At 52.2% G+C, this 57,671-nt stretch carries 46 protein-coding genes and 1 pseudogene (2 of these 47 only partly in view); 34 read left to right on the top strand and 13 right to left on the bottom strand.

The features are described 5' to 3' along the window. The 5 genes from pcnB to thpR form a co-directional block, all read right to left on the bottom strand. Positions 1-688, bottom strand: the 5' portion of a protein-coding gene (pcnB, locus tag IB196_RS18290; RefSeq protein WP_209442480.1) for a polynucleotide adenylyltransferase PcnB. 707 nt of this gene lie to the left of the window's left edge; the window shows 688 of its 1,395 coding nt (coding positions 1-688); it begins with the start codon at positions 686-688; its stop codon lies beyond the left edge, outside the window. A gap of 71 nt (positions 689-759) precedes the next feature. After that, complete coding sequence (gluQRS, locus tag IB196_RS18285) at positions 760-1,656, bottom strand: tRNA glutamyl-Q(34) synthetase GluQRS (protein ID WP_005124711.1); 897 nt, start codon at positions 1,654-1,656, stop codon at positions 760-762. A gap of 96 nt (positions 1,657-1,752) precedes the next feature. After that, positions 1,753-2,208 carry an RNA polymerase-binding protein DksA gene (gene dksA, locus IB196_RS18280; RefSeq protein ID WP_003829221.1) on the bottom strand — a complete coding sequence of 152 codons (456 nt, stop codon included), beginning with the start codon at positions 2,206-2,208 and terminating at the stop codon, positions 1,753-1,755. A 177-nt stretch (positions 2,209-2,385) separates the two neighbouring features. Beyond that, entirely contained in the window at positions 2,386-3,090 is a 705-nt protein-coding gene (gene sfsA, locus IB196_RS18275) for a DNA/RNA nuclease SfsA (RefSeq protein WP_005124714.1), read from the bottom strand. A 15-nt stretch (positions 3,091-3,105) separates the two neighbouring features. Continuing rightward, positions 3,106-3,636 (bottom strand): RNA 2',3'-cyclic phosphodiesterase, encoded by a 531-nt coding sequence (gene thpR, locus IB196_RS18270; protein WP_005124715.1) that lies wholly within the window; start codon positions 3,634-3,636, stop codon positions 3,106-3,108. A 73-nt stretch (positions 3,637-3,709) separates the two neighbouring features. Here thpR and hrpB point away from each other — a divergent pair, with 73 nt between their 5' ends. From hrpB to fhuB, 10 genes are all read left to right on the top strand, one after another. Then, positions 3,710-6,139 (top strand): ATP-dependent helicase HrpB, encoded by a 2,430-nt coding sequence (gene hrpB / locus IB196_RS18265; protein ID WP_188232467.1) that lies wholly within the window; start codon positions 3,710-3,712, stop codon positions 6,137-6,139. Positions 6,140-6,316: 177 nt separating this feature from the next. Further along, positions 6,317-8,854 (top strand): bifunctional glycosyl transferase/transpeptidase, encoded by a 2,538-nt coding sequence (gene mrcB / locus IB196_RS18260; protein ID WP_005124717.1) that lies wholly within the window; start codon positions 6,317-6,319, stop codon positions 8,852-8,854. Between the two features lie 562 nt (positions 8,855-9,416). Next, positions 9,417-9,959 (top strand): fimbrial protein, encoded by a 543-nt coding sequence (locus tag IB196_RS18255; RefSeq protein ID WP_149691223.1) that lies wholly within the window; start codon positions 9,417-9,419, stop codon positions 9,957-9,959. Between the two features lie 50 nt (positions 9,960-10,009). Beyond that, positions 10,010-10,723: a molecular chaperone gene (locus tag IB196_RS18250; RefSeq protein ID WP_188232468.1), complete on the top strand. Its 714-nt coding sequence runs from the start codon at positions 10,010-10,012 to the stop codon at positions 10,721-10,723. Between the two features lie 31 nt (positions 10,724-10,754). Next, positions 10,755-13,238 carry a fimbria/pilus outer membrane usher protein gene (locus tag IB196_RS18245; RefSeq protein WP_040230015.1) on the top strand — a complete coding sequence of 828 codons (2,484 nt, stop codon included), beginning with the start codon at positions 10,755-10,757 and terminating at the stop codon, positions 13,236-13,238. Between the two features lie 35 nt (positions 13,239-13,273). Further along, complete coding sequence (locus IB196_RS18240; RefSeq protein ID WP_223237023.1) at positions 13,274-14,275, top strand: fimbrial protein; 1,002 nt, start codon at positions 13,274-13,276, stop codon at positions 14,273-14,275. A gap of 210 nt (positions 14,276-14,485) precedes the next feature. Next, positions 14,486-16,720, top strand: coding sequence for a ferrichrome porin FhuA (fhuA, locus tag IB196_RS18235; protein ID WP_005120618.1), 2,235 nt, complete (start codon positions 14,486-14,488; stop codon positions 16,718-16,720). Between the two features lie 47 nt (positions 16,721-16,767). After that, positions 16,768-17,565, top strand: a complete 798-nt coding sequence (gene fhuC, locus IB196_RS18230; protein ID WP_005120619.1) for a Fe3+-hydroxamate ABC transporter ATP-binding protein FhuC — start codon at positions 16,768-16,770, stop codon at positions 17,563-17,565. After that, entirely contained in the window at positions 17,565-18,455 is an 891-nt protein-coding gene (gene fhuD, locus IB196_RS18225) for a Fe(3+)-hydroxamate ABC transporter substrate-binding protein FhuD (RefSeq protein WP_005120620.1), read from the top strand. The genes fhuC and fhuD overlap by 1 nt, the downstream gene beginning before the upstream one ends. Next, complete coding sequence (gene fhuB / locus IB196_RS18220) at positions 18,452-20,434, top strand: Fe(3+)-hydroxamate ABC transporter permease FhuB (protein WP_188232469.1); 1,983 nt, start codon at positions 18,452-18,454, stop codon at positions 20,432-20,434. The genes fhuD and fhuB overlap by 4 nt, the downstream gene beginning before the upstream one ends. 115 nt (positions 20,435-20,549) lie before the next feature. Here fhuB and hemL read toward each other — a convergent pair whose 3' ends face one another. Continuing rightward, positions 20,550-21,830, bottom strand: coding sequence for a glutamate-1-semialdehyde 2,1-aminomutase (gene hemL, locus IB196_RS18215; protein WP_005132140.1), 1,281 nt, complete (start codon positions 21,828-21,830; stop codon positions 20,550-20,552). Positions 21,831-21,998: 168 nt separating this feature from the next. Between hemL and clcA the strand changes: the two genes are divergently transcribed. From clcA to erpA, 3 genes and pseudogenes are all read left to right on the top strand, one after another. Beyond that, a complete protein-coding gene (gene clcA, locus IB196_RS18210; RefSeq protein WP_040230022.1) occupies positions 21,999-23,420 on the top strand; it encodes a H(+)/Cl(-) exchange transporter ClcA in 1,422 nt (473 codons plus the stop codon). 23 nt (positions 23,421-23,443) lie between these two features. Further along, positions 23,444-23,509 (top strand): annotated as a pseudogene (gene yadW, locus IB196_RS18205) (small protein YadW). Continuing rightward, positions 23,502-23,846 carry an iron-sulfur cluster insertion protein ErpA gene (gene erpA, locus IB196_RS18200; RefSeq protein WP_003018581.1) on the top strand — a complete coding sequence of 115 codons (345 nt, stop codon included), beginning with the start codon at positions 23,502-23,504 and terminating at the stop codon, positions 23,844-23,846. The pseudogene yadW and the gene erpA overlap by 8 nt, the downstream one beginning before the upstream one ends. 119 nt (positions 23,847-23,965) lie before the next feature. On the opposite strand, the gene IB196_RS18195 is transcribed toward erpA, so the two are convergent. From IB196_RS18195 to mtnN, 3 genes are read right to left on the bottom strand one after another with little or no spacing between them, the layout of a single operon-like run. Then, a complete protein-coding gene (locus IB196_RS18195; RefSeq protein ID WP_005132135.1) occupies positions 23,966-24,589 on the bottom strand; it encodes a TRIC cation channel family protein in 624 nt (207 codons plus the stop codon). Positions 24,590-24,626: 37 nt separating this feature from the next. Further along, on the bottom strand, positions 24,627-25,427 hold the full coding sequence (gene btuF, locus IB196_RS18190; protein ID WP_149691225.1) for a vitamin B12 ABC transporter substrate-binding protein BtuF: 801 nt from the start codon (positions 25,425-25,427) through the stop codon (positions 24,627-24,629). Then, positions 25,420-26,118 (bottom strand): 5'-methylthioadenosine/S-adenosylhomocysteine nucleosidase, encoded by a 699-nt coding sequence (gene mtnN, locus IB196_RS18185; RefSeq protein WP_040230026.1) that lies wholly within the window; start codon positions 26,116-26,118, stop codon positions 25,420-25,422. Before mtnN ends, btuF begins: the two co-directional genes overlap by 8 nt. An 83-nt stretch (positions 26,119-26,201) precedes the next feature. Here mtnN and dgt point away from each other — a divergent pair, with 83 nt between their 5' ends. The 3 genes from dgt (at position 26,202) to cdaR (ending at position 30,587) form a co-directional block, all read left to right on the top strand. Further along, positions 26,202-27,719: a dGTPase gene (dgt, locus tag IB196_RS18180; protein ID WP_188232470.1), complete on the top strand. Its 1,518-nt coding sequence runs from the start codon at positions 26,202-26,204 to the stop codon at positions 27,717-27,719. A gap of 129 nt (positions 27,720-27,848) precedes the next feature. Next, positions 27,849-29,282, top strand: a complete 1,434-nt coding sequence (gene degP, locus IB196_RS18175) for a serine endoprotease DegP (RefSeq protein WP_005132129.1) — start codon at positions 27,849-27,851, stop codon at positions 29,280-29,282. 147 nt (positions 29,283-29,429) lie between these two features. Then, complete coding sequence (cdaR, locus tag IB196_RS18170) at positions 29,430-30,587, top strand: DNA-binding transcriptional regulator CdaR (protein WP_005132128.1); 1,158 nt, start codon at positions 29,430-29,432, stop codon at positions 30,585-30,587. 94 nt (positions 30,588-30,681) lie between these two features. Here cdaR and IB196_RS18165 read toward each other — a convergent pair whose 3' ends face one another. The 4 genes from IB196_RS18165 to map all read right to left on the bottom strand — a co-directional run bounded on the left by IB196_RS18165 (position 30,682) and on the right by map (position 35,614). Then, positions 30,682-31,068 carry a DUF3461 family protein gene (locus IB196_RS18165; protein ID WP_005132126.1) on the bottom strand — a complete coding sequence of 129 codons (387 nt, stop codon included), beginning with the start codon at positions 31,066-31,068 and terminating at the stop codon, positions 30,682-30,684. 109 nt (positions 31,069-31,177) lie between these two features. Next, a complete protein-coding gene (dapD, locus tag IB196_RS18160; protein ID WP_005132123.1) occupies positions 31,178-32,002 on the bottom strand; it encodes a 2,3,4,5-tetrahydropyridine-2,6-dicarboxylate N-succinyltransferase in 825 nt (274 codons plus the stop codon). Between the two features lie 31 nt (positions 32,003-32,033). Then, positions 32,034-34,706 (bottom strand): bifunctional uridylyltransferase/uridylyl-removing protein GlnD, encoded by a 2,673-nt coding sequence (gene glnD / locus IB196_RS18155; RefSeq protein WP_005132121.1) that lies wholly within the window; start codon positions 34,704-34,706, stop codon positions 32,034-32,036. Between the two features lie 113 nt (positions 34,707-34,819). Further along, positions 34,820-35,614, bottom strand: a complete 795-nt coding sequence (gene map / locus IB196_RS18150; RefSeq protein WP_005132119.1) for a type I methionyl aminopeptidase — start codon at positions 35,612-35,614, stop codon at positions 34,820-34,822. Between the two features lie 449 nt (positions 35,615-36,063). Here map and rpsB point away from each other — a divergent pair, with 449 nt between their 5' ends. The 18 genes from rpsB to ldcC form a co-directional block, all read left to right on the top strand. Next, the gene (gene rpsB, locus IB196_RS18145; protein ID WP_005132117.1) at positions 36,064-36,789 is read left to right on the top strand and encodes a 30S ribosomal protein S2; all 726 of its coding nucleotides are present in this window, start codon (positions 36,064-36,066) and stop codon (positions 36,787-36,789) included. Between the two features lie 132 nt (positions 36,790-36,921). Next, on the top strand, positions 36,922-37,773 hold the full coding sequence (tsf, locus tag IB196_RS18140) for a translation elongation factor Ts (RefSeq protein WP_005132116.1): 852 nt from the start codon (positions 36,922-36,924) through the stop codon (positions 37,771-37,773). A 145-nt stretch (positions 37,774-37,918) separates the two neighbouring features. Next, positions 37,919-38,644, top strand: coding sequence for a UMP kinase (pyrH, locus tag IB196_RS18135; RefSeq protein ID WP_005132114.1), 726 nt, complete (start codon positions 37,919-37,921; stop codon positions 38,642-38,644). Between the two features lie 139 nt (positions 38,645-38,783). Next, positions 38,784-39,341, top strand: coding sequence for a ribosome recycling factor (frr, locus tag IB196_RS18130; RefSeq protein ID WP_188232471.1), 558 nt, complete (start codon positions 38,784-38,786; stop codon positions 39,339-39,341). Positions 39,342-39,437: 96 nt separating this feature from the next. Further along, positions 39,438-40,634, top strand: a complete 1,197-nt coding sequence (gene ispC, locus IB196_RS18125; protein WP_005132112.1) for a 1-deoxy-D-xylulose-5-phosphate reductoisomerase — start codon at positions 39,438-39,440, stop codon at positions 40,632-40,634. Between the two features lie 188 nt (positions 40,635-40,822). Next, on the top strand, positions 40,823-41,581 hold the full coding sequence (gene ispU / locus IB196_RS18120; RefSeq protein ID WP_040230029.1) for a (2E,6E)-farnesyl-diphosphate-specific ditrans,polycis-undecaprenyl-diphosphate synthase: 759 nt from the start codon (positions 40,823-40,825) through the stop codon (positions 41,579-41,581). A 12-nt stretch (positions 41,582-41,593) separates the two neighbouring features. Next, positions 41,594-42,451, top strand: coding sequence for a phosphatidate cytidylyltransferase (gene cdsA, locus IB196_RS18115; protein ID WP_040230031.1), 858 nt, complete (start codon positions 41,594-41,596; stop codon positions 42,449-42,451). 11 nt (positions 42,452-42,462) lie between these two features. Continuing rightward, on the top strand, positions 42,463-43,815 hold the full coding sequence (gene rseP / locus IB196_RS18110) for a sigma E protease regulator RseP (protein ID WP_005132106.1): 1,353 nt from the start codon (positions 42,463-42,465) through the stop codon (positions 43,813-43,815). Positions 43,816-43,844: 29 nt separating this feature from the next. Beyond that, positions 43,845-46,265 carry an outer membrane protein assembly factor BamA gene (bamA, locus tag IB196_RS18105; protein WP_005132105.1) on the top strand — a complete coding sequence of 807 codons (2,421 nt, stop codon included), beginning with the start codon at positions 43,845-43,847 and terminating at the stop codon, positions 46,263-46,265. 122 nt (positions 46,266-46,387) lie between these two features. After that, positions 46,388-46,873: a molecular chaperone Skp gene (skp, locus tag IB196_RS18100; RefSeq protein ID WP_005132103.1), complete on the top strand. Its 486-nt coding sequence runs from the start codon at positions 46,388-46,390 to the stop codon at positions 46,871-46,873. 3 nt (positions 46,874-46,876) lie between these two features. After that, positions 46,877-47,902 (top strand): UDP-3-O-(3-hydroxymyristoyl)glucosamine N-acyltransferase, encoded by a 1,026-nt coding sequence (gene lpxD, locus IB196_RS18095; RefSeq protein WP_040230032.1) that lies wholly within the window; start codon positions 46,877-46,879, stop codon positions 47,900-47,902. A gap of 104 nt (positions 47,903-48,006) precedes the next feature. Then, on the top strand, positions 48,007-48,462 hold the full coding sequence (gene fabZ, locus IB196_RS18090; RefSeq protein WP_003018528.1) for a 3-hydroxyacyl-ACP dehydratase FabZ: 456 nt from the start codon (positions 48,007-48,009) through the stop codon (positions 48,460-48,462). 3 nt (positions 48,463-48,465) lie between these two features. Then, the gene (gene lpxA, locus IB196_RS18085) at positions 48,466-49,254 is read left to right on the top strand and encodes an acyl-ACP--UDP-N-acetylglucosamine O-acyltransferase (protein WP_005132096.1); all 789 of its coding nucleotides are present in this window, start codon (positions 48,466-48,468) and stop codon (positions 49,252-49,254) included. Next, complete coding sequence (gene lpxB / locus IB196_RS18080; protein WP_005132094.1) at positions 49,254-50,402, top strand: lipid-A-disaccharide synthase; 1,149 nt, start codon at positions 49,254-49,256, stop codon at positions 50,400-50,402. Before lpxA ends, lpxB begins: the two co-directional genes overlap by 1 nt. After that, on the top strand, positions 50,399-50,995 hold the full coding sequence (rnhB, locus tag IB196_RS18075) for a ribonuclease HII (protein WP_005132093.1): 597 nt from the start codon (positions 50,399-50,401) through the stop codon (positions 50,993-50,995). Before lpxB ends, rnhB begins: the two co-directional genes overlap by 4 nt. Before the next feature lie 24 nt (positions 50,996-51,019). Then, positions 51,020-54,502, top strand: a complete 3,483-nt coding sequence (dnaE, locus tag IB196_RS18070; protein ID WP_005132092.1) for a DNA polymerase III subunit alpha — start codon at positions 51,020-51,022, stop codon at positions 54,500-54,502. Between the two features lie 12 nt (positions 54,503-54,514). Continuing rightward, the gene (accA, locus tag IB196_RS18065) at positions 54,515-55,474 is read left to right on the top strand and encodes an acetyl-CoA carboxylase carboxyl transferase subunit alpha (RefSeq protein ID WP_003018513.1); all 960 of its coding nucleotides are present in this window, start codon (positions 54,515-54,517) and stop codon (positions 55,472-55,474) included. Positions 55,475-55,573: 99 nt separating this feature from the next. After that, positions 55,574-57,671, top strand: the 5' portion of a protein-coding gene (gene ldcC, locus IB196_RS18060) for a lysine decarboxylase LdcC (RefSeq protein ID WP_005132090.1). It continues 41 nt past the right edge of the window; 2,098 of the gene's 2,139 nt are visible here — the first part of the coding sequence; the start codon lies at positions 55,574-55,576; its stop codon lies beyond the right edge, outside the window.

Below are 57,671 nucleotides of genomic sequence, written 5' to 3'. Positions count from 1 at the left end.
GCTCTGCGGTTTCCGGGCTGATACGCATGTCGAGCTTGGCGGCAAAGCGCACGGCACGCAGCATACGTACAGGATCTTCGCGGTAGCGCGTTTCCGGATTACCGATCAGGCGGATGACGCCATCTTCGAGATCCTGCATACCACCGACGTAATCACGCACGGTGAAATCGGCCACGCTGTAATACAGGCTGTTAATCGTGAAGTCGCGACGCTGAGCATCTTCTTCGATGGAGCCGAAGATGTTGTCGCGCAGCAGCATACCGTTTTGCCCGCGCTGTGACGTTGTGCGATCGGACTCACTGCCTTCATGGTGTCCACGAAAGGTCGCAACTTCGATAATTTCCGGGCCAAACATGACATGGGCCAGACGGAATCGGCGCCCAACCAGGCGACAGTTACGAAACAGTTTTCGCACCTGATCTGGCGTTGCATTGGTGGTGACATCAAAATCTTTCGGCTTTTTGCCCAGCAAAAGATCGCGTACGCCACCGCCTACCAGCCATGCCTCGTATCCGGCTTTATTGAGCCTGTACATTACCTTCAGGGCATTTTCACTGATATCTTTGCGGGAGATAGAGTGCTGCTCACGCGGGATTACCGTCATATGCGGACGGGCGACGGCAAGCTCGGCCTCGCGCTCCTCACGGCTTAGCACCTTGCGGCAAAAATTAGCGACTCGGGTAAAAATAGTGCACCTCGGTAGTGTCAAACTTCAGTCAGAACAAGTGTTGCTGTGTAAAAATCGCGGCTAATCATAGCTCAGCATGAGTCATTTGAGAATGCCGGATTTACATTCACTGAACCCGGCACAGTCGTAAGCGTCCAATTTTGCACCGCAGTTTGCAGTAATTCTTCCACACTCAGCGCTTGCCACGGTATTACAGTGTTCTGACCGAGGAAGCGCAACGCGTTGATGAGAACCGGGCGTGGATCGCCTTGCGGCAGGGCAGGCGCATGATTCTGCTTAGAAAGTTTAGCGCCTTGCTCGTTGAGCGCCAACGGCAGATGAATATAGTCCGGTACTTGCCAGCCGAACTGCTGATACAACGAAATTTGGCGTACAGTCGGTTCGATGAGATCCGCGCCGCGTACAATCTCAGTTACCCCCTGGAAATGGTCATCAACCACCACCGCAAGGTTATAAGCAAACAGTCCGTCGCGTCGGTGGATAATAAAGTCTTCCCGTGCAAGCTCTGGGTCGGTGTGAATATTGCCGCGCAACAGGTCGTTAAAGTGTAAAACGGGATGCTGCTGCTTGATGCGTACCGCTGCATTTTCCGGCCCGTGGCGTAACGCACGGCAATGACCGTCGTAAATCCCGCCAATACTCTGAATACGGGCGCGTGTACAGGTACAGTAGTAGCTTAAATCTTGTTGTTGTAACCAGGCCAGTGCCTCACGGTAGGCGTCATGGCGTTGCGACTGCCACATGATTTCGCCATCCCAGTGCAGCCCGTAATGTTCCAGCTGACGCAGAATCGTCTCTGCAGCACCGGGAACTTCACGAGGGGGATCGATATCTTCAATGCGTACCCGCCAGATTCCGCGCTGTGCACGGGCCTGCAGATAACTGCCGAGGGCGGCTACCAGGGAACCAAAATGCAGTTCACCAGAAGGTGAAGGGGCAAAACGGCCAATATAGGGTTTGTCTGTCATGTCGATGGATAATATAAAAGAATAAGGCGGGAGAAACTCCCGCCCAGGTACTGTCGGATGAGCGTAATGCTACCCGGCATGCAACAGTCTACGGGATTAACCCGCCATCTGTTTTTCGCGAATTTCTGCCAGCGTTTTGCAGTCGATGCATAGATCGGCTGTTGGACGGGCTTCCAGACGACGAATACCAATTTCTACGCCGCATGATTCGCAGTAGCCGAAATCTTCGTCTTCTACTTTCTTCAGCGTCTTCTCGATCTTTTTGATCAGTTTGCGCTCACGGTCACGGTTACGCAGCTCAAGGCTGAATTCTTCTTCCTGCGCGGCACGGTCAACCGGATCAGGGAAGTTAGCCGCTTCGTCCTGCATATGAGTCACAGTGCGATCGACTTCATCCCTGAGTTGATTACGCCATGCTTCAAGAATACGCCTGAAGTGCGACAGCTGGGCTTCGTTCATATACTCTTCGCCCGGTTTCTCCTGGTACGGCTCCACCCCAGCGATGGCGAGAATACTCAGGGACGATGTTTTACGGTTTTGCCCTTCTTGCATGTTGCTTCTCCTTAACACGCACTATCGATCCCCATGTTCGGGGGAAAAATCAGGTCGCTATAAATAGCAGATGCTTTTCCGGATAGCAATTATCTATACGTAACACTTGACAACCCTGTGAGGAAAAGCGTATTTGCGCACGCGGCCAGAATACTAATTAACCCGTTGTTTACACCATTACAAGGCAATGGGCAACGGCTCTTTAAGAGTCATACTATGGGCAGAAAGTTCCGCTTTATAAACCAGAATTTCGACCCCCTTTAGCTGTGCTTCGACTAATAACTGCGCATATTTTGCATCGATATGACGCGCGGGTGAAAACCGTGTAATGGCTGAATGTAGTACCGCGAAAAATATGACGGCACGTTTACCTTCAGCCGCTACGCTCATCAATTCCCGAAGATGTTTCTGCCCTCGTTCAGTTATGGCATCGGGAAAATAACCATACTCTTTTTCCGCCAACGTGACTGATTTTACTTCAATATAGCAGTCAGTCCGGGAATCTGCCTGTAACAAAAAATCAATACGGCTGCCTTCTGCGCCGTATTTTACTTCACTTTTCAACACGCTGTAGCCAGAAAGCTCCGCAATGAGCTCATTCTGAATAGCCTCTTTCGTTAAGCGATTGGCCCATAGCGTGTTAACACAAATAAATGCATCGGATGCGGTTTGCGTTAATTCCCAGGTATGTGGATATTTCCGCTTAATATTTTCTGATGTTGAATACCAGACGGTATCCCCAGGGGTTGCGCATCCGGTCATCGCGCCGGTATTTGGGCAGTGTAGCGTCAAGGTTGTGCCATCAGGTGTGATCACATCCGCTAAAAAACGTTTATAGCGCTGAATTAGCGTAGCGCGTTGTAAAGGGGGAGAAAATTGCATGAATAATACCCTTGATTATTTGCTCAGCACCCAGCGTTGCAAGATTGAATAGCGAGTGCGTCCTCGCTCAAATGACGAGGCATAAAGCGCAAACTCCGTAACCGGAAATGACCAGCAAAAACCGGGGGGCGGGATGGCGACTGCATGGCTGGCATCGCGCAAGAGCGTGATATGCGGGTGAAAGGGCTGTGGGTTTTGGTAGCATCCGTTGCGTGCGGCCTGTGCTCGCAGCATATTGGCCAGTTGCAATAACCCGCGTGGCGGCTGGCGCATTCCCAACCATATGACCCGCGAACGCAGCCATTGCCCGGCATCATCCAGTTTGAGCGTAAAACCTGGCTGGCGAATGCGTCCAGCCAGTTGTGATAGCGCCTTCTGTTTCTCGGCACTCACATCCCCTAAAAAAGCCAGCGTCAGGTGCAGATTGTCTGCGGCGACCGGGCGGCCCGCTTCCGGTGGAAATTGTGCGGCTCGCCAGTGGATGAGCTGCTCCCGAACCTCAGCAGGCAATTCAATGGCAAAGAACAGCCGTTTTGGCTCAGACATGATGGATACTCGGTTATGAATTAACGCGATGCTACAATGCAGCGCGAAGAATGTTAACCCTCTGGAGTCATTTGTGACGTCGTTGCCCGTTGCCGCCATAGTGCCTGAACTGCTTACTGCCCTTGATGCTTCACCGCAGGTCCTGCTGACCGCGCCGACCGGTGCCGGGAAATCGACCTGGCTGCCGCTACAGCTTCTGGCGCATCAGGGGATATCGGGGCGCATTATCCTGCTGGAGCCGCGTCGCCTGGCGGCTCGCAATGTGGCACAACGACTGGCGGAGTCGCTGAACGAAAAGCCCGGCGAAACCGTGGGCTATCGCATGCGTGCGCAAAGCTGCGTGGGGCCGCAAACCCGGCTTGAAGTGGTGACGGAGGGCGTCCTGACGCGCATGATCCAGCGCGATCCTGAACTGGCGGGCGTTGGGCTGGTGATCCTCGACGAATTTCACGAGCGCAGCCTGCAGGCCGACCTGGCACTGGCGCTGCTGTTGGACGTACAGCAAGGCCTGCGGGACGATTTAAAGCTGCTGATTATGTCAGCCACACTGGACAACGGGCGTTTGCAGCAGCTGTTGCCTGAAGCGCCTACCCTTGTTTCCGAAGGACGCGCGTTTCCTGTTGAACGGCGCTACCAGCCGTTGGCGGCGCATCTGCGTTTTGATGAAGCGGTGGCGATAGCGACGGTGGAACTCCTGCGCCACGAAAGCGGGTCGCTGCTACTGTTTTTACCGGGCGTAGGGGAAATCCTGCGCGTGCAGGAACAGCTGGCGTCGCGTGTGGGCGGCGATGTTGTGTTATGTCCGTTATACGGCGCGTTGACGTTGGCTGAGCAGCGTCAGGCGATTTTGCCTGCGCCGCAAGGTAAGCGCAAAGTGGTGCTGGCGACCAATATTGCCGAAACCAGCTTAACGATTGAAGGGATCCGGTTGGTGGTGGACTGCGCCCAGGAGCGCGTGGCGCGTTATGATGCACGCACCGGTTTGACGCGACTGATTACCCAACGTATCAGCCAGGCCTCAATGACCCAGCGTGCCGGACGCGCCGGGCGTCTGGAGCCAGGTATCTGCCTACATTTGCTTGCTAAAGAGCAGGCGGAAAGAGCGGCGACACAGGGAGAGCCTGAGATATTACAGAGCGATCTGTCCGGGCTGCTGATGGAGCTGCTGCAATGGGGATGCACCGATCCCGCACAGTTGAACTGGCTGGATACGCCACCCGCTATCAACCTGCAGGCGGCAACGCGTTTGTTACAGATGCTGGGCGCGCTGGAGGGCGACAGACTCAGCGCCACGGGGCAGAAAATGGCGGCGTTGGGTAACGAACCCCGTTTAGCGGCTATGCTGGTTAGCACCAACAATGACGATGAAGCGGCATCGGCGGCAAAACTGGCAGCAATTCTGGAAGAGCCGCCGCGCGGGGGCAGCACCGATTTGGCTGTCGCGTTTTCACGAAATCAGCCCGCCTGGCAGCAGCGCAGCCAGCAATTGCTGAAACGGCTTAACGTTCGCAGCAGGCAGCCCGATAGCGCGCTGCTCCCCTCGTTGCTGGCGCAGGCGTTTGCCGATCGGATCGCGCGTCGACGTGGACAAGAAGGACGCTATCAACTGGCCAACGGCATGGGCGCGATGCTGGATGCCGATGACGCCCTGGGACGCCATGAGTGGCTGATAGCGCCGCTGTTACTGCAAGGCAGCGCGTCACCGGATGCGCGTATTTTGTTAGCGTTGCCGTTGGATATTGAAGCGTTGATGCAGACGTGTCCTGAACTGCTGCAACAGTCCGACACCATCGAATGGGATGAAGCCCAGGGAACGTTAAAAGCACTGCGCCGCACGCGGATAGGCCAGTTGACGCTAAAAGTGCAGCCACTGGCCAGGCTCTCGGAAGATGAGTTGCATCAGGCGATGCTGAATGGTATTCGCGATAAAGGGTTAAGTGTGCTCAACTGGACGCCGGAGGCCGAGCAGTTTCGGCTGCGTTTGCAGTGTGCGGCAAACTGGTTACCTGAGTACGACTGGCCTGCGGTAGATGAGGATTCTCTGCTGGCGACGCTGGAGACCTGGCTGCTGCCGCACATGAGCGGTGTGCACTCTTTACGTGCGCTCAAAGCAGTAAATGTGGGCCAGGCATTGCGCGGTTTGCTGGACTGGTCGATGCTGCAACGTCTGGATAGTGAGCTTCCTGCGCATTACACTGTGCCGACGGGAAGCCGGATAGCCATTCGCTATCACGAGGATAACCCTCCGGTATTGGCCGTTCGGATGCAGGAAATGTTTGGCGAAGCGAAGACCCCAACCATCGCCGGGGGGCGTGTGCCGTTGGTGCTGGAACTGCTGTCTCCGGCCCAGCGACCGCTGCAGGTAACGAGCGATCTGAGCGCATTCTGGAAAGGATCGTACCGTGAGGTACAAAAAGAGATGAAAGGGCGTTATCCCAAGCACGTCTGGCCGGACGATCCGGCGAATACCGCGCCAACGCGGCGCACCAAAAAGTATTCATAGCTGTATGCGTGGTTGCCTAATGGCGCTGCGCTTATCAGGGCGAACGTAGGCCGGATAAGGCGTTTTACGCCGCCATCCGGCATAAATACAGCTGAAAATTGAGAGATTTCTTCTTCTGTCGCCTGACGGAAGAACAGAGAATCGGGCCTTTGCGCCTGAATGTTGCGGAGAAAAAGCATGGCGGGGAATGACCGCGAGCCAATTGGACGTAAAGGGAAACCCTCACGTCCGGTGAAACAAAAGGTGAGCCGTCGTCAACTCAGAGATGATGAGTATGACGATGATTATGATGATGACTATGAGGATGAAGAACCGATGCCGCGTAAGGGTAAAGGCAAAGGGCGTAAGCCTCGTGGTAAGCGCGGCTGGTTCTGGCTGCTGGTAAAACTGTCGATCGTCTTTTTGGTGCTGATCGCGATATATGGCGTGTATCTGGACCAAAAAATCCGTAGCCGTATCGACGGTAAAGTCTGGCAACTGCCTGCGGCAGTATATGGCCGCATGGTTAACCTTGAGCCAGAAATGCCGATCGGCAAGAACGAGATGGTGAAACTGCTGGAGGCGACACAGTACCGTCAGGTAACGAAAATGACGCGCCCGGGCGAATTCACCGTGCAGGCGAAAAGCATTGAGATGATTCGTCGTCCGTTTGACTTCCCGGACAGTAAAGAAGGGCAGGTGCGCGCGCGTCTGACCTTTGACGGCGATCATCTGGACACCATCGAGAATATGGATAACAACCGCCAGTTCGGTTTCTTCCGTCTCGATCCACGCCTGATTACCATGCTCTCTTCCCCTAACGGTGAGCAGCGCCTGTTCGTTCCACGCAGCGGCTTCCCGGATTTGCTGGTTGATACGCTGCTGGCAACCGAAGACCGTCACTTCTATGAGCATGATGGCGTCAGCCTCTACTCGATTGGTCGTGCGGTGCTGGCTAACCTGACGGCCGGTCGCACGGTGCAGGGGGCGAGTACGCTGACTCAGCAACTGGTGAAAAACCTGTTCCTCTCCAGTGAACGTTCCTACTGGCGTAAGGCCAACGAAGCCTATATGGCGCTGTTGATGGACGCGCGTTACAGCAAAGACCGCATTCTTGAGCTGTACATGAACGAAGTCTATCTCGGTCAAAGCGGCGATAATGAAATTCGCGGCTTCCCGCTGGCGAGCCTGTATTATTTTGGTCGTCCGGTAGAGGAGTTGAGTCTTGACCAGCAGGCGCTGCTGGTGGGAATGGTGAAAGGCGCGTCAATCTACAACCCATGGCGTAATCCGAAGCTGGCGCTGGAGCGTCGTAATCTGGTGCTGCGCCTGCTGCAACAGCAGCAGATTATCGATCAGGATCTGTATGACATGCTGAGTGCGCGCCCGTTAGGCGTGCAGCCGCGTGGCGGGGTGATTTCACCACAGCCAGCGTTTATGCAGATGGTACGCCAGGAGCTACAGGCGAAGCTGGGCGATAAGGTCAAAGATCTCTCCGGTGTGAAAATTTTCACCACCTTTGATTCCGTGGCGCAGGACGCCGCAGAAAAAGCGGCGGTGGAAGGCATTCCTGTGCTGAAGAAACAGCGCAAGCTGAGCGACCTGGAAACCGCGATTGTGGTCGTTGACCGCTTTAGCGGCGAGGTTCGTGCTATGGTCGGCGGCGCAGAGCCGCAGTTTGCGGGCTATAACCGTGCGATGCAGGCGCGTCGTTCGATTGGTTCTCTGGCAAAACCGGCAACCTATCTGACGGCGCTGAGCCAGCCGAAGCTGTATCGCCTGAATACCTGGATTGCCGATGCGCCGATTGCGCTGCGCCAGCCGAACGGCCAGGTGTGGTCACCGCAGAACGATGACCGTCGCTATAGCGAAAGCGGTAAAGTGATGCTGGTGGATGCATTAACGCGTTCAATGAACGTCCCGACCGTCAATCTGGGGATGGCGCTGGGTCTGCCCGCGGTTACCGAGACCTGGACGAAACTGGGCGCCCCGAAAGATCAGCTCAATCCGGTTCCGGCGATGCTGCTGGGGGCGTTGAACCTGACGCCAATTGAAGTGGCGCAGGCGTTCCAGACCATCGCCAGCGGGGGTAATCGTGCGCCATTATCAGCACTGCGTTCGGTGATTGCTGAAGATGGGACCGTGCTGTATCAAAGCTTCCCGCAGGCAGAGCGCGCAGTGCCTGCTCAAGCGGCATATATGACGTTGTGGACCATGCAACAGGTGGTTCAACGCGGTACGGGTCGCCAGCTTGGCGCGAAGTATCCGGGGCTGCATCTGGCAGGGAAAACCGGGACCACCAACAACAATGTGGATACCTGGTTTGCCGGGATCGACGGCAGCCAGGTGACGATTACCTGGGTAGGCCGCGATAACAACCAGCCAACCAAGTTGTACGGTGCCAGCGGCGCAATGTCGATTTATCAGCGTTATCTGGCTAACCAGACGCCAACACCTCTGGTGCTGACGCCACCGGAGGATGTGGTGGATATGGGCGTAGACTACGACGGTAACTTTGTGTGTAGCGGCGGTATGCGCACGCTGCCGGTATGGACCACCGATCCGGATTCGTTGTGTCAGCAAGGTGAGATGCAGCAGCAATCGGGTAATCCGTTCGATCAATCTTCTCAACAGCCGCAGCAGCAACAGCCTCAACAGCAGCAGCCAGCCCAGCAGGAGAAGAAAGACAGCAATGGTGTAGCAGGTTGGATCAAAGATATGTTTGGTAGTAACTGATATCTGATTTAGCTGTTCTCCCCCGCATCAGCGCTGTGTTAATCACCGCTGGTGTGGGGGAGGCTCCATCCTGCCGTTATTACACATCCCTTTCTGGTCATTTCCCTTTTGAACTCTGATTACGTCTGCTCATAAAATTATTATATTATTTTTTTGTATGTATTTGTTGTTGGTTAATTTCACTCGGTTTTTTTGTCGGTTTTTTATTTATTTTTATTTATCAATTGCATATTTAATTCTTGATTATTTTCTTTGTGAATGCTTCGATGTTAACTTAATTCAGAATTAAGAAAATATCATTTTTACGCTATTTAATATGAAAAACAAGATGTTAAACCTGTTTTTTTATAGTTTTTATAAATTCATAGGTTAGCTTTTACATATCGTGGCGCGTAGAATTAATGACGCAAGGGAATGCTTTTAATTGAATGAGTTGATAACGATATATTATATATCTGCTGTTGTATGTTACATACAGGTCTACAGCGCATCTCCAGCCCATCTCTATTTCCCTGTTAACTTTTCTTTGTTAATTTTTGTCGACATATGTAAGGAATGCGTTATGTGCAAAAAAATTCTCACCTCGTTGTTTGTCAGCAGCATACTGGCTGGCACCGCAGTTCCTGCGTTAGCTGTTGATACCGGAACCATAACGTTCAATGGGAAGATTCTTCCCGATAGTTGCAAAGTGGATGTAAACGGTACGGCGACAAACGGTACTGTGACGTTTAACAACCTTTCTCAAACTGCGTTTGGCGAAGATAAAAAAGTCGGCGACACGCAATCTTTTGCGATTACGCTGACAGAATGTGATGCTGCGGTTGCCAACCTCAATATCAAATTTGATGGGACGCGTATTGCCGGATACGACGATGAAGTCTTGCAGGCGACAGGGACTGCGCAGAACCTCGGGGTACGTATGCTTCCTGAAGGGAGCAGCAACTACGTGAAATTTGATGGCTCAGATCCTGAAGCGGCACTGAATAAGACTAACGGTGAGAGCGTGGTTTTTAATTATAAAGCTGAGGTTATCCAGGTTGGTAGCACTTTACCAACTACCGGTGATTATACCGCACAAGCGACCTATACTCTGCTTTATCGTTAATCATCATAAACCTGGCCCAGGCAGGGCCAGTATTTCAATGGAATGGAAAGATGAAACGACTTTTCACAGCATTAATACTTATATTAACCTCGGGATTAAATTCGGTTCAAGCTGGCGTAGTAGTGGGTGGCACACGAATTATATATCCGGCTAACCAGTCTGAAGTACAGATTGCTTTAAAAAATAAAGATAATGATAAACGTTATCTGGTGCAGAGCTGGGTCAGTAATATTGATGACAGCAAAGCGCCATTTATTATGACACCGCCAATTTACAAATTGGACGAAAACCGCCAGACGCTGCTACACGTGGTTTATACCGGAAATAAATCGGCGCTGCCTCAGGATCGTGAGTCATTATTTATGGCGAACATCAAATCTGTTGCAGCGATCCCAGAAGAATTGCATGACAAGAACACGCTGCAATTTGCAATTAAGACCAGGTTAAAGCTGTTCTACCGCCCGGTTTCGCTAAAAGAAAGCGAAGCGCAAACAGCCTGGCAATCGTTGCAATTTAACCGCAATCAAAACCAGTTAGTAGTAAAAAACCCAACGCCCTTCTACATCACCTTTGGACAGTTGACGGTTGCGGGGAAAGTGGTTAAGGCTGCATCGGAGCAACATTCCCCCTCGGCATTAACCATGATGGTCGCTCCATTTGGTGAGCAGCGTTTTCCGCTGCCATCTGCAGTAAAAGGGGACGTTATCTGGACCGCTATTAATGATTTTGGCTCCGAAACCGAACAGCGTAAACAGTCGCTGTAAATCAGCTATTGATGAGTTGTGTGGGATATTTATGCCTTCGCATCGTGTTGCCCGACTTTTTGCTCTCAATACGCTGACATTCGCGATATTGACTGCGAGTGGTTCCGTTTGTGCTGATGATTATTTCAATCTCAGTGTACTTGAAACGGGAACCCCACTTGAGAATACCGGGGCGCTTGAAGCTTTTTTACAGCATAATGGTTTATCCCCCGGACGTTATTTAACGTCGATTGTTTGGGATCAGGATCGCATTGATAAACGAAATTTAAATTACCTCCTTTCAAAAGATAAGAGCAAACTGATTCCGCAATTTACCAAAGCGGAGCTGCGCGAACTGGGCGTTAAAGTTGATACGGTTCCGGCATTAAATAATGTTAACGAAGATACGTTGCTGGGTGATATTAGCGAATATATCTCGGATGGACGCTATGACTTCAGTCCGGAAACACAGGTGCTGCAATTACGTATTCCGCAGATCTACCGCGACCGCAAAATTTCGGGCGAAAGCAATCCCACTTTCTGGGATGACGGCATTCCGGCTCTGTGGACCAGTTACTATATTTCGGGATCGCACCAACAATCCAGAGGTCAAAATAATGCTTCGAACTGGGCAAGTTTGAATTCAGGGATGAATATCGGCCCCTGGCGTTTGCGTAACACCAGCAATTGGGGGAATGACAATGGTTGGCAATCTATTAATACGACGCTTGGACGCGATGTCAAAGCATTGCGTAGCCAGCTTCAGATAGGGCAAACCTACACTAACGGCGAACTGTTCGATAGCGTGCAGATGACGGGCGTTAAGCTGGAGACAGATACCAGTATGCAGCCCAGTGGATTACAGGGCTTTGCCCCGGTCGTTCGTGGGATTGCTAATAGCGATGCCAAAGTCACCATTAAGCAAAACGGTTACACCATCTACCAGACCAACGTCTCGCCTGGCCCGTTTGAAATTCGTGATTTAACGCAGGTGACGGCAGGAGCGGATCTGGAAGTCACCGTGACGGAGGCCGACGGTACAGAGCGCAGCTTTATTCAGGCCAGCTCCTCGGTGCCGATTATGCAACGTGAAGGCGCGCTGAAGTACAGCCTGGCGGCTGGGAAATATCGCGATGTTGATAACGGCGAGGAGCCGGAATTCAGCCAGGCTACGGCAATTTATGGCTTACCTTTCGGAATTACCGCTTACGGCGGTCTGCAGGGCGCGTCGATATATCGCGCCGGACTGGCCGGCATCGGAGCCGATTTACGCGATTTTGGTTCGCTGTCGATGGATCTGACGGCGGCGAGAACCGCGTTTGACGACGAACGCGCGGATGCGAATGGCCAGTCGTGGCGCGCGCAGTACGCAAAAGATTTTCCGTTAACCAATACCACGGTCACGCTGGCCAGCTATCGTTATTCCACCTCCGGGTTTTATACCTTTCAGGAGGCGCTCGATCAGCGTAATAACAGCTACGACGATGACAGCATCTATAGCTATCGCGATAGCTATAACCGTCGCAGCCGCCTGCAACTTAATCTTTCTCAGTCGTTACAGAGCTGGGGATCGGTATACGCCAACGCTTATCAGCAAGATTACTGGGGCATGGATGGTCATGAACGCAGCGTCAGTCTGGGTTACAGTCGCAGTTGGCAGGGCATTAACTGGTCGCTGAATTACAGCATGACAAAAACGCCATCAACCACTAACGATCAGCTGTTTTCTGTTTCAATTAACATCCCTCTTTCGCGGTGGCTGGCGAACGCCTGGGGAACATATAACCTGACGAGTTCCAAAAATGGTAATAGCTCGCATCAGGTCGGTGTCAGCGGAACGCTGCTGGAAAATAACAATTTAAATTACAACCTCCAGCAAACCTACACCGATAACGATGTCGGTTATGGTGCCTATCTCTCTTCCCGGTATCGGACATCGGCTGGCGAGTTCAGCACCAATTACAGTTATCAAAAGGACAGTAAGCAGTGGGGCTATAGCGCGCAGGGTTCCGTTGTCGCACATTCGCAGGGAATCACGCTTGGTCAATCCATACAGGATGCCTTTGCCATTGTGCACATTACCAATGGCGATAATGTAAAAATACAAAATTCTTTGGGGGTTTACACCGATTATTGGGGCAATGCCATTGTGCCGACTTTAACCAATTATCGCCGTAATACTATTACTGTGAATACCCAGGGACGTGACGATATTGATATTAAGGATGCTTCTCTGGATACGACCCCGACAAAAGGGGCTGTCGTGAAAGTTGACTTCACGGCGCGTTCAGGCAAGCGTGCATTACTTACCTTAAAACATGGTCAGAGCGTAGTTCCTTTTGGCGCGGTGTTGAGTATGGACGGTACGACATCGATCGTAGGCGACGACGGTGAAGTGTATGTCACGGGGCTAAAAGGAACACAGCGCATTGAGGCGCAATGGGGAAATACCGCACAAACGAAATGCACGGGTAGCGTAAGCGTGCCTGAGAACGCGGGTGCGGGAATTTTCACTGCTACGGTTAATTGCCAATAACTGAAGATGACTTATAAATATGGAATTTGTCAGATATGAGTAAAAGGAATCAAAATATTTTCAGGGCTATTTTGATCATATTGATTTTAGCGGGAGCGGCAGCTCCTGTTTATGCCACCACATGTACCGGAACCCTCCCGGAAAATAGCGCACTGATCTTTCAACTTCCGGCAAGCATAACGGTGGAGCCTGATACACCAGTTGGTACGATTATTTATGAGGGAAGCATTGAGAGCGGTCAAATTGATATGAATTGCCGGAATAGTGGCAACAAATACAAAGGCTACGTGATGTTAACGGATGCCGATGCCCGCAATGAAGTGCTGGAAGGCGTTTATCAGACTGGCGTGCCAGGTATAGGTATCCGTATGGCGGAAGCGGAAGAACGAATGTCTACCTTTACCTCTGATGATATCGTCACTCCCATGCATTTTTATAGCTATGGTTCGAGCGGATCGAGCACTATTCATACGAAGTACCATGCGTCAATGCAGTTGGTTGTGACGGGCGACGTTGAGGATGGTTATCTTGATACCTCCAGGCTGACGGCAGAAGAGAAGTGGGGTAATGATGTGATTGCTCAGATAGTGGTATCTCCCACCAGTATTCATATCCAGACCAATACCTGTAATCTGGAAGATAAAAATATCTACGTGCCGCTGAAGACGATTAATGTCGATAACTTTGACAGTCAATTTTCAGAAGTACTTACTGACAATAGTTTTAAAATCGAGATTGCTGATTGTCGGGCAGGTACGCAAATCGACTATCAGTTCGACAGTGCTGGTTCAACAGGCGTTACGGATGGCAATATTTTGGCTATCACCAATGGAGACAGCTCTGCCAGCGGTGTCGGTATCCAGATTCTGGACGCGAACAATAATGTGCTGAGTTTTGATCAAACCTATACCGCTGTGAGCAGCACCAGCGCTAACGAAGTGGCAGAAATTCCGCTGAAGGCACGCTATGCCAAAACTGGCAATGTCAAAGCCGGGAAAGTGGACGCCGTAGCTACTTTTGAAGTTTTTTACCGCTAATTTCTTGTGGCCCGTTTCGGCGGGTCGCCAGCGTTCTAACATTCCAGCCTAATTTATTAACCCTTTCTTTTCATCTGGTTATTTCTTAACCCCTTAGTTTTAGTAGGGGTGCGTATCGCTTGCTATCTCGCCAGTGTTTCGAATATTATGCTGCCGTTATAATAATAATTCTCGTTTACGTTATCATTCACTTTCATCAGAGATATACCAATGGCGCGTCTTAAAACTGCTCAGCCAAACTCCTCACTGCGCAAAATTGCAGTCGTGGTAGCCACAGCGGTTAGCGGCATGTCTGTGTATGCACAGGCGGCGGTTCAACCGAAAGAAGAAACAATCACCGTAACCGCAGCACCTGCCGCACAAGAAAGCGCATGGGGGCCTTCGCCGACGATTGCCGCGAAGCGTTCCGCCACCGCCACCAAGACTGATACGCCTATCGAAAAGACCCCGCAGTCTGTTTCGGTTGTGACGCGTGAAGAGATGCAGATCCATCAGTCTCGTTCCGTAAAGGAAGCACTGGGTTATACCCCGGGCGTTGTGGTCAGTAACCGTGGTGCTTCGAATACCTACGATTTTGTCAGCATCCGTGGTTTTACCTCTGTCGGTTTAAGCCAGAACAACTATCTGGATGGTCTGAAACTACAAGGAAACTTCTATAACGACGCGGTTATCGATCCTTACATGCTGGAGCGTGTTGAGTTGATGCGTGGACCAACTTCCGTGTTGTACGGTAAGAGTAACCCTGGTGGGATTATTTCGATGGTTAGTAAACGTCCAACCACCGAGCCGCTAAAAGAAGTTCAGTTCAAAATGGGAACAGATAATCTGTTCCAGACTGGGTTTGATTTTAGTGACGCATTAGATGATAACGGTGAATTCTCTTACCGTTTAACCGGGCTGGCTCGTTCCAAAAATGAGCAACAGCAGGGTTCTGAATCACAGCGTTATACCGTTGCTCCGTCCTTCTCATGGCGTCCTGACGACAAGACCAACTTTACATTCCTCTCCTATTTCCAAAATGAACCCGAAACGGGTTACTACGGTTGGTTGCCGAAGGAGGGTACGGTTGAACCGCTACCTAACGGCAAGCGTCTGCCGACAGATTTTAATGAAGGTGCTTCAAATAATACTTATTCCCGCAATCAGAAAATGGTGGGATACAGCTTTGAACACGGCTTTAATGACACTTTCACCGTCCGGCAGAATTTACGTTTTGCTGAAATGAAAACGTCGCAGCAGAGCGTGTACGGCACGGGTATCTGTACAACAAATACGTTTAATGCGCCTTGCCAGGCAATTCCGGTCGATCAGCGCGATCACTATCTTGGCCGTGGCACTGTTGTCGATGATGAACGTTTGCAGAACTTCAGTGTTGATACCCAGCTACAGAGCAATTTCGCGACGGGAACGGTGGAGCATACGTTGCTGACTGGTATTGACTTCATGCGTATGCGTAATGATATCAATGCTAAATTTGGTACAGCTCCTGTTCTGGATCTTTATAACCCACAGACTCTGGATGATTTTGCTTTCGACTCTACCGAGCCTTATCAGATGAACGAAACCAAACAAACCGGTATCTATATCCAGGATCAGGCGGAATGGGATAAGTGGGTCTTTACGCTGGGTGGTCGTTATGACTGGTCACAGCAAGCAACGACAATTCGCCAGAATTCAACCACGCCGCAAGCGGGTTATATTGAGCGTAACGATCATCAGTTCACATGGCGTGGCGGTGTAAACTACCTGTTTGATAATGGTATTTCTCCGTACGTTAGCTATAGCCAGTCATTTGAACCAAACGCATTCGATCTCTACAGCACTCCACGCATGGCTTTTGCGCCATCTAAGGGTGAACAATATGAAGCAGGTGTAAAATATGTGCCGAAAGATCTGCCGGTGGTGATTACGGCTGCGGCATATCATTTGACGAAGACGAATACGCTGACAACCGATCCGACCAACTCGAATCTGCAAGTTCCGTCAGGCGAAGTACGTTCTCAGGGCTTTGAATTTGAAGCTAAAGCGGCCTTGAATGCCAATATCAATGTGACAGCTTCATATACTTACACTGATGCGGAGTATACCAAGGATACCAATCTCAAAGGGAACAACGTAGAACAAGTTCCTGAACATATGGCATCACTCTGGGGCGATTATACCTTTAACGAAGGCGTTCTGTCGGGACTGACACTGGGAACCGGTGGACGTTTTATCGGTTCTAGCTATGGCGATCCTGCAAACACCTTTAAAGTGGGAAGTGCTGCTGTAATGGATGCGGTTGTTAAATACGATTTAGCGCGTTTTGGTATGGCTGGCTCTAGTGTTGCCGTCAACGTTACCAATCTGCTGGACCGTGAATACGTTTCTAGTTGCTTCCAAACCTATGGCTGCTTCTGGGGCGCGGAACGTCAGGTCGTTGCAACAGCAACCTTCCGTTTCTAATTTCTCTTTGGGCACGCTTTGCGTGCCCGATTTACAAGTTGGCCGCTATGCAGGAAAACAGATCCCATCCCGACACGACGTTTGCGTTGAAGAATGTCTCCTTCCGTGTGCCTGGCCGCACGCTTTTGCATCCTCTCTCGTTAACCTTTCCCGTGGGTAAAGTGACGGGGCTTATCGGCCACAACGGCTCCGGTAAATCCACCTTATTGAAAATGCTGGGGCGCCATCAGCCGCCGTCAGAAGGTGAAATCCTGCTTGATGAGCAGCCGCTGGAGAGCTGGGGCAGCAAAGCGTTTGCCCGTAAGGTTGCCTATTTACCCCAGCAGTTACCGCAGGCCGAAGGGATGACGGTACGTGAGCTGGTAGCGATTGGTCGTTATCCCTGGCATGGCGCGCTGGGACGTTTTGGCGTGGCCGACAGAGAGAAAGTGGAAGAGGCAATTACGCTTGTTGGGCTCAAACCGCTGGCGCATCGCCTGGTGGATAGCTTGTCTGGCGGCGAGCGTCAACGTGCGTGGATTGCCATGCTGGTGGCGCAGGACAGCCGTTGCCTGCTGCTTGACGAACCGACCTCGGCGCTGGATATTGCGCATCAGGTTGACGTGCTGGCGCTGGTGCATCGCTTGAGCCAACAGCGTGGGTTGACGGTGATCGCCGTACTGCATGATATCAATATGGCGGCCCGCTACTGTGATTACCTGGTCGCGCTGCGCGGCGGTGAAATGATTGCCCAGGGAACCCCCGCGGAACTGATGCGTAGTGAAACCCTGGAACTGATTTACGGTATCCCGATGGGCATTTTGCCGCATCCGGCCGGTGCCGCACCCGTGAGTTTTGTCTATTAATGATTGGATTACCTCATCTTTCCCGTCGACGGCTGCTAACGGCAATGGCGTTGTCGCCACTACTGTGGCAAATGAATACAGCCCGTGCGGCGGCGGTTGATCCACAGCGTATAGTGGCGCTGGAATGGCTTCCGGTTGAGCTGCTGCTGGCGTTGGGTGTTGCACCTTACGGCGTCGCGGATGTTCCAAACTACAAACTGTGGGTCAACGAACCCGCGCTGCCGGACTCCGTCATCGATGTCGGATTACGAACTGAACCTAATCTCGAACTGCTGACCGAAATGAAACCCTCATTTATGGTCTGGTCGGCAGGTTACGGTCCTGCACCTGAGAAGCTTGCACGTATTGCGCCGGGTCGTGGCTTTAACTTCAGTGATGGCAAAAAGCCGTTGGCGGTTGCGCGTCAGTCGTTGCAAGAACTGGCGCAGTTGCTGAATCTGCAGACCGCTGCCGAACGTCATCTGGCGCAGTACGAACACGTGATTGCCAGCCTGAAACCGCGCTTTGTTCAGCGAGGCTCGCGGCCATTACTGCTGATAACTTTGCTCGATCCTCGCCATATGCTGGTGTTTGGGCCTAACTGCTTGTTTCAGGAGGTGCTGGATGAGTACGGGATCCGCAACGCCTGGCAGGGTGAAACCAACTTTTGGGGCAGCACCGCGGTAGGGATTGATCGGCTTGCCGCCTACAAAGATGTCGATGTGCTGTGCTTCGATCACGGTAACGACAAGGATATGCAAACGCTGATGTCTACACCGTTGTGGCAGGCGATGCCGTTTGTCCGCAGCGGACGTTTTCAGCGCGTCCCTGCCGTCTGGTTCTATGGCGCCACGCTATCGGCTATGCACTTCGCGCGCATTCTTGATAATGCGCTGGGGGGCAAAGCGTGAGTAAAAGAATTGCACTATTCCCGACCCTGCTGCTGGCGGTTCTGTTTGTGGCTGCCTGCTGGTTGACCTGGTTTAACTTTTCCGCTGCTCTACCGCGTAGCCAGTGGCAACAGGCTATCTGGTCACCGAATATTGATCTCATTGAGCAGATGGTTTTCCACTACAGTCTGCTGCCGAGGCTGGCGATTTCACTACTGGTTGGCGCCGGGCTGGGGCTGGTCGGCGTCTTGTTTCAGCAGGTGCTGCGTAACCCGCTGGCAGAGCCAACCACGCTGGGCGTCGCGACCGGTGCGCAACTTGGCATCACGGTGACTACGCTGTGGGTTATTCCCGGTGCGCTTACCACGCAGTTTGCGGCGCTGGCAGGGGCTTGTATTGTTGGGGCGCTGGTGTTTGGCGTCGCCTGGGGCAAGCGTCTTTCTCCGGTGACGTTAATCCTTGCCGGGCTGGTGGTCAGCCTGTACTGCGGGGCGATTAACCAGTTGATGGTTATCTTCCATCACGATCAACTGCAAACCATGTTTTTATGGAGCAGCGGCACGCTAACGCAAACCGACTGGAGCGGGGTGCAAAGACTGTGGCCGCAACTGGTGGGGGGCGTGATGTTGACGCTGCTGCTATTACGCCCAATGACGCTGATGGGACTGGATGACGGCGTGGCGCGTAATCTCGGACTGGCGCTGTCATTGTCGCGTCTGGCGGCCTTGTCATTGGCGATTGTTCTCAGCGCCTTGCTGGTTAACGCCGTCGGGATTATCGGCTTTATTGGCCTGTTTGCGCCGCTGCTGGCGAAAATGCTCGGCGCGCGGCGTTTGCTGGCGCGTCTGCTGCTGGCCCCGCTCATTGGCGCGCTGATCCTCTGGCTCTCCGATCAAATTATTTTGTGGCTCACTCGCGTCTGGATGGAAGTCTCCACGGGATCGGTGACGGCGCTGATTGGCGCACCGCTACTGCTGTGGTTGCTGCCGCGTCTGAAGAGCATAAGTACGCCGGATATGAATGCCAGCAACCGTGTCGCCGCTGAGCGCCAGCACGTGCTGATGTTCGCGCTGGCTGGGGGCGCAATATTGTTGCTGACGGTTGTGGTCGCGCTGTCGTTGGGCCGTGATGCTCACGGCTGGAGCTGGGCCAGTGGCACAATGCTGGATGAACTGATGCCCTGGCGCTGGCCGCGTATCCTGGCTGCACTGGTGGCTGGCGTAATGCTGGCTGTGGCGGGTTGTATTATTCAGCGTTTGACCGGTAATCCGATGGCCAGCCCGGAAGTGTTGGGCATTAGTTCCGGCGCGGCCTTCGGTGTCGTGCTCATGTTGTTTCTGGTCCCCGGCAATGCCTTTGGCTGGCTGTTGCCCGCCGGGAGCCTCGGGGCAGCGGTCACCTTACTTATTATTATGATTGCCGCCGGGCGAGGTGGTTTTTCGCCGCACAGGATGCTGTTGGCGGGGATGGCGCTCAGTACGGCATTTACTATGCTGCTGATGATGCTGCAAGCCAGCGGCGATCCTCGCATGGCGGGCATTCTGACCTGGATGTCCGGCTCGACTTATAACGCCTCCAACGAACAGGTTTTACGTACCGGCATTGTAATGATTATTCTGCTGGCGATAACGCCGTTGTGTCGCCGCTGGCTGACGATTCTACCGTTAGGAGGGGACACTGCACGGGCTGTCGGTATGGCATTAACGCCGTCGCGTGTTGGCTTACTGATGTTGGCTGCGGGTCTGACCGCTACGGCGACCATGACAATCGGTCCGTTGAGCTTTGTCGGGCTGATGGCTCCGCATATTGCTCGTATGATGGGCTTTCGCCGGGCGATGCCGCATATGCTGATTTCGGCGCTGGCGGGAGGCGTGTTGCTGGTCTTTGCTGACTGGTGCGGGCGAATGGTGCTGTTTCCGTATCAGATCCCGGCGGGATTACTGTCGACGTTTATTGGCGCGCCGTATTTTATCTATCTGCTGAGAAAGCAGAGTCGCTGAGGCTGACCCCTTTCATGTAGGCCGGATAAGACGCTTTGCGTCGCCATCCGGCAATAAAAAAGCCGGGTGGCGGCGCTTCGCCTTACCCGGCCTACATTTCTGCCCGTTCTCTTTTTTACAATTTCGCAAACACCCGGCGTGCGGCGTCGATGGTGTTATTGATATCTTCTTCGCTGTGCGCGACAGACATAAAGCCTGCTTCAAAGGCGGACGGCGCCAGGTAAACGCCTTCATCCAGCATCATGTGGAAGAAACGCTTGAAGCGCTCAACATCGCACGCCATCACGTCCTGATAGCAGGTTACGGTTTCTGCGTCAGTGAAGAAAATCCCGAACATCCCGCCGACATGGTTAACCACCAATGGAATATTTGCTTCCTGAGCGGCTTCCAGCAGGCCTTCTGCCAGGCGCGTGGTCAGTTCGTTCAACGTCTCATGAATCCCCGGCTGGGCGACTTCATTCAGACAGGCGAATCCTGCCGCCATCGCAATTGGATTACCGGACAGCGTACCCGCCTGGTAAACCGGCCCGGTTGGGGCCAGGGCATCCATCACATCACGACGGCCGCCAAATGCGCCAACAGGCATGCCGCCACCGATAATTTTACCCAGGCAGGTCAGGTCCGGTACAACGCCGTAATAATCCTGCGCACCCGCCAGTGCGACGCGGAAACCGGTCATCACTTCATCGATGATCAGTAGTGCGCCAAACTCATCACACAGCGCACGCAGGCCCGGCAGGAATTCCGGCAGTGGCGGGATGCAGTTCATGTTGCCGGCAACCGGTTCAACGATAATACAGGCGATTTCCTGCGGATACTGTTCGAATGCCGCACGTACTGAGGCAAGATCGTTATAGGTGCAGGTCAGGGTATGTTTCGCGAAATCTGCCGGAACCCCTGGGGAGTTAGGCTGACCCAGCGTTAACGCGCCGGAACCGGCTTTGACCAGCAGGCAGTCAGCATGGCCGTGGTAGCAACCTTCAAATTTGATGATCTTATCGCGTCCGGTGAAACCACGCGCCAGACGGATCGCGCTCATTGTGGCTTCGGTACCGGAGTTCACCATACGTACCATATCCATGGTTGGCACTAACTCAGTGACCAGCGCCGCCATTTTTACTTCCATTTCGGTCGGCGCGCCGAAGCTTAAACCGCGCTCTGCCGCTTCAATCACGGCATTGCGAATTGCCGGGTGGTTATGACCCAGCACCATCGGCCCCCAGGAGCCGACATAATCGATATAGGCTTTACCATCGACATCATACAGATATGCGCCGTCCGCTTTTTCAATAAACAGCGGAGTACCACCCACGCCAGTAAAGGCACGAACGGGGGAGTTAACGCCGCCGGGGATAAGTTCGCGTGCTGCGCTGTAGAGGTTTTCAGACTTACTCATGGATGGGGTCCTGGTTCGTAGAAAAAGTAAATGCCCGCTATTCTAGTTATTCAGAGAAGGTTATGAAAGTTTTGCGTATTTGAAACAATACGATTTGCAGGGGATTTTCACGAAACGTGCGAGTAGAATGCCGTTTCCGTATTTGTATTACCAATTAATGATTATCTGATGAAAACAGACACCCCTTCTTTTGAAGCACAACAAATTGTGCGTTTACGGCGCAGGGATCAGATCCGTCGACTCCTTGAGCGTGACAAAACGCCGTTGGCGATCCTCTTTATGGCCGCCGTGGTGGGGACAGTGACGGGGTTAGTGGGTGTGGCGTTTGAGAAAGCCGTGACCTGGGTGCAAAATCTGCGTATTGGCACGCTGGCACAGGTTGCTGACCACGCCGTCCTGGTATGGCCTTTGGCGTTTATTCTTTCTGCACTGCTGGCGATGGTGGGGTATTTTCTGGTGCGTAAATTTGCCCCGGAAGCCGGTGGTTCGGGGATACCTGAGATTGAAGGCGCATTGGAAGAGCTCCGCCCAGTGCGCTGGTGGCGTGTGCTGCCGGTAAAATTTATCGGCGGTATGGGAACGCTGGGCGCCGGAATGGTGCTTGGCCGGGAAGGGCCAACGGTGCAAATTGGTGGCAATATCGGGCGCATGGTGCTGGATATTTTCCGCATGCGTAGCGCCGAAGCGCGGCACACCTTACTGGCAACCGGTGCGGCTGCGGGGCTGTCGGCTGCGTTTAATGCGCCTTTGGCCGGCATTCTGTTCATTATTGAAGAGATGCGACCACAGTTTCGTTATAACCTCGTGTCGATCAAAGCCGTATTTACTGGCGTGATTATGTCGAGCATTGTGTTTCGTATTTTCAACGGCGAGGCTCCGATTATTGAGGTCGGGAAACTCTCCAATGCGCCGGTTAATACACTGTGGTTGTACCTCATCCTTGGGATTATTTTTGGTTGCGTCGGGCCGTTGTTCAATACCATGGTGTTGCGTACCCAGGATATGTTTCAACGCTTTCACGGTGGTGAAATTAAAAAATGGGTGCTGATGGGCGGTGTGATCGGCGGCCTGTGCGGGATCCTCGGTTTGATTCAACCTGAAGCGGCAGGCGGTGGATTTAACCTGATCCCGATTGCCGCTGCGGGCAATTTCAGCGTGGGCCTGCTGCTGTTTATCTTTATCGCCAGGGTCCTCACCACGCTGCTGTGCTTCTCATCCGGCGCGCCTGGTGGGATATTTGCCCCGATGCTGGCGTTAGGCACATTGCTGGGAACTGCATTTGGCATGGCTGCAGCAGCCTCGTTTCCGCAGTATCATCTGGAGGCGGGGACGTTTGCTATTGCCGGGATGGGGGCATTGCTGGCCGCTTCAGTGCGTGCGCCGTTAACGGGCATTGTGCTGGTGCTGGAAATGACGGATAACTATCAGCTCATTTTGCCAATGATTATTACCTGTCTTGGCGCAACACTATTAGCCCAGTTTATGGGTGGAAAACCGCTATACTCGACTATCCTTGCCCGCACACTGGCTAAACAGGAAGCAGAGCAGGCGGCAAAAAGCCAGAGTACCGCCACGGGCGAGAATACTTGAACGAAATACCAGGGTATTAGATAATGGCCTCAACCATTGGGTTATAATTTGCCCAATTGCCAATGTCGTTTGGAGCAAAATATGAGTGATGACGTAGCGCTGCCACTGCAATTTACTGAAGCAGCAGCCAATAAAGTAAAAAGCCTGATCGCAGATGAAGATAACCCAAATCTGAAATTACGCGTGTATATCACCGGCGGTGGTTGCAGCGGTTTCCAGTACGGTTTTACCTTTGATGATCAGGTAAACGATGGTGATATGACCATTGAGAAGCAGGGTGTTGGTCTGGTGGTTGATCCGATGAGCCTGCAGTATCTGGTAGGCGGTGCGGTTGATTACACTGAAGGTCTGGAAGGTTCTCGCTTTGTTGTGACTAACCCGAACGCCAAAAGCACCTGCGGGTGTGGTTCCTCTTTCAGCATCTGATTGCTGTCTGTAATACCGATGGTCTGACGGTGTAGGCCCGGTAAGCGTAGTGCCACCGGGCAATATGCCGGATGGCGGCGTAAACGCCTTATCCGGCCTACATGTTCTGCATCGTCACATCAACGCCCGTTATCATCCAGCGCAAACGTCGGCAATTTCAAATGCCAACGAATGGCGGCAAGCCGAATCAGCAGGGTAACGACCATCCCCATCATACTGGCGTTTTCCAGCGACACATTAAAGGTATAAAACGCGGTGGCGTGGACGATGCCGCCAATGATGCATGCGGTAGCGTAGATTTCGGTACGTAAGATCATCGGCACTTCACGCGCTAACACGTCGCGAATAATTCCGCCGCCGACGCCGGTAATGACCCCCATACAAATTGCCACCAGGGGGCCGGTTCCGGCGAGAAACGCTTTATTCACGCCAATACCCACGAACACCGCCAGGCCGACGGCATCCAGCACCGGAAGGATCCATTTCGGTAAGCGTCTTGGCTGACGCACCAGCACGATCGTCAACATACTGGTGATCATCGCCACTACCAGGTCGGTGGGATCTTTAACCCAGAATACGGGGCCATGATCCAGCGCCATATCTCGGATCGTACCGCCACCGACGGCGGTTACCACGCCCAGGACCAGAACGCCGAAGGGATCCATACGCAGTTTTCCGGCAAGCAATACGCCAGAGATAGCAAATACCGCGGTACCGACAATATCCAGCCAATAGACGAGCATCTTTACATCCTCACAACAAACCTGGTGGGGGCAGGCGCTAATTTACTTGTGAAAGCGCATTACAGAGTTGTTTTGCGGCGAGGATAATACGCGGGCTCGCGCGTTCAAACCAGTCACTATCAAGAGTAATAACCGGAATTTTTAGCTGATTTCCCCAGTATTGCTCAATTTTAAGAATTTCGCCTGAACCGCCGGTAGCAACAATTGCCTGAGGGGCGCGCGCCAGAACCTGTTCGCGGCTGACCTGCGGCCATGGAACCCGGCTGCCGGAAAAGATGTTTTCTCCACCACATACCTCAAGAACCTGGTTTTGAATGGAACCTTTTCCACTGGTAAACAGAGGATTTGCGCCAAACTGGAGAAACACACGTTTTTTTGGTTTGTTGGCATACTGAGATTTTAGTAAAGCATACTCATCAAGCAAGGTTTGCGCTGCTTGCTTTGCCTGTTCAGGCTTGGGACTCCATGGCGCAAGTTGACGCAATGCCTCAGCGACCTGCTCGATGGTGACGGCATCGACCCAGATGACCTTAATTCCCAGGGCGGTCAGTTGATTAACCTGCCGCTCAGCATTCCCTCCACGCCAGGCAATAACCAAATCGGGTTTGAGCGCCACAATACGTTCCAGATTCATGCCTTGCCAGGTTGAGACCTCTTCAATATTTTTGGCCTCTGGCGGGTAGTTTGAATAGCTGCTGACGCCAACGGGGGTAATACCGGCGGCGAAGGCCAGTTCAGTGTTGGCTGGGGAAAGCGAAATAACGCGCGGCGCGGCGTAAAGCCACGCCGGAAGTATGAAAAGCAGGGCGACCAGCGCCCTGGAGATGTATTTAGCCATGTGCCAGTTTCTGTACCAGCGTTTCAACCATCAGGCTTGACTGTTTCGCAGCAACGACCAGGAACTCGTCAAAGCTGAGATGGGACTGCTGATCGGCGACGTCAGAGATAGCGCGAACGACAACAAACGGCACGTTAAAGTTGTGACACACGTGCGCAATTGCGGTTGCTTCCATCTCAACGGCAATTGCCCGCGGGAAGTTATGCTGAATTTTTGCCAGGCCAACGGAACCGTTAATGAAGGCATCGCCGCTGACGATCAGTCCACGGACCGCGTTCAAATTGAGTTCGGCAATGCAGGATTCCGCCGCCGCAATCAGTGCCGGGTCGGCTTTAAAACCGGCCGGGCAGCCCGGTAACTGACCAAATTCATAGCCGAATGCGGTGACGTCAGCATCGTGATAGCGAGCTTCGTCAGAAACCACGATATCACCCACTTTCAGCGTAGAAGCCAGGCCACCCGCTGAACCGGTATTGATGATGGCATCTGGCTTGCAGTGTTCAAGCAGCAGCGTTGCGCCCAGCGCCGCAGCCACTTTACCGATGCCTGATTTCAGTAGCGCAACCTCAGTACCGTTCAGTTGGCCTGTGTAAATTTCACAACCGCCAAGAGCGATTGTCTGACGGTTTTCGATTTTGTCACGCAGCAGCGTAACTTCTTCTTCCATTGCACCAATGATGCCGATTTTCATAGATTTACTCGCGATAAGCCAGATTTGAGGGCATAGTCTATCATGCGCTTAAGGGGTAGCGCATTTCTCAGGCGGGAGAGGACATGGCACAGATCGATTTCCGAAAAAAAATAAACTGGCATCGTCGTTACCGTTCGCCGCAGGGCGTGAAATCTGAATATGAGATCCTGCGCATTTTCGAAAGCGACCGTGGACGCATTATCAATTCTCCGGCTATTCGCCGACTGCAGCAAAAAACCCAGGTCTTTCCGTTGGAGCGTAACGCGGCGGTGCGTACGCGCCTGACGCACTCGATGGAAGTTCAGCAGGTAGGACGTTATATCGCCAAAGAGATCCTCAGCCGACTGAAAGAGCAAAAGCTGTTGGAGCAGTACGGCCTGGATGAATTGACCGGTCCCTTTGAAAGCATCGTCGAAATGTCCTGCCTGATGCATGACATCGGCAATCCGCCGTTTGGTCATTTTGGCGAGGCAGCAATTAATGACTGGTTTCGCCAGCGACTCTATCCGGCTGATGCTGAAAGTCAGCCGTTAAGCGACGATCGCTGCCTGGTGTCTGCGTTATGCTTGCGTGAAGGTGAAGAGTCGCTCAATGATATTCGCCGCAAGGTACGTCAGGACCTGTGCCATTTTGAGGGCAATGCGCAGGGCATTCGGCTGGTGCATACCCTGATGCGCATGAACCTGACCTGGTCGCAGGTGGGGGGAATTTTAAAATATACGCGCCCGGCATGGTGGCGTGGAGGTACGCCGGCGACGCATAGCTATTTAATGAAGAAACCAGGATATTACCTTTCCGAGGAACCGTATATTGAGCGGTTACGTAAAGAATTATCCTTAGCACCTTACAGTCGCTTTCCGTTAACCTGGATTATGGAAGCAGCGGACGATATCTCTTATTGTGTGGCTGATCTGGAGGATGCTGTTGAGAAAAGAATCTTCAGCGTCGAGCAGCTTTACCACCATCTGTATGAGGCGTGGGGACATCATGAAAAAGGTTCCCTGTTTAGCCTGGTTGTTGAGAACGCCTGGGAAAAATCTCGCTCAAATACATTAAGCCGCAGTACAGAAGATCAGTTCTTTATGTATTTACGCGTTAACACGCTGAATAAGCTGGTACCGTACGCCGCTCAGCGTTTTATTGATAATGTGCCACAAATTTTTGAGGGGAGTTTTAATCACGCTTTATTAGAAGATGCCAGTAGCTTCAGCCAGTTGCTGGGTGTCTATAAAAATGTGGCGGTAAAACATGTATTTAGCCATCCAGATGTGGAGCAATTGGAATTGCAAGGCTATCGGGTTATCAGTGGGCTTATGGAAATCTACCAACCACTGTTAAAAATGTCATTATCCGACTTTAGCGGGCTGGTTGAACACGAAAGATTAAAACAGTTTCCTATCGAATCACGATTATTTCAGAAGTTGTCTACCCGCCATCGTCTTGCTTATGTTGAGGCGGTCAGTAAAATATTGCCAGGTAGTGCCGAGTTCCCGGTCATGGAATATTATTACCGCTGTCGTTTAATTCAGGATTATATCAGCGGGATGACTGACTTGTATGCCTGGGATGAATATAGACGGCTGATGGCGGTAGAACAATAAATACTCATTTGTAAAGGCGGACAATAAAATTTTACTTTTTCCTTAAACTTCATTCTGGAACTTAGCGCTATAAAACGACTCTGAGGTATACAGCAATTTTGCGTGACCTGTTAATCGAGAACGAAACACATGAAAAAAACCACATTAGCAATGAGTGCACTGGCTCTGAGTTTAGGTTTGGCGTTGTCCCCCCTGTCTGCAACGGCGGCTGAGACAGCGTCTTCAGCGACAACAGCCCAACAGATGCCAAGCCTGGCCCCGATGCTCGAAAAAGTGATGCCATCGGTGGTGAGTATTAATGTCGAGGGGAGCACGACGGTCAATACGCCGCGTATGCCGCGTAATTTCCAGCAGTTCTTCGGTGATAACTCTCCGTTCTGCCAGGACGGTTCTCCGTTCCAGAGCTCCCCGTTCTGCCAGGGCGGTGCTCCGGGCGCTGACAACGGCGGCGGACAGCAGCAGAAATTTATGGCGCTGGGGTCTGGCGTCATCATTGATGCCGCGAAAGGGTATGTTGTGACCAACAACCATGTGGTCGATAATGCCACGGTGATCAAGGTTCAACTGAGCGATGGGCGTAAGTTTGACGCGAAGATCGTCGGAAAAGATCCGCGCTCTGATATCGCGCTGATCCAAATTCAGGATCCGAAAAACCTGACGGCAATTAAGCTGGCAGATTCTGATGCGCTGCGCGTGGGTGATTACACTGTAGCGATTGGCAACCCGTTTGGCCTCGGTGAAACGGTGACATCAGGTATCGTTTCTGCACTGGGGCGTAGTGGCCTGAATGCCGAAAACTACGAGAACTTTATCCAGACGGATGCGGCGATCAACCGCGGTAACTCTGGTGGTGCGCTGGTTAACCTGAATGGTGAGTTGATCGGGATTAACACCGCGATCCTCGCACCGGATGGTGGCAACATCGGGATCGGTTTTGCTATCCCAAGCAACATGGTGAAAAACCTGACTTCGCAGATGGTTGAGTTCGGCCAGGTTAAACGCGGTGAGCTGGGTATTATGGGGACTGAGCTGAGCTCTGAGCTGGCGAAAGCGATGAAAGTGGATGCCCAGCGCGGGGCATTCGTCAGCCAGGTGATGCCGAACTCTTCTGCAGCGAAAGCCGGTATCAAAGCTGGTGACGTGATTACATCACTGAACGGTAAACCAATCAGCAGCTTCGCAGCCCTGCGTGCGCAGGTTGGCACCATGCCAGTGGGGAGTAAAATTAACCTTGGCCTGCTGCGCGACGGTAAGCCGGTAACGGTGAACCTGGAACTGCAGCAGAGCAGCCAGACTCAGGTTGATTCCAGCTCTATCTTCAAAGGCATTGAAGGTGCGGATATGAGCAACAAAGGCCAGGATAAAGGTGTCGTGGTAAGTGATGTGAAACCGAATTCGCCGGCGGCACAGATTGGCCTGAAGAAAGGGGATGTCATCATCGGTGCTAACCAGCAACCAGTGAAAAACATCGCCGAACTGCGCAAAATTCTCGACAGTAAACCGGCTGTACTGGCGCTGAACATTCAGCGTGGCGACAGCTCCATCTATCTGTTGATGCAGTAATCTCCCTCAACCCCTTCCTGTAAAGGAAGGGGTTCTTTTTGTGATACCTCCCACAACTCCATATTTCTTCCTTCTGCTTTGTGCATTTGCACAATGTCGCCGCTTATTATCTTCCCTATGCTTGAGCTCTGCTCACAGGAGGGGTTTATGGCTGGCTGGCATCTCGATACCAAAATGGCGCAGGATATCGTGGCGCGCACGATGCGCATCATTGATACCAATATCAACGTAATGGATGCCCGTGGGCGGATCATTGGCAGTGGCGATCGCGAACGTATTGGTGAATTGCACGAAGGTGCGCTGCTGGTGCTCTCACAAGGCCGGGTGGTGGACATTGACGATGCAGTGGCAAGGCATTTGCACGGCGTGCGTCAGGGGATAAACCTGCCGTTGCGTCTTGAAGGCGAAATCGTTGGTGTTATCGGGCTTACCGGTGAACCGGAACATCTGCGTAAATACGGCGAGCTGGTGTGTATGACCGCCGAAATGATGCTGGAGCAGTCGCGTTTGATGCATCTGCTCGCTCAGGACAGTCGTCTGCGCGAAGAACTGGTGATGAACCTGATTCAGGCTGAAGAGAACACCCCGGCGCTGGTGGAATGGGCGCAGCGGCTAGGTATAGATCTGAACCAGCCGCGCGTGGTAGCGGTGGTGGAGGTCGACAGCGGTCAGCTTGGTGTAGACAGCGCCATGGCTGAACTACAGCAATTACAAAATGCGTTGACGACACCAGAACGAAATAACCTGATTGCGATTGTTTCACTGACTGAGATGGTGGTTCTGAAACCCGCACTGAATCAGTTTGGCCGCTGGGATGCAGAAGATCATCGCAAGCGTGTTGAACAGCTGATCGCCCGTATGAAAGAGAACGGACAGCTACGCTTTCGCGTATCGCTGGGCAACTATTTTACCGGACCCGGCAGTATTGCCCGTTCGTATCGTACGGCGCGCACCACCATGATGGTCGGTAAGCAACGGATGCCGGAAAGCCGCAGCTATTTTTACCAGGATTTAATGTTGCCAGTGCTGTTAGACAGCTTGCGTGGTGGCTGGCAGGCTAATGAGCTGGCGCGTCCGTTGGTACGGCTGAAAGCAATGGATAACAACGGCTTACTGCGTCGGACATTAGCGGCCTGGTTTCGGCATAACGTTCAGCCGCTGGCGACCTCAAAAGCGTTGTTTATCCATCGTAATACGCTGGAATATCGCCTGAACCGAATTTCAGAGCTGACCGGGCTGGATTTGGGGAATTTTGACGATCGACTGTTGTTGTATGTCGCGTTACAGCTGGATGAGCAGCATTGATTCATTGCCTGATGGCGCTACGCTTATCCGGCCTACGAGGACATACCTGTAGGCCGGATAAGGCGTAATACGCTGCCATCCGGCAACAAACTGCTTATTTACGCGTTAGTTTTTCCAGATCGGCTTCAATTTCGCTGATCTTATTGGTCACGACGCTTTCCAGATGACGTAAATCATCGAGGATCTTGCGTTTAAGATCGACTTCACTGCGATCGCGCTGGCAGATCTGATCCAGCTCGTCGATCACATAGCGCAGATTTGGACTGATCTCCTGCACTTCTTTGTAGCCCTGACCGATGCCATCGGCGACTACTGTTTTACGTTGGCGGGGATATTTGAACTTCACGCTCTTGGCAAAAAACTCGCCTTTATCCTTCTGGAAATAGATTTTCAGGATATCGTTGTTGGCTTCTTGCCGCAGACTGTAACGATCGATCTCTTCAGGATTAGTAATGCCCAGACTTTTCAGATTGTCATACATAGCGGTACCCTTAAGCTCACCATAACCATTGAATAATTAACGAAAAGCCTTGTTTATGCCACTCGCAGATGTAAAAAAAGCGGGCTAAGCCCGCTTTTTCAAATTGCTGTTAGTCGATGGTACGTAACAGTTCGTTGATACCCACTTTGCCACGCGTTTTGGCATCGACTTTCTTCACAATCACCGCGCAGTACAGGCTGTATTTGCCATCTTTCGATGGCAGGTTGCCGGAGACAACCACAGAGCCCGCCGGAACGCGGCCATAATGCACTTCGCCGGTTTCGCGATCGTAAATACGGGTGCTCTGACCGATATACACGCCCATCGAGATAACAGAGCCTTCCTCGACAATCACGCCTTCCACAACTTCAGAACGTGCGCCGATGAAGCAGTTATCTTCGATGATGGTCGGGTTTGCCTGTAATGGCTCCAGTACGCCACCGATGCCGACGCCGCCGGACAGGTGAACATTCTTACCGATTTGCGCACAAGAACCTACGGTCGCCCAGGTATCAACCATCGTACCTTCATCGACATACGCACCAATGTTAACGTAAGACGGCATCAGCACGGTGTTACGCGCGATAAATGCGCCCTGACGCACGGCCGCAGGCGGAACCACGCGGAAGCCTTCTTTCTGGAAGCGTGCTTCATCGTAGTCGGCGAATTTCATCGGCACTTTATCGAAGTAGCGGCTTTCCGCACCCTCGATAACCTGATTATCGTTAATACGGAAAGAGAGCAGGACCGCTTTTTTCAGCCACTGATGGGTGATCCACTGGCCGTCAATCTTTTCTGCGACACGCAGTGCACCGGAATCCAGTAAAGAAATAACCTGATTAACCGCTTCACGGGTTACGGTATCCACATTTGCCGGAGTAATGTCGGCACGACGCTCAAAAGCGGACTCAATAACGTTCTGTAACTGCTGCATTGTTAAACTCTTTCCATAATAAATAAAAACATTACCCTTTATCGTTTGGATTGAGGGCCTCTGTCAACCGTTGATGTACTTCCTGCTGCAGCTCATTATTAAGAGCACGCCGGTCGGCGGTGGCGATTATGAATAAATCTTCTACTCGCTCGCCAATAGTTGTAATTCGGGCGCCATGCAGCGAAATTCCCAGATCGGCAAAAATCTGCCCGACCCGCGCCAGCAGTCCAGGCTGGTCGAGGGCGATAAGCTCAAGGAATGATTTTCGGTCGGTATGGGTCGGCAGGAAAGTGACCTCGGTATCGACGGTAAAGTGGCGCAATTTTGCCGGTTGGCGACGTGGTTGCGGCGGCTGCCAGCTCCGCTGCGTGATCGCCTGTTCCAGTCCAAAACGGATCGCTTCGTGTCGGTCTGACGACAGCGGACTGCCGTCCGGCTCCAGAACGATGAACGTATCCATCGCCATGCCATCACGGGTGGTGAAAATTTGTGCATCGTGAACGCTAAGATTACGCCTGTCCAGTTCGGCGCAGACGGCGGCGAACAGGTAAGGACGGTCCGGGCTCCAGATGAAAATCTCCGTTCCGCCGCGCGTGGCCTGCGGGCTGAGTAAAATTAGCGGTTTACTGAGATCGTGTTGCAGCAGATGACGCGCATGCCAGGCCAGTTGATTTGGGCTGTGGCGCACGAAATAGTTGGCGCGGCAGCGTGACCAGATATGGTGCAGCGCTTCTTCGTCAATGTTGTCCATTCGCAGTAGCGCCAGCGCCTGAAGCTGATGATGGCGCACGCGTTCGCGCATATCCGGCGTGTTTTGCATCCCACGACGTAGCTGTTTTTCCGTCGCAAAGTACAGCTCGCGCAGCAGACTTTGCTTCCAGCTATTCCACAGCGTTTCGTTAGTCGCGCAAATATCCGCGACGGTCAGGCACACTAAAAAGCGCAGACGATGTTCCGTTTGCACTTCTTCAGCGAATTGCTTAATCACCTCCGGATCCTGAATATCACGGCGCTGAGCGGTCACCGACATCAGCAGATGCTGGCGCACCAGCCACATGACCAGATTCGTTTCGCGGGAGTTGAGTCCGTGTAATTCGGCGAACTTGAGTACGTCCTGAGCCCCCAGAATAGAGTGATCGCCGCCACGTCCTTTGGCGATATCGTGGAACAGCGCCGCAATCAGAATGAGTTCCGGTTGACGCAAGCGCGGCCACAGATCCACACACAGCGGATGGCGCTGGCGAGTCTCTTCCCTGGCAAAACTTTCCAGTTTCAGCATTACGCGGATAGTGTGCTCATCCACGGTATAAGCATGAAACAGATCAAACTGCATTTGACCGACAATATGTGACCACTGCGGCATATAGGCCCATAACACGCTATGGCGATGCATTGGCAACAGGCCGCGACTCACTGCGCCCGGATGGCGCAACATGCTGAGAAATAGCGAGCGCGCTTCCGGAATGTAGCACAGCGGTTGAGTTAAATGACGGCGGGCATGACGCAAATGACGCAGTGTGGTGGAGTAAATTCCGGTGATCGCGCTATTGCGTACCATGATGTAAAACATCCGCAAAATGGCCTCGGGCTCGCGGATAAACAGGTCGTCATTGCGCAGGTCAATCAATGTGCCACGCAGTTGAAAGTCGTCATCAATTGGGCGCGGTTTTTCATCAGCCGGCATGGCGAGGATCGCCTCGTCAAACAGCTGGAGCAGCATATGGTTCAGTTCACTCACTCGTCGCGTGACCCGGAAATAGTCTTTCATCATCCGCTCGATCGGCTCATTGCCTTCACCGCCATAATTGAGGCGTTGAGCCACGCTGAGCTGCCGATCAAACAGCAGACGATTATCGTATCGGTTCACGATCAGATGCAATGCGAAGCGGATCCGCCACAGAATATGCAAACATTCATTCAATTCGGCGCGTTCTGCCAGCGTCAGGAAGCCGAAGCCGACCATCTCATCCAGCGACGTGGCACCAAAATGACGGCGGGCGACCCATTGCAGAGTATGAATATCGCGCAGGCCGCCGGGACTGCTTTTGATATCCGGCTCCAGGTTGTAGCTGGTGCCGTGATAGCGCTGGTGGCGTTGATTCTGTTCTTCTACTTTGGCAGCGTAAAATTTATCGGACGGCCAGAAACCTTCGCTAAAAATATGCTTTTGCAGCTCAAGGAACAGCGCGACATCGCCAATCAGCAGTCGTGTTTCAATCAGGTTGGTGGCGACGGTTAAATCCGATAGCCCCTCCAGCAGACACTCTTCCAGCGTCCGCACGCTGTGTCCTACCTCCAGCCGCACATCCCACAATAGCGTTAATAACTCGCCGACTTTCTCCGCCTGCGCGTCAGGCAGTTTTTTACGACTCAGGATCAGCAGGTCAATATCGGAAAGGGGATGCAGTTCACCACGCCCGTAGCCGCCAACGGCAACCAGCGCCAGATCGGCAATCTGACCGAAACCGGCTTCAATCCACAGGCGCTGCAGCAACTGGTCAATAAATTCGGTGCGGGCTTCGATTAACTGTTCAGCGGAAATTCCGCTGTCAAAAGCTTCCCCCAGCCAGTGCTGGAAATTATCGATATGGGCTTTAACGCCGGTACAGTTGAGGTCGTGCTGTGGCCATGTCCCTGGGTTTTGCGGTTGGCCAGGCAGGGTGGGGAGGGCAGTATTTGCGTGCTGTTCAGGAAGAGTATTCATTATGCGCCACCCATTAAAAAGCCGGATGGCAGCGCGAGCGCCTTATCCGGCCTACGAAGTAGTGCAAATTGTAGGCCTGATAAGATGCTAACGCATCGCCATCAGGCAAAACATTATTCGCCGTGTGTGATGATCGCCGGGATGGTGTCATCCTTGCGTAACGTCAGAATTTCACAGCCGTTTTCCGTTACCACAATAGTATGCTCGTACTGAGCAGACAAGCTGCGGTCTTTGGTTTTCACCGTCCAGCCGTCCTTCATGGTGCGGATACGGTAATCGCCGGCGTTCAGCATCGGTTCTACGGTGAAGGTCATGCCCGGCTGCAGTACCACACCGCCGTCGTCCGCATCGTAGTGCAGAACCTGAGGTTCTTCATGGAAGCCGCGACCGATACCGTGGCCGCAGTATTCACGAACCACAGAAAAGCCTTCGCCTTCTGCGTATTTCTGAATTGCAGCTCCCAGGGTACGCAGGCGAATACCCGGTTTTACCATCCGCAGCGCCAGATACAGGCTTTCCTGCGTGACGCGGCACAGACGCTCGCCAAGAATGGTTGGTTTCCCGACGATGAACATTTTCGACGTGTCGCCATGGTACTCGTCTTTAATTACGGTGACGTCGATGTTGACGATGTCGCCGTCTTTCAGGTGCTTAGCGTCATCCGGGATCCCGTGGCACACCACTTCATTAATAGAGATGCACACGGATTTCGGATAACCGTGATAACCCAGGCACGCGGAAATCGCCTGCTGTTCATTCACGATGTAGTCGTTACAGATGCGATCCAGCTCGCCGGTGCTGACGCCCGGTTTAACAAACGGTGCGATCATTTCCAGTACATCGGCGGCCAGACGGCCAGCGACGCGCATTTTTTCGATTTCTTCAGGAGTCTTAATTGAGATAGCCATGAATTCTGTCCATCAGTGCCGATTATTTCGACAATAATTGTGTAAGTGTCGTCAATGGTATCAGTCTGGGGTATACCCTGCCAAATTGAGAATCATTCTGAACTTCGCCTTTCGTGCCACAGGTGCGTTGGCTGTATTTTTTCACTCCAGTCACTTACTACATGTAAGCTCCTGGAGATTCAAAAATTTGCCGCCTTCCTGTAACACGAAATTCATCGTTCATTCAGCACACAGTACCAACAATTATTGGTGTCGACGGCGTATTTGTGGTATAAAGCGCGCCGGACTTCCGTTCTATTCGCAGACTACACACGATGGACGGGAGCGACAAATCTCACTTTGTGTAACAACACACACGTATCGACACATATTCCGGGGTGCCCTTAAGGGTCGGTAATATGGGATGCGTGGAGGCTTAACCCCAACTTTTATATATAGAGGTTTTTATCATGGCAACTGTTTCCATGCGCGACATGCTCAAGGCTGGTGTTCACTTCGGTCACCAGACCCGTTACTGGAACCCGAAAATGAAGCCGTTCATCTTCGGTGCGCGTAACAAAGTTCACATCATCAACCTTGAGAAAACTGTACCGATGTTCAACGAAGCTCTGGCTGAACTGAACAAGATCTCTGCTCGTAAAGGTAAAATCCTTTTCGTTGGTACTAAACGCGCTGCAAGCGAAGCGGTGAAAGACGCTGCTAACAGCTGCGATCAGTTCTTCGTGAACCATCGCTGGTTGGGCGGTATGCTGACTAACTGGAAAACCGTTCGTCAGTCCATCAAACGTCTGAAAGATCTGGAAACTCAGTCTCAGGACGGTACTTTCGAAAAGCTGACCAAGAAAGAAGCGCTGATGCGCACCCGTGAGCTTGAGAAACTGGAAAACAGCCTGGGCGGTATCAAAGACATGGGCGGCCTGCCGGACGCTCTGTTCGTAATCGATGCTGACCACGAGCACATTGCTATCAAAGAAGCAAACAACCTGGGTATCCCGGTATTTGCTATCGTTGATACCAACTCTGATCCGGACGGTGTTGACTTCGTTATCCCGGGTAACGACGACGCAATCCGTGCTGTGACCCTGTACCTGGGCGCTGTAGCTACTACCGTTCGTGAAGGCCGTTCTCAGGATCTGGCTTCCCAGGCGGAAGAAAGCTTCGTAGAAGCTGAATAATAAGGCACGCTCGTTAGAGCCCTTATAGACCAGGTAGTATCATGTTTGGTTAGGGGCCCTTCAGGCCCCTTTTTCACTTTTAAATCTGTGCGGTTTCATGCCGGGCAGATCAAATCTTCCGAGGATTTTAGAATGGCTGAAATTACCGCATCCCTGGTAAAAGAGCTGCGTGAGCGTACTGGCGCAGGCATGATGGATTGCAAAAAAGCACTGACTGAAGCTAATGGCGACATCGAGCTGGCAATCGAAAACATGCGTAAGTCCGGTGCTATCAAAGCAGCGAAAAAAGCAGGCAACGTTGCTGCTGACGGCGTAATCAAAACCAAAATCGACGGCAATATCGCTTTCATTCTGGAAGTTAACTGCCAGACTGACTTCGTTGCTAAAGATGCTGGTTTCCAGGCATTTGCTGACAAAGTACTGGACGCTGCCGTTGCTGGCAAAATCACTGATGTTGAAGTTCTGAAAGCGCAGTTTGAAGAAGAACGTGTTGCTCTGGTTGCTAAAATCGGTGAGAACATCAACATCCGTCGCGTTGCTTCCCTGGAAGGCGAAGTACTGGGTAGCTACCAGCACGGTGCGCGTATCGGTGTTCTGGTTGCTGCAACTGGCGCTGATGAAGAACTGGTTAAACAGCTGGCAATGCACATTGCTGCAAGCAAACCAGAATTCGTTAAGCCGGAAGACGTTTCTGCTGAAGTAGTAGAAAAAGAATACCAGGTTCAGCTGGACATCGCGATGCAGTCTGGTAAGCCGAAAGAAATCGCAGAGAAAATGGTTGAAGGCCGCATGAAGAAATTCACCGGCGAAGTTTCTCTGACTGGTCAGCCTTTCGTTATGGAACCGAGCAAATCTGTTGCTCAGCTGCTGAAAGAGCACAACGCTGACGTAACGGGTTTCATCCGCTTCGAAGTGGGTGAAGGCATCGAGAAAGTTGAGACTGACTTTGCAGCAGAAGTTGCTGCGATGTCCAAGCAGTCTTAATTTTAAAAGGAGCCGCCTGAGGGCGGCTTCTTTTTGCGCCCGACTTGTAAATTCAGCTAAGCGCTATAGTGGCAGGGCTGAAAAGCGACATACAATGTTGCTGGAATTAACTCATCTCATTCGTTGACAGTCTCAGGAAAGAAACATGGCTACCAATGCAAAACCCGTCTACAAACGTATTCTGCTTAAGTTAAGTGGCGAAGCTCTGCAAGGTTCAGAAGGCTTCGGTATTGATGCAAGCATACTTGACCGTATGGCTCAGGAAATCAAAGAGCTGGTCGAGCTGGGAATCCAGGTTGGCGTAGTGATCGGTGGTGGTAACCTGTTCCGTGGTGCTGGTCTGGCGAAAGCAGGGATGAACCGCGTCGTGGGCGACCACATGGGCATGTTAGCCACCGTAATGAACGGTCTGGCGATGCGCGATGCGCTTCACCGCGCCTATGTGAACGCTCGCCTGATGTCCGCAATTCCTCTGAACGGCGTGTGTGATAACTACAGCTGGGCAGAAGCAATTAGCCTGCTGCGCAACAACCGCGTGGTTATTTTGTCTGCGGGTACCGGCAACCCATTCTTTACCACCGATTCTGCAGCCTGCCTGCGTGGTATTGAAATCGAAGCGGATGTGGTTCTGAAAGCCACTAAAGTTGATGGTGTGTTTACCGCCGATCCGGCTAAAGATCCAACAGCAACCATGTACGAACAGTTGACCTATGCTGAAGTTCTGGATAAAGAGCTGAAAGTGATGGATCTGGCTGCGTTCACGCTGGCTCGTGACCACAAATTACCGATTCGTGTCTTTAACATGAACAAACCGGGTGCGCTGCGCCGCGTTGTGATGGGTGAAAAAGAAGGCACGTTAATCACGGAATAATTCCCGTTGCGGCTAAATGCAGGTAATATTCCGCTTTAATGTCGCGGGATACGTCCCTCAAAATTAATCAAGACTATACTTGTCACATCTTGCGTGGTGGGTATGGTCTGACTGAAACAAGCTTTCAAGGATTCGTAACGTGATCAACGATATCAGAAAAGATGCTGAAGTACGCATGGACAAATGCGTCGAAGCATTCAAAAATCAAATCAGCAAAATTCGCACCGGTCGTGCTTCTCCCAGCCTGCTGGATGGCATTATCGTAGAATATTACGGCACGCCGACTCCGCTGCGCCAGCTGGCAAGCGTAACGGTTGAAGATTCCCGTACCCTGAAAATCAACGTGTTTGACCGTTCTATGGGACCAGCCGTTGAGAAAGCGATTATGGCTTCCGACCTCGGTTTGAACCCAAGCTCAGCGGGTTCTGACATCCGCGTACCACTGCCACCGCTGACCGAAGAGCGTCGTAAAGATCTGACCAAGATCGTACGTGGTGAAGCTGAAGGCGCGCGTGTTGCGGTGCGTAACGTACGCCGTGATGCCAACGACAAAGTGAAAGCGCTGCTGAAAGATAAAGAGATCAGCGAAGATGACGATCGCCGTTCTCAGGACGACGTACAGAAACTGACCGATTCTGCAATCAAGAAAGTTGATGCGGCGCTGGCAGAGAAAGAAGCGGAACTGATGCAGTTCTGATTCGCCTGTACGCTAAAAACGCCGCTTAGAAGGCCTGAGAAGGCTGGATGGCGGCGTTTTGCTTTTTTATCCTGTCTCAATTCTTCTGGATGTCTCATGAAGCAATTAACCATCCTGGGCTCAACCGGCTCTATTGGTTGCAGTACGCTCGATGTAGTACGCCATAACCCGGATAAATTTCGTGTTGCTGCGTTGGTAGCGGGTAAAAATGTCGCCCGTATGGTGGAGCAATGTCTTGAGTTTTCCCCCCGCTACGCGGTGATGGATGACGATAAAAGTGCAGCGCTGGTGAAATCCGCATTGCGGGATCATGGAAGTCGCACCGAGGTTATGTGCGGGCAGCAGGCAGCCTGTGATATGGCCGCGCTGGATGATGTCGATCAGGTCATGGCGGCGATAGTCGGCGCGGCAGGTTTGTTGCCAACGCTTGCGGCAATCCGCGCGGGCAAAAACATTTTGCTGGCGAATAAAGAGTCTCTGGTAACCTGCGGGCGTCTGTTTATGGACGACGTGAAACGGCATAAAGCGCAGCTTTTGCCGGTAGATAGCGAACATAACGCGATTTTTCAGAGTTTACCGCAACCTATCCAACACAATCTGGGATACGCTGACCTTGAGCAAAACGGCGTTGTGTCCGTTCTGCTTACCGGGTCTGGTGGCCCTTTCCGTGAAACGCCATTGCCCGATCTGGCTCTAATGACTCCCGATCAGGCATGCCGTCATCCGAATTGGTCGATGGGACGAAAAATCTCCGTCGATTCCGCCACCATGATGAATAAAGGTCTGGAATACATTGAAGCGCGTTGGTTGTTTAATGCCAGTGCAAGCCAGATGGAAGTGCTGATCCATCCACAGTCGGTTATTCACTCTATGGTCCGTTATCAGGATGGTAGCGTCCTGGCCCAGTTGGGTGAGCCTGATATGCGCACGCCTATCGCCCATACGATGGCATGGCCGGAACGTGTGAGCTCTGGCGTTAAGCCTGTCGATTTTTGCCAACTCAGTGCGTTGACGTTTTCCGCACCGGATTATCAGCGTTATCCGTGCCTGAAACTGGCGATGGACGCGTTTGAGCAAGGACAGGCTGCGACAACTGCGCTGAATGCCGCAAATGAGATTACCGTTGCCGCATTTTTGGCGCAGCAGATTCGATTTACGGATATCGCCGATCTTAATTTGTCCGTACTGGATAGGATGGATTTGCAGGAACCGCAGAGCGTTGACGATGTGCTGAGGGTCGATGCCATCGCCAGAGACGTCGCGACAAAACAAGTGACACGACTCTCAAGCTGATGATAATCCCTCTGTGAGGGATCGTGCTATTTGTTAGCGTTGGGCTTCAGTGATATAGTCTGCGCCACCTGATCGCAGGTATTTGCTTTTTTTCGATCGGGTAAGCCGTGGTTTGACACGGCTTTTTTGTGGATAGGCTTCAGTATTCCTGAGTACCGTATAATCCTTTCAGGGACTAAAAACGCGTTATGTTGTCTGCAACTAAACCATTAAGCGAGAACTTGCCAGCACATGGTTGTCGCCATGTCGCAATTATTATGGATGGCAATGGCCGCTGGGCGAAAAAGCAAGGGAAGATCCGCGCCTTCGGGCATAAGGCCGGAGCAAAATCCGTCCGCCGGGCTGTCTCTTTTGCTGCCAATAACGGTATTGATGCGTTAACGCTGTATGCCTTTAGCAGTGAGAACTGGAACCGACCAGCGCAGGAAGTCAGTGCGTTAATGGAGTTGTTTGTGTGGGCACTTGATAGCGAAGTGAAAAACCTGCACCGCCATAACGTGCGCCTGCGTATTATTGGGGATATCAGTCGATTTAACACACGTTTGCAAGAACGGATTCGCAAGTCGGAAGCGCTTACCGCCCAGAATACTGGGTTAACGCTGAATATTGCCGCGAATTACGGTGGACGGTGGGATATTGTCCAGGGCGTCAGGCAACTGGCACAACAGGTGCAGGAAGGTCTGTTGCGTCCAGAGCAAATTGATGAAGAGATGCTTGGTCAGCAAGTGTGTATGCATGAGCTGGCTCCTGTGGATTTAGTGATAAGGACTGGGGGAGAGCATCGAATTAGTAATTTTTTGTTGTGGCAAATTGCCTATGCCGAACTTTACTTTACGGATGTTCTCTGGCCCGATTTCGATGAACAAGACTTTGAAGGTGCGCTACATGCCTTTGCTAATCGTGAGCGTCGTTTCGGCGGCACCGAGCCCGGTGATGAAAAAGCCTGATGGGGGTCGCTTTTGCTGAAGTATCGCCTGATTTCTGCTTTTGTTTTAATACCCGTTGTCATCGCGGCGTTGTTTTTGTTGCCGCCGGTGGGGTTCGCCATTGTTACGCTGGTCGTTTGTATGCTGGCCGCCTGGGAATGGGGACAGTTAAGTGGTTTTGCCACTCGTACACAGCGAGTTTGGTTGGCGGTTTTGTGCGGGCTATTGCTGGCACTGATGCTATTTTTGCTGCCTGAGTATCATCATAATATTCACCAACCGCTGGTTGAAGTGTCGCTTTGGGCGTCGCTGGGCTGGTGGGCCGTGGCGCTATTACTGGTGCTGTTTTACCCCGGTTCAGCCTCGGTCTGGCGTAATTCCAAAACATTACGCATAATTTTCGGCGTGTTAACCATTGTTCCTTTCTTTTGGGGAATGCTGGCGCTGCGTGCCTGGCACTATGATGAGAATCATTATAGTGGCGCGCTATGGCTGCTGTATGTCATGATCCTCGTCTGGGGAGCGGATTCCGGTGCATATATGTTTGGTAAGTTGTTTGGCAAACATAAGCTGGCGCCGAAGGTTTCTCCGGGTAAAACCTGGCAGGGTTTTATTGGCGGACTCGCCACTGCGGCTGTGATCTCATGGGGTTACGGCATGTGGGCGAATCTTGAAGTTGCGCCTGTCACCTTGCTCATTTGCTCCATCGTTGCAGCCCTGGCCTCCGTGCTGGGTGACCTGACCGAGAGTATGTTTAAGCGTGAAGCAGGTATTAAGGACAGTGGTCACTTAATCCCAGGACACGGTGGCATTCTGGATCGTATTGACAGCCTGACGGCTGCGGTGCCGGTCTTTGCTTGCCTGTTGTTACTGGTATTCAGGACGCTCTAACGGATGGTCTTATGCTGAGTATTCTCTGGAATCTGGCTGCATTCATCGTTGCACTTGGTGTACTTATCACCGTGCATGAATTTGGTCATTTCTGGGTTGCACGGCGCTGCGGAGTCCGCGTCGAGCGCTTTTCCATTGGCTTTGGAAAAGCGCTTTGGCGCCGTACCGATAAACAGGGTACGGAATACGTTATCGCCTTAATTCCCCTCGGCGGTTATGTCAAAATGCTGGATGAGCGCGCTGAACCCGTTGTACCAGAGCTGCGCCATTACGCTTTCAACAATAAAACAGTTGGGCAGCGCGCGGCCATTATCGCTGCAGGCCCGATTGCAAATTTCCTCTTCGCTATTTTTGCCTACTGGTTGGTCTTTATCATCGGTGTCCCTGGCGTTCGTCCGGTTGTTGGTGAAATAACACCCAACTCGATTGCTGCCCAAGCGCAAATTCAGCCAGGCACGGAACTAAAAGCGGTTGATGGTATCGAAACCCCTGATTGGGATACCGTTCGATTGCAGTTGGTAGCCAAAATTGGTGATGAGCAGACTATCCTCAGCGTGGCGCCGTTTGGTAGTAACCAGCGACAAGATAAAACGCTGGATTTGCGCCAATGGGCATTTGAGCCAGATAAAGAGGATCCCGTTACGAGTTTGGGAATTCGTCCACGTGGCCCGCAGATTGAACCTGTGCTGTCAGAAGTGCAGGTTAACTCCGCGGCAAGTAAGGCGGGTTTGCAAGCTGGCGACAGGATCGTTAAAGTCAATGGTCAGCCGTTAACGCAATGGATGACGTTTGTGACGTTGGTGCGCGATAATCCGGATAAGCCGTTAGCACTAGATATTGAAAGACAAGGAAGTTCCTTGTCTTTAACGTTAACCCCAGATTCAAAAGAGGTTAACGGGAAGGCAGAAGGTTTTGCGGGCGTGGTGCCTAAAGTTATTCCTCTGCCTGATGAGTATAAGACTGTACGCCAGTATGGGCCATTCAGCGCCATCCTCGAAGCCTCGGATAAAACGTGGCAGTTGATGAAGCTAACGGTCAGTATGCTGGGAAAATTGATTACCGGTGATGTAAAACTGAACAACCTCAGTGGGCCGATTTCTATTGCCCAGGGGGCTGGGATGTCAGCGGAGTTCGGGGTGATTTATTACCTGATGTTCCTTGCGCTTATCAGCGTGAACTTAGGGATAATCAACCTGTTTCCGTTGCCCGTTCTTGACGGGGGGCATCTGCTGTTCCTGGCGATTGAAAAGCTGAAGGGCGGTCCGGTATCCGAGCGGGTTCAAGACTTTAGTTATCGCATTGGCTCTATCTTGCTGGTGTTGTTAATGGGGCTTGCACTTTTCAATGATTTCTCTCGGTTGTAAGAGAGTGTTAGGAAGAACGCATAATAACGATGGCGATGAAAAAGTTGCTCATAGCGTCGCTGCTGTTTAGCAGCGCCACCGTATACGGTGCTGAAGGGTTCGTCGTGAAGGACATTCATTTCGAAGGCCTACAGCGAGTCGCCGTTGGTGCGGCTCTCCTCAGTATGCCGGTGCGTACAGGCGACACGGTTAATGATGAAGATATCAGTAATACCATTCGTGCTCTGTTCGCCACCGGTAACTTTGAGGATGTCCGCGTCCTGCGCGATGGTGATACCCTTCTGGTTCAGGTAAAAGAACGTCCGACGATTGCCAGCATTACTTTCTCCGGTAACAAATCGGTGAAAGATGACATGCTGAAGCAAAACCTCGAGGCGTCTGGCGTACGTGTTGGCGAGTCTCTGGATCGCACAACGCTTGCCGATATCGAAAAAGGCCTGGAAGATTTCTACTATAGCGTCGGTAAATACAGCGCCAGTGTGAAAGCGGTGGTAACGCCGTTGCCGCGTAACCGCGTTGACCTCAAACTGGTCTTCCAGGAAGGCGTTTCGGCGAAGATCCAACAGATCAATATCGTCGGCAACCATGCCTTCACAACCGACGAGCTTATCTCTCACTTCCAACTGCGCGATGAAGTACCGTGGTGGAACGTGGTGGGCGATCGTAAATACCAGAAACAGAAACTGGCAGGCGACCTTGAAACCCTGCGCAGTTACTATCTGGATCGCGGTTATGCTCGCTTCAATATCGATTCCACGCAGGTTAGCCTGACGCCGGATAAAAAAGGTATCTACATCACCGTTAACATCACAGAAGGCGATCAGTACAAGCTTTCTGGGGTTCAGGTGAGTGGTAACCTGGCTGGACACTCTGCCGAAATTGAGACCCTGACGAAAATCGAACCGGGTGAACTCTATAACGGCACTAAAGTGACCAAAATGGAAGATGATATCAAGAAGCTACTGGGACGCTATGGTTATGCCTACCCGCGTGTACAGTCGCAGCCTGAAATCAACGATGCTGACAAAACCGTTAAATTGCGTGTAAACGTGGATGCGGGTAACCGTTTCTATGTGCGTAAGATCCGTTTTGAAGGTAACGACACCTCGAAAGATTCCGTGCTGCGTCGCGAAATGCGTCAGATGGAAGGCGCCTGGTTGGGCAGCGATCTGGTTGACCAGGGTAAAGAGCGTCTGAACCGCCTGGGTTACTTTGAAACTGTCGATACCGATACTCAACGTGTTCCGGGCAGTCCTGATCAGGTTGATGTGGTTTATAAGGTGAAAGAGCGCAACACCGGTAGCTTTAACTTCGGTGTGGGTTACGGCACTGAAAGTGGCGTGAGCTTCCAGGCGGGCGTTCAGCAGGATAACTGGTTAGGTACCGGTTATTCCGTCGGGATTAGCGGCACCAAAAACGACTATCAGACCTATACTGAGCTGTCTGTCACCAACCCGTACTTCACCGTCGATGGTGTGAGTCTCGGTGGTCGTGTCTTCTATAACGACTTCCAGGCAGATGATGCAGATCTGTCCGACTATACCAACAAAAGCTATGGTACGGACGTAACGCTGGGCTTCCCGGTCAACGAATACAACACGTTGCGTGCAGGCCTGGGTTATGTACATAACAAACTGTCCAACATGCAGCCGCAGATTGCGATGGATCGTTATCTTGAATCCATGGGTGAAGACAATACCAACAGCTTTGCCGCGGATGATTTCACCTTCAACTACGGTTGGACCTACAACAAGCTGGACCGTGGGTATTTCCCTACGGAAGGTACGCGTGTCAACCTGAATGGTAAAGTGACCATCCCGGGTTCTGATAACGAATACTATAAAGCGACGTTGGATACGGCGACCTATGTGCCGATCGATGACGATCACAAATGGGTGGTTCTGGGACGCACCAAGCTGGGTTATGGTGATGGCATTGGCAGCAAAGAGATGCCGTTCTATGAGAACTTCTACGCGGGTGGTTCCAGCACTGTACGTGGCTTCCAGTCAAACACCATTGGTCCAAAAGCAGTCTATTTGCCAGGTGCTAAATCGGATTCCAATTCGAGTAACTATGAAGAGTGCTCGAGAACTGACAATAAACCTTGTCAATCAGACGATGCAGTCGGCGGTAACGCCATGGCTGTAGCGAGCCTGGAATTCATCACACCTACGCCGTTTATCAGCGATAAATATGCTAACTCGGTCCGTACTTCCTTCTTCTGGGATATGGGTACCGTGTGGGATACGAACTGGCAGAATACCGCTGACACCCGTGCAGTTGGCGTGCCAGACTACAGCGATCCGAATAATATCCGTATGTCTGCGGGTATCGCGTTACAATGGATGTCCCCATTGGGGCCGTTGGTTTTCTCCTACGCCCAACCGTTCAAGAAGTACGATGGAGACAAAGCGGAACAGTTCCAGTTTAACATTGGTAAAACCTGGTAATTGTTCTTCGCAAAGGAATGTAGTGGTAGTGTAGCGCTGACTTTAGGCGATCTTGCATGGGATCGCCTGGCCACGCAAAGAACTGCACCTTCGTGTGCAAATGGGATGGTAAGGAGTTAATTGTGAAAAAGTGGTTATTAGCTGCAGGTCTCGGTTTAGCGATGGCAACGTCCGCACAGGCTGCTGACAAAATTGCAATCGTCAACATGGGTAGCCTGTTCCAACAGGTTGCACAGAAGACGGGCGTTTCTACTACGCTGGAAAATGAGTTCAAAGGCCGCGCCAGCGAACTGCAGCGTATGGAATCCGACCTGCAATCTAAAATGCAGCGTCTGCAATCAATGAAAGCAGGCAGCGACCGTACCAAGCTGGAAAAAGACGTAATGGCGCAGCGCCAGACTTTCTCTCAGAAAGCGCAGGCTTTCGAGCAGGATCGTCAACGTCGTTCTAACGAAGAACGCGGCAAGCTGGTTAATCGTATCCAGACAGCTGTGAAATCTGTTGCAAGCAGCCAGAGCATCGATCTGGTTGTTGACGCGAACACCGTTGCATACAACAGCAGCGATGTAAAAGACATCACCGCTGACGTACTGAAACAGGTTAAATAAGTAATGCCTTCAATTCGACTGGCTGATTTAGCAGAGCAGTTGGATGCAGAATTACACGGTGATGGCGATATCGTCATCACCGGCGTAGCGTCCATGCAATCTGCGCAAACTGGCAATATCACGTTCATGGTGAATCCAAAGTACCGTGAGCATCTGAGTGCATGCCAGGCTTCTGCCGTTGTGATGACGCAGGACTCCCTTCCGTTTGCTAAGAGTGCTGTGCTGGTAGTGAAGAATCCCTACCTGACCTATGCACGAATGGCGCAAATTTTAGATACCACGCCTCAGCCTGCGCAAAACATTGCACCCAGTGCAGTGATCGATGCGACGGCGAAGTTGGGTAACAATGTTTCTGTGGGCGCGAATGCGGTCATTGAGTCTGGCGTAGAACTGGGCGATAACGTGGTTATCGGCGCAGGCTGCTTCGTTGGAAAAAACACAAAAATCGGCGCAGGTTCACGCTTGTGGGCGAATGTGACGATTTACCACGACATTCAGATCGGTGAAAATTGCCTGATCCAGTCCAGCACTGTTGTCGGATCCGATGGATTTGGTTACGCGAACGATCGCGGGAACTGGGTGAAGATCCCTCAATTGGGTCGCGTGATTATTGGCGATCGTGTTGAGATTGGCGCATGTACCACCATTGACCGTGGTGCGCTGGACGATACGGTGATCGGTAATGGTGTTATCATTGATAACCAGTGCCAGATTGCGCATAACGTTGTGATTGGCGACAATACGGCTGTAGCCGGTGGCGTCATTATGGCGGGTAGCCTGAAGATTGGCCGTTACTGCATGATTGGCGGCGCCAGCGTGATTAATGGGCATATGGAAATATGCGACAAAGTCACGGTAACTGGCATGGGTATGGTGATGCGTCCTATCACTGAACCGGGCGTCTACTCCTCAGGCATTCCGCTACAACCCAACAAGGTATGGCGTAAAACAGCTGCACTGGTGATGAATATTGATGATATGAGCAAGCGTCTCAAAGCGATTGAGCGCAAGGTTAATCAACAAGACTAAAACATCGTTTTACGCATGTCTGACTTTACGGCCTGTCACATTCCTGGGATTGCGGCAGGCCGTGTTATTATTGCCTTTTAGTATATTTAGACAGGAAGAGTATTTTGACTACTAACACTCATACTCTGCATATTGAAGAGATTTTAGAACTTCTGCCGCACCGTTTTCCGTTTTTACTGGTAGACCGCGTGCTGGATTTTGAAGAAGGTCGTTTTCTGCGCGCAGTGAAAAATGTATCCGTTAACGAGCCTTTCTTTCAGGGCCACTTCCCGGGTAAACCGATTTTTCCTGGCGTGTTGATTCTGGAAGCGATGGCGCAGGCCACGGGTATTCTGGCGTTTAAAAGCGTAGGAAAACTGGAACCGGGCGAACTGTATTATTTCGCCGGTATTGATGAAGCACGCTTTAAGCGTCCCGTCGTGCCTGGCGATCAGATGATCATGGAAGTGACTTTCGAGAAAACGCGCCGCGGCCTGACCCGTTTCAAAGGGGTTGCGCTGGTCGACGGTAAAGTTGTGTGCGAAGCAACGATGATGTGTGCCCGTAGCCGGGAGGCCTGATACGTGATTGATAAATCCGCCTTTATTCACCCAACAGCCATTGTCGAAGACGGCGCCAGCATTGGCGCGAATGCTCACATTGGCCCATTTTGTATTGTTGGACCCCATGTTGAAATTGGTGAGGGTACCGTACTGAAGTCTCACGTTGTCGTGAATGGCCATACAAAAATTGGTCGCGATAACGAGATTTATCAGTTTGCCTCCATTGGCGAAGTAAACCAGGATTTGAAGTATGCTGGTGAACCGACCCGTGTGGAAATTGGCGATCGCAACCGCATTCGCGAAAGCGTCACCATTCATCGTGGCACAGTGCAAGGCGGTGGGTTGACGAAGGTGGGCAGCGATAACTTACTGATGATTAACGCACACGTTGCGCATGATTGTACGGTAGGTAACCGCTGCATTCTGGCGAATAACGCGACACTTGCCGGACATGTTTCACTTGATGATTTTGTTATCATCGGCGGCATGACCGCAGTGCATCAGTTCTGCATTATTGGTGCACACGTGATGGTGGGTGGCTGCTCTGGCGTAGCCCAGGACGTCCCGCCATACGTTATCGCCCAGGGCAACCACGCGACGCCATTTGGCGTTAACATCGAAGGTCTGAAACGCCGCGGATTCACCCGTGAAGCCATTACTGCGATCCGCAACGCCTATAAAGCGCTGTACCGCAGCGGTAAAACGCTTGAGGAAGTGAAACCGGAAATCGCCGAACTGGCGAAGCAGTACCCCGATGTTCAGGCTTTTAGTGACTTCTTTGAACGCTCAACGCGTGGTCTGATTCGTTAATGACTGAGCAGCGTCCTTTAACGATTGCCCTTGTCGCCGGAGAAACCTCCGGCGATATTCTTGGTGCCGGTTTAATTCGTGCACTCAAGGCTCGTGTTCCCAATGCGCGGTTTGTTGGCGTTGCGGGTCCATTGATGCAGGCGGAAGGCTGTGAAGCCTGGTACGAAATGGAAGAACTGGCAGTAATGGGCATTGTAGAAGTGCTCGGGCGCCTGCGCCGTTTACTGCATATCCGTGCCGATCTCACTCGCCGATTCACCGACCTTAAGCCGGATGTTTTCGTCGGAATTGATGCACCTGATTTCAATATTACCCTGGAAGGTAACCTGAAATCGCAGGGTATTAAAACCATTCATTATGTCAGCCCCTCTGTATGGGCGTGGCGACAGAAACGCGTTTTCAAAATAGGCAGATCCACCAATATGGTGCTGGCCTTTCTGCCTTTCGAAAAAGCGTTTTATGACAAATTTAACGTCCCGTGTCGCTTTATCGGTCACACCATGGCGGACGCCATGCCGCTGGATCCGGATAAAAACGCGGCGCGTGATGTGTTAGGCATTCCTCATGATGCTCACTGTCTGGCGCTTTTGCCTGGGAGTCGTGGTGCAGAAGTGGAGATGCTCAGCGCCGATTTTCTGAAAACGGCGCAGCTATTACGTCAGCATTATCCGGATCTTGAAGTCGTCGTGCCGTTGGTCAATGCCAAACGTCGCGAGCAGTTTGAGCGTATCAAAGCTGAAGTTGCACCCGATCTTTCCGTACATCTGCTCAACGGAATGGGACGTGAAGCAATGGTCGCCAGTGATGCTGCGCTGTTGGCCTCTGGCACGGCTGCGCTGGAATGTATGCTGGCGAAATGCCCAATGGTTGTCGGCTATCGTATGAAACCTTTCACTTTCTGGTTGGCAAAACGTCTGGTGAAGACCGATTACGTATCGCTGCCTAACCTGCTGGCAGGAAGAGAACTCGTCAAAGAGCTGTTGCAGGATGAATGTGAGCCGCAGGCGCTGGCGCAGGCGTTGCTGCCTCTGTTGGCGAACGGTAAAACCAGTCATGCGATGCACGACACGTTCCGGGAATTGCACCAGCAGATCCGTTGCAATGCGGATGAGCAGGCGGCAGATGCAGTTCTGGAGTTAGCACAATGATTGAATTTGTTTATCCACATACGCATTTGGTGGCGGGTGTGGATGAAGTAGGACGTGGTCCATTGGTTGGCGCGGTAGTGACTGCCGCCGTTATTCTTGACCCGGCACGTCCGATAGTGGGTCTTAATGACTCCAAAAAATTGTCGGAAAAGCGTCGACTGGCGCTTTTTGATGAAATCAAAGATAAAGCGTTAAGCTGGAGCCTGGGGCGTGCGGAACCGCATGAAATCGATGAACTGAACATTCTGCACGCCACGATGCTGGCAATGCAGCGTGCGGTTGCAGGTTTGCATATTGCGCCGGAATACGTCCTGATCGATGGAAACCGCTGCCCGACATTGCCGGTACCGTCGATGGCGGTGGTAAAAGGTGACAGCCGCGTTGCGGAAATCAGCGCAGCGTCCATCTTGGCGAAAGTGACGCGCGATGCTGAAATGGCCGAGCTGGATAAGGTTTTTCCGCAGTATGGGTTTGCCCAGCACAAAGGTTATCCAACCGCTTTTCATCTGGCTGCGCTCGCTGAGCATGGTGCAATTGAGCACCATCGTCGCAGTTTTGCTCCTGTCAAACGCGCACTGGGACTCACGTCCTGATTCTTGTGTTAAAGGAATCTGAAGATGTCTGAACCTCGTTTCGTCCACCTGCGGGTGCACAGCGACTACTCCATGATCGATGGGCTGGCGAAAACCGGGCCGCTGGTGAAAAAGGCGGCCGCGTTGGGTATGCCTGCGCTGGCGATCACCGATTTTACCAACCTGTGTGGTCTGGTGAAGTTTTACGGAGCGGGTCATGGCGCAGGTATTAAGCCGATTGTTGGCGCAGATTTTCATGTCCGTAACGAACTGTTGGGCGATGAACTCACGCAGCTCACCGTGCTGGCCGCAAACAATACCGGCTATCAGAATCTGACGTTGTTGATATCGAAAGCCTATCAGCGTGGCTATGGCGCAGAAGGGCCGGTGATCGACAGAGACTGGCTGGTTGAGCTAAAAGAAGGGTTAATCTTGCTTTCCGGCGGCCGGATGGGTGACGTCGGACGCAGTCTGTTGCGTGGGAACAGCGCACTGGTCGACGAGTGCGTGGCGTTTTATGAAGAGCATTTCCCTGATTGCTACTTCCTTGAGCTGATCCGTACCGGTCGACAGGATGAAGAAAATTACCTGCATGCTGCAGTAGCGCTGGCCGAAACACGCGGCCTGCCGGTGGTCGCGACCAACGATGTTCGCTTCCTTGAAACCGGTGATTTTGACGCGCATGAAATCCGCGTAGCAATCCACGACGGATTCACCCTTGATGATCCAAAACGCCCGCGTAACTATTCGCCGCAGCAGTATATGCGCAGCGAAGAGGAGATGTGCGAGCTGTTCTCCGATATCCCGGAGGCGCTGGAAAACACCGTCGAGATTGCCAAACGTTGCAACGTGACGGTGCGCCTGGGCGAATACTTCCTGCCGCAGTTCCCGACCGGCGACATGACCACCGAGGATTTCCTCGTCGCGAAATCGCGTGAAGGCCTGGAAGAACGCCTGGAATTTTTGTTCCCCGATCCTGAAGTCCGTGCGCAGAAGCGCCCGCCTTATGATGAGCGTCTGGAAGTTGAACTTAAAGTTATCAACCAGATGGGCTTCCCGGGCTACTTCCTGATCGTAATGGAATTTATCCAGTGGTCGAAAGATAACGGTGTACCGGTAGGCCCAGGCCGTGGCTCCGGTGCGGGATCGCTGGTGGCCTACGCGTTAAAAATTACCGACCTTGACCCGCTGGAATTTGACCTGCTGTTCGAACGTTTCCTGAACCCGGAACGCGTCTCAATGCCCGATTTCGACGTTGACTTCTGTATGGAGAAACGCGACCAGGTCATTGAACACGTCGCGGAAATGTATGGGCGCGATGCGGTTTCGCAGATTATTACCTTCGGTACCATGGCGGCGAAAGCGGTTATCCGCGATGTGGGTCGAGTACTGGGTCACCCGTATGGTTTCGTTGACCGTATTTCGAAACTGGTGCCGCCCGACCCGGGCATGACGCTGGCCAAAGCCTTTGAAGCCGAACCTCAACTGCCGGAAATCTATGAGGCAGATGAAGAGGTTAGAGCGCTTATTGATATGGCGCGCAAGCTGGAAGGCGTCACGCGTAACGCGGGTAAACACGCCGGTGGTGTGGTTATCGCTCCGACCAAAATTACTGATTTTGCACCGCTGTACTGTGATGAGCAGGGACTGCACCCGGTTACCCAGTTTGATAAGAACGACGTGGAATACGCCGGCCTGGTGAAGTTCGACTTCCTCGGTCTGCGCACGCTCACCATCATCAACTGGGCGCTGGAGATGATCAACGCGCGGCGTGAGAAGAACGGCGAACCGCCGCTGGATATCGCCGCGATTCCGCTGGACGATAAGAAAAGTTTTGACATGCTGCAACGCTCGGAGACAACAGCCGTCTTCCAGCTTGAATCCCGCGGTATGAAAGATCTTATCAAGCGACTGCAGCCCGACTGCTTCGAAGATATGATAGCCCTGGTGGCACTGTTCCGCCCCGGTCCGCTACAGTCGGGGATGGTAGACAACTTCATTGACCGTAAGCACGGGCGTGAAGAGATTTCCTATCCGGATGTACAATGGCAGCATGAGTGTCTGAAACCGGTACTGGAGCCGACCTACGGCATTATCCTGTATCAGGAACAGGTCATGCAGATTGCCCAGGAGCTGTCTGGGTATACCCTTGGCGGCGCGGATATGCTGCGTCGTGCGATGGGTAAGAAAAAACCGGAAGAGATGGCCAAGCAGCGCGGCACCTTTGAAGAAGGGGCGAAGAAGCGTGGTGTAGACGGCGAGCTGGCGATGAAAATCTTTGACCTGGTGGAAAAATTCGCCGGTTATGGATTTAACAAATCGCACTCCGCCGCCTATGCGTTGGTCTCTTACCAGACGCTGTGGCTGAAGGCGCATTACCCTGCTGAGTTTATGGCGGCGGTGATGACGGCCGATATGGATAACACCGAGAAAGTGGTGGGATTGGTGGATGAATGCTGGCGTATGGGGCTGAAAATCCTGCCGCCAGATATCAACTCCGGATTGTACCATTTTCACGTTAATGATGATGGCGAGATTGTCTACGGTATCGGCGCGATAAAAGGCGTGGGTGAGGGGCCAATTGAAGCTATCATTGAGGCGCGTAATAAAGGCGGTTACTTCCGCGAACTGTTTGATCTCTGTGCCCGCACGGATATCAAAAAACTCAACCGCCGGGTGCTGGAAAAGCTGATTATGTCCGGGGCGTTTGACCGCCTGGGGCCGCATCGCGCAGCACTGATGAACTCACTGAACGATGCGCTTAAAGCCGCCGATCAACATGCGAAAGCGGAAGCTATCGGTCAGGCTGATATGTTTGGCGTACTGGCGGAAGAGCCGGAACAAATTGAGCAATCCTATGCCAGCTGCCAGCCGTGGCCGGAGCAGGTGGTACTGGACGGCGAGCGTGAAACGTTAGGGCTTTACCTGACGGGACACCCTATCAACCAGTATTTAAAAGAAATTGAGCGCTATGTCGGAGGCTACAGGCTGAAAGACATGCATCCGACAGAACGTGGTAAAGTTACCACGGCTGCGGGGCTCGTCATTGCTGCGCGGGTAATGGTCACCAAGCGCGGCAATCGTATCGGCATCTGTACACTGGATGACCGTTCCGGGCGTCTGGAAGTGATGTTATTTACCGATGCCCTGGATAAATACCAGCAATTGCTGGAAAAAGACCGCATACTTATCGTCAGCGGACAGGTCAGCTTTGATGACTTCAGCGGTGGGCTTAAAATGATGGCCCGTGAAGTCATGGATATTGACGAAGCCCGGGAAAAATATGCTCGCGGGCTTGCTATCTCGCTGACGGACAGGCAAATTGATGACCAGCTTTTAAACCGACTCCGTCAGTCTCTGGAACCCCACCGCTCGGGGACAATTCCAGTACATCTCTACTATCAGAGGGCGGATGCACGAGCACGATTGCGTTTTGGCGCAACGTGGCGTGTCTCTCCGAGCGATCGTTTGTTAAACGATCTCCGTGGCCTTATTGGTTCGGAGCAGGTGGAACTGGAGTTTGACTAATACAGGAATACTATGAGTCTGAATTTCCTTGATTTTGAACAGCCGATTGCAGAGCTGGAAGCAAAAATCGATTCTCTGACTGCGGTTAGCCGTCAGGATGAGAAACTGGATATTAACATCGATGAAGAAGTGCATCGTCTGCGTGAAAAAAGCGTAGAACTGACGCGTAAAATCTTCGCCGATCTTGGCGCATGGCAGGTAGCCCAGCTGGCTCGCCATCCACAGCGTCCATACACCCTGGATTATGTCCGCCTGGCGTTTGATGAATTTGATGAGCTGGCGGGCGATCGTGCCTATGCGGATGACAAGGCTATTGTCGGCGGCATCGCGCGTCTGGATGGCCGTCCGGTGATGATCATCGGTCATCAGAAAGGCCGTGAGACCAAAGAGAAAATTCGTCGTAACTTCGGCATGCCAGCGCCGGAAGGCTATCGCAAAGCGCTGCGTCTGATGGAAATGGCTGAACGTTTCAATATGCCGATCATTACCTTCATCGACACTCCTGGAGCATATCCGGGCGTGGGCGCGGAAGAGCGTGGACAGTCTGAAGCGATTGCGCGCAACCTGCGTGAAATGTCACGTCTGAGCGTGCCGGTTATCTGTACCGTTATCGGTGAAGGTGGCTCCGGTGGCGCACTGGCGATCGGTGTGGGGGATAAAGTGAATATGCTGCAATACAGCACTTATTCCGTTATCTCCCCGGAAGGTTGTGCTTCTATTCTGTGGAAAAGTGCAGACAAAGCCCCGCTGGCTGCAGAAGCGATGGGGATTATCGCACCGCGTCTGAAAGAACTGAAACTTATCGACTCTATCATCCCGGAGCCGCTGGGGGGGGCACACCGCAACCCGGAAGTGATGGCTGCATCACTGAAAGCACAGCTGTTGGCCGATCTTGCCGATCTTGACGTGTTAAGCAAAGATGATTTGAAAAACCGTCGTTATCAGCGTCTGATGAGCTACGGTTACGCGTAAACTGCATTTATTCTGAAAAGGGCCACAACGTTGTGGCCCTTTTTTTTACCTGTGGTTTGACCAGGCTATGCTTAACTAAGGTTTTTCCAGGAGGAACGCATGAATATCATTGCCATCATGGGACCGCATGGCGTCTTTTACAAAGATGAGCCCATCAAGGAACTTGAACGTGCGCTGCAGCAGCAGGGATTTCAGATTATCTGGCCGCAGAATAGCGTCGACCTGCTGAAGTTTATCGAGCATAACCCGCGAATTTGCGGCGTCATTTTTGACTGGGATGAATACAGTCTGGATTTGTGTAGCGACATCAATCAGCTTAACGAATACCTCCCACTTTATGCCTTTATTAATACCCATTCGACGATGGATGTCAGCGCACACGATCTGCGCATGGCGCTGTGGTTCTTTGAGTACGCATTGGGTCAGTCTGACGATATTGCTACGCGTATTCGCCAGTACACCAATGAATATCTCGACAACATTACGCCACCCTTTACCAAAGCGCTGTTTACCTATGTAAAGGAAGGAAAGTATACCTTCTGCACGCCCGGACACATGGCGGGAACGGCGTATCAGAAAAGTCCGGTCGGCTGCCTGTTCTATGATTTCTTTGGCGGCAATACGCTTAAGGCTGATGTCTCCATTTCGGTGACTGAGCTGGGATCGCTGCTCGACCATACCGGTCCGCATCTGGAAGCGGAGGAGTACATTGCGCGCACGTTTGGCGCCGAGCAGAGCTATATGGTGACCAACGGCACCTCGACGTCGAACAAGATTGTCGGCATGTATGCCGCACCTTCGGGAAGTACGCTACTGATTGACCGCAACTGCCATAAGTCGCTGGCGCATTTGCTGATGATGAGCGATGTCGTGCCCGTATGGCTAAAGCCGACGCGCAATGCGCTGGGGATCCTCGGCGGTATACCCCGTCGGGAATTCACTCGCGAAAGCATCGAACGCAAGGTAGAAGAGATCCCTCAGGCGCAATGGCCGATGCATGCGGTAATTACTAACTCAACTTACGACGGCTTGCTCTACAACACTAACTGGATCAAGCAAACTCTGGATGTGCCCTCTATCCATTTTGATTCGGCCTGGGTGCCGTATACCCATTTTCATCCGATCTATCAGGGGAAAAGCGGGATGAGCGGCGAGCGGGTGCCGGGGAAAGTGATTTTTGAAACCCAGTCCACCCACAAGATGCTGGCGGCGTTGTCACAAGCTTCGCTGATCCACATTAAGGGCGACTACGATGAAGAGACGTTCAACGAAGCCTTTATGATGCACACCTCCACGTCGCCGAGCTACCCGATAGTGGCGTCGATAGAAACGGCGGCGGCAATGCTACGCGGGAATTCAGGCAAGCGCCTGATCAATCGTTCGGTTGAGAGGGCGCTGCATTTCCGTAAAGAAGTCCAGCGGCTGCGTGAAGAATCTGACGGCTGGTTCTTTGATATTTGGCAACCGGAAAAGGTAGATGAAGCAGAGTGCTGGCCAGTAGCGCCTGGTGAAGACTGGCACGGATTTGTCGATGCTGACGCCGACCACATGTTCCTCGACCCGGTGAAGGTCACGATTCTGACGCCGGGAATGGATGAACAGGGAAATATGAGCGAAGAGGGGATCCCCGCTGCGCTGGTGGCGAAATTCCTTGATGAACGCGGTGTCGTCGTGGAGAAAACAGGCCCGTATAATCTGTTGTTCCTGTTCAGTATTGGTATTGATAAAACCCGGGCGATGGGGCTGCTGCGCGGCCTGACGGAATTTAAACGTTCATACGACCTGAATTTACGCGTGAAAAATATGCTGCCGGATCTGTATGCTGAGGATCCCGATTTTTATCGCACTATGCGCATTCAGGATCTGGCTCAGGGAATCCATCAATTGATCCGCCAGCACGATCTCTCCGGGCTGATGCTGCGGGCATTCGACACGTTGCCGGAAATGAAAATGACGCCTCATCAGGCCTGGCAGCGGCAAATTAAAGGTGACGTCGAGACAGTCACTCTTGATCAACTGGTGGGGCGCGTTTCCGCCAATATGATCCTGCCTTATCCTCCAGGTGTCCCGCTGCTGATGCCCGGAGAAATGATCACAGAAAAAAGCCGGTCAGTACTCGATTTCCTGCTGATGCTGTGCTCGGTGGGGCAGCGCTACCCTGGATTTGAAACTGACATTCATGGGGCTAAGTTGGGTG

Origin of the sequence: Citrobacter sp. C6_1, assembly GCF_014596835.2 — a bacterium.
Lineage (GTDB): Bacteria > Pseudomonadota > Gammaproteobacteria > Enterobacterales > Enterobacteriaceae > Citrobacter > Citrobacter pasteurii.
The sequence above is the reverse complement of the archived record's forward strand: the minus strand, read 5'-3'. Positions and strand labels throughout refer to the sequence as shown.

Bases quoted from the DNA above. Each gene is read 5' to 3' on its own strand.
- gluQRS (WP_005124711.1), bottom strand. From the start codon at position 1,656: ATGACAGACAAACCCTATATTGGCCGTTTTGCCCCTTCACCTTCTGGT.
- dksA (WP_003829221.1), bottom strand. From the start codon at position 2,208: ATGCAAGAAGGGCAAAACCGTAAAACATCGTCCCTGAGTATTCTCGCC.
- sfsA (WP_005124714.1), bottom strand. From the start codon at position 3,090: ATGCAATTTTCTCCCCCTTTACAACGCGCTACGCTAATTCAGCGCTAT.
- thpR (WP_005124715.1), bottom strand. From the start codon at position 3,636: ATGTCTGAGCCAAAACGGCTGTTCTTTGCCATTGAATTGCCTGCTGAG.
- mrcB (WP_005124717.1), top strand. From the start codon at position 6,317: ATGGCGGGGAATGACCGCGAGCCAATTGGACGTAAAGGGAAACCCTCA.
- IB196_RS18255 (WP_149691223.1), top strand. From the start codon at position 9,417: ATGTGCAAAAAAATTCTCACCTCGTTGTTTGTCAGCAGCATACTGGCT.
- IB196_RS18250 (WP_188232468.1), top strand. From the start codon at position 10,010: ATGAAACGACTTTTCACAGCATTAATACTTATATTAACCTCGGGATTA.
- IB196_RS18245 (WP_040230015.1), top strand. From the start codon at position 10,755: ATGCCTTCGCATCGTGTTGCCCGACTTTTTGCTCTCAATACGCTGACA.
- IB196_RS18240 (WP_223237023.1), top strand. From the start codon at position 13,274: ATGAGTAAAAGGAATCAAAATATTTTCAGGGCTATTTTGATCATATTG.
- fhuA (WP_005120618.1), top strand. From the start codon at position 14,486: ATGGCGCGTCTTAAAACTGCTCAGCCAAACTCCTCACTGCGCAAAATT.
- fhuC (WP_005120619.1), top strand. From the start codon at position 16,768: ATGCAGGAAAACAGATCCCATCCCGACACGACGTTTGCGTTGAAGAAT.
- fhuD (WP_005120620.1), top strand. From the start codon at position 17,565: ATGATTGGATTACCTCATCTTTCCCGTCGACGGCTGCTAACGGCAATG.
- hemL (WP_005132140.1), bottom strand. From the start codon at position 21,830: ATGAGTAAGTCTGAAAACCTCTACAGCGCAGCACGCGAACTTATCCCC.
- clcA (WP_040230022.1), top strand. From the start codon at position 21,999: ATGAAAACAGACACCCCTTCTTTTGAAGCACAACAAATTGTGCGTTTA.
- erpA (WP_003018581.1), top strand. From the start codon at position 23,502: ATGAGTGATGACGTAGCGCTGCCACTGCAATTTACTGAAGCAGCAGCC.
- IB196_RS18195 (WP_005132135.1), bottom strand. From the start codon at position 24,589: ATGCTCGTCTATTGGCTGGATATTGTCGGTACCGCGGTATTTGCTATC.
- btuF (WP_149691225.1), bottom strand. From the start codon at position 25,427: ATGGCTAAATACATCTCCAGGGCGCTGGTCGCCCTGCTTTTCATACTT.
- mtnN (WP_040230026.1), bottom strand. From the start codon at position 26,118: ATGAAAATCGGCATCATTGGTGCAATGGAAGAAGAAGTTACGCTGCTG.
- dgt (WP_188232470.1), top strand. From the start codon at position 26,202: ATGGCACAGATCGATTTCCGAAAAAAAATAAACTGGCATCGTCGTTAC.
- degP (WP_005132129.1), top strand. From the start codon at position 27,849: ATGAAAAAAACCACATTAGCAATGAGTGCACTGGCTCTGAGTTTAGGT.
- cdaR (WP_005132128.1), top strand. From the start codon at position 29,430: ATGGCTGGCTGGCATCTCGATACCAAAATGGCGCAGGATATCGTGGCG.
- IB196_RS18165 (WP_005132126.1), bottom strand. From the start codon at position 31,068: ATGTATGACAATCTGAAAAGTCTGGGCATTACTAATCCTGAAGAGATC.
- dapD (WP_005132123.1), bottom strand. From the start codon at position 32,002: ATGCAGCAGTTACAGAACGTTATTGAGTCCGCTTTTGAGCGTCGTGCC.
- glnD (WP_005132121.1), bottom strand. From the start codon at position 34,706: ATGAATACTCTTCCTGAACAGCACGCAAATACTGCCCTCCCCACCCTG.
- map (WP_005132119.1), bottom strand. From the start codon at position 35,614: ATGGCTATCTCAATTAAGACTCCTGAAGAAATCGAAAAAATGCGCGTC.
- rpsB (WP_005132117.1), top strand. From the start codon at position 36,064: ATGGCAACTGTTTCCATGCGCGACATGCTCAAGGCTGGTGTTCACTTC.
- tsf (WP_005132116.1), top strand. From the start codon at position 36,922: ATGGCTGAAATTACCGCATCCCTGGTAAAAGAGCTGCGTGAGCGTACT.
- pyrH (WP_005132114.1), top strand. From the start codon at position 37,919: ATGGCTACCAATGCAAAACCCGTCTACAAACGTATTCTGCTTAAGTTA.
- ispC (WP_005132112.1), top strand. From the start codon at position 39,438: ATGAAGCAATTAACCATCCTGGGCTCAACCGGCTCTATTGGTTGCAGT.
- ispU (WP_040230029.1), top strand. From the start codon at position 40,823: ATGTTGTCTGCAACTAAACCATTAAGCGAGAACTTGCCAGCACATGGT.
- rseP (WP_005132106.1), top strand. From the start codon at position 42,463: ATGCTGAGTATTCTCTGGAATCTGGCTGCATTCATCGTTGCACTTGGT.
- bamA (WP_005132105.1), top strand. From the start codon at position 43,845: ATGGCGATGAAAAAGTTGCTCATAGCGTCGCTGCTGTTTAGCAGCGCC.
- lpxD (WP_040230032.1), top strand. From the start codon at position 46,877: ATGCCTTCAATTCGACTGGCTGATTTAGCAGAGCAGTTGGATGCAGAA.
- lpxB (WP_005132094.1), top strand. From the start codon at position 49,254: ATGACTGAGCAGCGTCCTTTAACGATTGCCCTTGTCGCCGGAGAAACC.
- rnhB (WP_005132093.1), top strand. From the start codon at position 50,399: ATGATTGAATTTGTTTATCCACATACGCATTTGGTGGCGGGTGTGGAT.
- dnaE (WP_005132092.1), top strand. From the start codon at position 51,020: ATGTCTGAACCTCGTTTCGTCCACCTGCGGGTGCACAGCGACTACTCC.
- accA (WP_003018513.1), top strand. From the start codon at position 54,515: ATGAGTCTGAATTTCCTTGATTTTGAACAGCCGATTGCAGAGCTGGAA.